Annotated in this window: 59 protein-coding genes (2 of these 59 cut by a window edge); 32 read left to right on the top strand and 27 right to left on the bottom strand. The window is 70.9% G+C overall.

Features of this window, described 5'->3' with window-relative positions:
* The 3 genes from resB to ABD951_RS21785 all read left to right on the top strand — a co-directional run.
* Positions 1-1168, top strand: the 3' portion of a protein-coding gene (resB, locus tag ABD951_RS21795) for a cytochrome c biogenesis protein ResB (RefSeq protein WP_345350082.1). The gene continues 545 nt to the left of window position 1, outside the view; 1168 of the gene's 1713 nt are visible here — the last part of the coding sequence; its start codon lies beyond the left edge, outside the window; the stop codon is at positions 1166-1168.
* Between the two features lie 18 nt (positions 1169-1186).
* Positions 1187-2164: a c-type cytochrome biogenesis protein CcsB gene (ccsB, locus tag ABD951_RS21790; RefSeq protein WP_345350079.1), complete on the top strand. Its 978-nt coding sequence runs from the start codon at positions 1187-1189 to the stop codon at positions 2162-2164.
* A gap of 155 nt (positions 2165-2319) precedes the next feature.
* The gene (locus tag ABD951_RS21785; RefSeq protein ID WP_345350076.1) at positions 2320-3966 is read left to right on the top strand and encodes an NTF2-like N-terminal transpeptidase domain-containing protein; all 1647 of its coding nucleotides are present in this window, start codon (positions 2320-2322) and stop codon (positions 3964-3966) included.
* 60 nt (positions 3967-4026) lie between these two features.
* Here ABD951_RS21785 and ABD951_RS21780 read toward each other — a convergent pair whose 3' ends face one another.
* From ABD951_RS21780 to ABD951_RS21770, 3 genes are all read right to left on the bottom strand, one after another.
* On the bottom strand, positions 4027-4227 hold the full coding sequence (locus tag ABD951_RS21780; RefSeq protein ID WP_345350073.1) for a hypothetical protein: 201 nt from the start codon (positions 4225-4227) through the stop codon (positions 4027-4029).
* 134 nt (positions 4228-4361) lie between these two features.
* Positions 4362-5558 (bottom strand): lipid-transfer protein, encoded by a 1197-nt coding sequence (locus tag ABD951_RS21775; protein ID WP_345350070.1) that lies wholly within the window; start codon positions 5556-5558, stop codon positions 4362-4364.
* Positions 5555-6001 carry a Zn-ribbon domain-containing OB-fold protein gene (locus ABD951_RS21770; protein WP_425569908.1) on the bottom strand — a complete coding sequence of 149 codons (447 nt, stop codon included), beginning with the start codon at positions 5999-6001 and terminating at the stop codon, positions 5555-5557. The genes ABD951_RS21775 and ABD951_RS21770 overlap by 4 nt, the downstream gene beginning before the upstream one ends.
* Before the next feature lie 144 nt (positions 6002-6145).
* Between ABD951_RS21770 and ligD the strand changes: the two genes are divergently transcribed.
* Entirely contained in the window at positions 6146-7120 is a 975-nt protein-coding gene (gene ligD / locus ABD951_RS21765; RefSeq protein ID WP_345350064.1) for a non-homologous end-joining DNA ligase, read from the top strand.
* A 10-nt stretch (positions 7121-7130) separates the two neighbouring features.
* Here the strand turns inward: ligD and ABD951_RS21760 are convergent, their stop codons facing one another.
* Positions 7131-7343 (bottom strand): BldC family transcriptional regulator, encoded by a 213-nt coding sequence (locus ABD951_RS21760; protein WP_345350061.1) that lies wholly within the window; start codon positions 7341-7343, stop codon positions 7131-7133.
* Positions 7344-7560: 217 nt separating this feature from the next.
* Here ABD951_RS21760 and ABD951_RS21755 point away from each other — a divergent pair, with 217 nt between their 5' ends.
* Together ABD951_RS21755 and cds1 are read left to right on the top strand one after the other, a co-directional pair.
* Positions 7561-7875, top strand: a complete 315-nt coding sequence (locus ABD951_RS21755) for a DUF4229 domain-containing protein (RefSeq protein ID WP_345350058.1) — start codon at positions 7561-7563, stop codon at positions 7873-7875.
* Between the two features lie 8 nt (positions 7876-7883).
* The gene (gene cds1 / locus ABD951_RS21750) at positions 7884-8975 is read left to right on the top strand and encodes an L-cysteine desulfhydrase Cds1 (protein WP_345350055.1); all 1092 of its coding nucleotides are present in this window, start codon (positions 7884-7886) and stop codon (positions 8973-8975) included.
* A gap of 3 nt (positions 8976-8978) precedes the next feature.
* On the opposite strand, the gene ABD951_RS21745 is transcribed toward cds1, so the two are convergent.
* The 4 genes from ABD951_RS21745 to ABD951_RS21730 all read right to left on the bottom strand — a co-directional run bounded on the left by ABD951_RS21745 (position 8979) and on the right by ABD951_RS21730 (position 13257).
* Positions 8979-9287: a protealysin inhibitor emfourin gene (locus tag ABD951_RS21745; protein WP_345350052.1), complete on the bottom strand. Its 309-nt coding sequence runs from the start codon at positions 9285-9287 to the stop codon at positions 8979-8981.
* Positions 9284-10462 (bottom strand): M4 family metallopeptidase, encoded by a 1179-nt coding sequence (locus ABD951_RS21740; RefSeq protein ID WP_345350049.1) that lies wholly within the window; start codon positions 10460-10462, stop codon positions 9284-9286. Before ABD951_RS21740 ends, ABD951_RS21745 begins: the two co-directional genes overlap by 4 nt.
* Positions 10463-10734: 272 nt before the next feature.
* The gene (locus ABD951_RS21735; protein WP_345350046.1) at positions 10735-12624 is read right to left on the bottom strand and encodes an ABC transporter ATP-binding protein; all 1890 of its coding nucleotides are present in this window, start codon (positions 12622-12624) and stop codon (positions 10735-10737) included.
* A gap of 171 nt (positions 12625-12795) precedes the next feature.
* Positions 12796-13257, bottom strand: coding sequence for a cupin domain-containing protein (locus tag ABD951_RS21730; protein WP_345350043.1), 462 nt, complete (start codon positions 13255-13257; stop codon positions 12796-12798).
* 183 nt (positions 13258-13440) lie between these two features.
* Here ABD951_RS21730 and ABD951_RS21725 point away from each other — a divergent pair, with 183 nt between their 5' ends.
* Positions 13441-13920, top strand: coding sequence for a DUF8021 domain-containing protein (locus ABD951_RS21725; protein ID WP_345350041.1), 480 nt, complete (start codon positions 13441-13443; stop codon positions 13918-13920).
* Here ABD951_RS21725 and ABD951_RS21720 read toward each other — a convergent pair.
* Positions 13917-14294, bottom strand: a complete 378-nt coding sequence (locus tag ABD951_RS21720; RefSeq protein ID WP_345350038.1) for a winged helix-turn-helix transcriptional regulator — start codon at positions 14292-14294, stop codon at positions 13917-13919. The two genes, ABD951_RS21725 and ABD951_RS21720, sit on opposite strands and share 4 nt — an antisense overlap.
* Positions 14295-14333: 39 nt before the next feature.
* Here ABD951_RS21720 and ABD951_RS21715 point away from each other — a divergent pair, with 39 nt between their 5' ends.
* Complete coding sequence (locus ABD951_RS21715) at positions 14334-14729, top strand: YybH family protein (protein ID WP_345350036.1); 396 nt, start codon at positions 14334-14336, stop codon at positions 14727-14729.
* Positions 14730-14798: 69 nt separating this feature from the next.
* Here ABD951_RS21715 and ABD951_RS21710 read toward each other — a convergent pair whose 3' ends face one another.
* Positions 14799-15101, bottom strand: a complete 303-nt coding sequence (locus ABD951_RS21710) for a hypothetical protein (protein ID WP_345350034.1) — start codon at positions 15099-15101, stop codon at positions 14799-14801.
* A 104-nt stretch (positions 15102-15205) separates the two neighbouring features.
* On the opposite strand from ABD951_RS21710, the gene ABD951_RS21705 reads away from it, so the two are divergent.
* The gene (locus tag ABD951_RS21705; protein ID WP_345350031.1) at positions 15206-15424 is read left to right on the top strand and encodes a helix-turn-helix domain-containing protein; all 219 of its coding nucleotides are present in this window, start codon (positions 15206-15208) and stop codon (positions 15422-15424) included.
* 2 nt (positions 15425-15426) lie between these two features.
* Positions 15427-16014, top strand: a complete 588-nt coding sequence (locus ABD951_RS21700) for a Clp protease N-terminal domain-containing protein (protein ID WP_345350028.1) — start codon at positions 15427-15429, stop codon at positions 16012-16014.
* A gap of 13 nt (positions 16015-16027) precedes the next feature.
* Here ABD951_RS21700 and ABD951_RS21695 read toward each other — a convergent pair whose 3' ends face one another.
* Positions 16028-16540: a GNAT family N-acetyltransferase gene (locus ABD951_RS21695; RefSeq protein ID WP_345350025.1), complete on the bottom strand. Its 513-nt coding sequence runs from the start codon at positions 16538-16540 to the stop codon at positions 16028-16030.
* A 34-nt stretch (positions 16541-16574) separates the two neighbouring features.
* Between ABD951_RS21695 and ABD951_RS21690 the strand changes: the two genes are divergently transcribed.
* A complete protein-coding gene (locus tag ABD951_RS21690) occupies positions 16575-16952 on the top strand; it encodes a phage holin family protein (RefSeq protein ID WP_345350022.1) in 378 nt (125 codons plus the stop codon).
* A gap of 119 nt (positions 16953-17071) precedes the next feature.
* On the opposite strand, the gene ABD951_RS21685 is transcribed toward ABD951_RS21690, so the two are convergent.
* Positions 17072-17941, bottom strand: coding sequence for a 1,4-dihydroxy-2-naphthoate polyprenyltransferase (locus ABD951_RS21685; protein ID WP_345350019.1), 870 nt, complete (start codon positions 17939-17941; stop codon positions 17072-17074).
* Positions 17942-18039: 98 nt separating this feature from the next.
* Here ABD951_RS21685 and ABD951_RS21680 point away from each other — a divergent pair, with 98 nt between their 5' ends.
* Positions 18040-21342: an AfsR/SARP family transcriptional regulator gene (locus ABD951_RS21680; protein WP_345350016.1), complete on the top strand. Its 3303-nt coding sequence runs from the start codon at positions 18040-18042 to the stop codon at positions 21340-21342.
* Between the two features lie 47 nt (positions 21343-21389).
* On the opposite strand, the gene ABD951_RS21675 is transcribed toward ABD951_RS21680, so the two are convergent.
* The 9 genes from ABD951_RS21675 to ABD951_RS21635 form a co-directional block, all read right to left on the bottom strand.
* Positions 21390-22214 carry an ABC transporter permease gene (locus ABD951_RS21675; protein WP_345350013.1) on the bottom strand — a complete coding sequence of 275 codons (825 nt, stop codon included), beginning with the start codon at positions 22212-22214 and terminating at the stop codon, positions 21390-21392.
* Positions 22211-23200, bottom strand: coding sequence for an ATP-binding cassette domain-containing protein (locus ABD951_RS21670; protein WP_345350010.1), 990 nt, complete (start codon positions 23198-23200; stop codon positions 22211-22213). Before ABD951_RS21670 ends, ABD951_RS21675 begins: the two co-directional genes overlap by 4 nt.
* Before the next feature lie 212 nt (positions 23201-23412).
* Entirely contained in the window at positions 23413-24579 is a 1167-nt protein-coding gene (menE, locus tag ABD951_RS21665; RefSeq protein WP_345350007.1) for an o-succinylbenzoate--CoA ligase, read from the bottom strand.
* Positions 24580-24609: 30 nt separating this feature from the next.
* A complete protein-coding gene (locus ABD951_RS21660; RefSeq protein ID WP_345350004.1) occupies positions 24610-26085 on the bottom strand; it encodes an FAD-dependent oxidoreductase in 1476 nt (491 codons plus the stop codon).
* A 43-nt stretch (positions 26086-26128) separates the two neighbouring features.
* Positions 26129-27259 carry a cytochrome P450 gene (locus ABD951_RS21655; protein WP_345350001.1) on the bottom strand — a complete coding sequence of 377 codons (1131 nt, stop codon included), beginning with the start codon at positions 27257-27259 and terminating at the stop codon, positions 26129-26131.
* Between the two features lie 345 nt (positions 27260-27604).
* A complete protein-coding gene (locus ABD951_RS21650) occupies positions 27605-27934 on the bottom strand; it encodes a DUF3349 domain-containing protein (RefSeq protein WP_345349998.1) in 330 nt (109 codons plus the stop codon).
* Positions 27935-27950: 16 nt separating this feature from the next.
* Positions 27951-28292 carry a DUF3349 domain-containing protein gene (locus ABD951_RS21645; protein WP_345349995.1) on the bottom strand — a complete coding sequence of 114 codons (342 nt, stop codon included), beginning with the start codon at positions 28290-28292 and terminating at the stop codon, positions 27951-27953.
* Between the two features lie 60 nt (positions 28293-28352).
* Positions 28353-28637 (bottom strand): hypothetical protein, encoded by a 285-nt coding sequence (locus ABD951_RS21640; protein WP_345349992.1) that lies wholly within the window; start codon positions 28635-28637, stop codon positions 28353-28355.
* A 14-nt stretch (positions 28638-28651) separates the two neighbouring features.
* On the bottom strand, positions 28652-29935 hold the full coding sequence (locus ABD951_RS21635) for an inorganic phosphate transporter (protein WP_345349989.1): 1284 nt from the start codon (positions 29933-29935) through the stop codon (positions 28652-28654).
* A gap of 317 nt (positions 29936-30252) precedes the next feature.
* On the opposite strand from ABD951_RS21635, the gene ABD951_RS21630 reads away from it, so the two are divergent.
* From ABD951_RS21630 to ABD951_RS21610, 5 genes are all read left to right on the top strand, one after another.
* Complete coding sequence (locus ABD951_RS21630) at positions 30253-31671, top strand: ABC transporter substrate-binding protein (protein WP_345349986.1); 1419 nt, start codon at positions 30253-30255, stop codon at positions 31669-31671.
* A 94-nt stretch (positions 31672-31765) separates the two neighbouring features.
* A complete protein-coding gene (locus tag ABD951_RS21625; protein ID WP_345349983.1) occupies positions 31766-34111 on the top strand; it encodes an ABC transporter permease in 2346 nt (781 codons plus the stop codon).
* A complete protein-coding gene (locus ABD951_RS21620; protein ID WP_345349980.1) occupies positions 34098-34847 on the top strand; it encodes an ABC transporter ATP-binding protein in 750 nt (249 codons plus the stop codon). Before ABD951_RS21625 ends, ABD951_RS21620 begins: the two co-directional genes overlap by 14 nt.
* The gene (locus ABD951_RS21615) at positions 34844-35587 is read left to right on the top strand and encodes an ABC transporter ATP-binding protein (protein ID WP_345349977.1); all 744 of its coding nucleotides are present in this window, start codon (positions 34844-34846) and stop codon (positions 35585-35587) included. The genes ABD951_RS21620 and ABD951_RS21615 overlap by 4 nt, the downstream gene beginning before the upstream one ends.
* Before the next feature lie 2 nt (positions 35588-35589).
* Entirely contained in the window at positions 35590-35946 is a 357-nt protein-coding gene (locus tag ABD951_RS21610) for a hypothetical protein (RefSeq protein ID WP_345349974.1), read from the top strand.
* Positions 35947-35994: 48 nt separating this feature from the next.
* On the opposite strand, the gene ABD951_RS21605 is transcribed toward ABD951_RS21610, so the two are convergent.
* On the bottom strand, positions 35995-37605 hold the full coding sequence (locus ABD951_RS21605) for an MFS transporter (RefSeq protein ID WP_345349971.1): 1611 nt from the start codon (positions 37603-37605) through the stop codon (positions 35995-35997).
* A gap of 199 nt (positions 37606-37804) precedes the next feature.
* Here ABD951_RS21605 and ABD951_RS21600 point away from each other — a divergent pair, with 199 nt between their 5' ends.
* Positions 37805-39247 (top strand): hypothetical protein, encoded by a 1443-nt coding sequence (locus ABD951_RS21600; RefSeq protein ID WP_345349968.1) that lies wholly within the window; start codon positions 37805-37807, stop codon positions 39245-39247.
* A gap of 58 nt (positions 39248-39305) precedes the next feature.
* Here the strand turns inward: ABD951_RS21600 and ABD951_RS21595 are convergent, their stop codons facing one another.
* Positions 39306-39686, bottom strand: a complete 381-nt coding sequence (locus tag ABD951_RS21595) for a VOC family protein (RefSeq protein WP_345349965.1) — start codon at positions 39684-39686, stop codon at positions 39306-39308.
* A 3-nt stretch (positions 39687-39689) separates the two neighbouring features.
* On the bottom strand, positions 39690-40154 hold the full coding sequence (locus tag ABD951_RS21590; protein WP_345349962.1) for a hypothetical protein: 465 nt from the start codon (positions 40152-40154) through the stop codon (positions 39690-39692).
* Positions 40155-40321: 167 nt separating this feature from the next.
* Between ABD951_RS21590 and ABD951_RS21585 the strand changes: the two genes are divergently transcribed.
* Positions 40322-41134 carry an IclR family transcriptional regulator gene (locus tag ABD951_RS21585; protein ID WP_345349959.1) on the top strand — a complete coding sequence of 271 codons (813 nt, stop codon included), beginning with the start codon at positions 40322-40324 and terminating at the stop codon, positions 41132-41134.
* 6 nt (positions 41135-41140) lie between these two features.
* On the opposite strand, the gene ABD951_RS21580 is transcribed toward ABD951_RS21585, so the two are convergent.
* Entirely contained in the window at positions 41141-41767 is a 627-nt protein-coding gene (locus tag ABD951_RS21580; protein ID WP_345349956.1) for a TetR/AcrR family transcriptional regulator, read from the bottom strand.
* Between the two features lie 103 nt (positions 41768-41870).
* Here ABD951_RS21580 and ABD951_RS21575 point away from each other — a divergent pair, with 103 nt between their 5' ends.
* The 7 genes from ABD951_RS21575 to ABD951_RS21545 are packed head-to-tail and all read left to right on the top strand — an operon-like array spanning position 41871 to position 48956.
* Positions 41871-42662: a 3'(2'),5'-bisphosphate nucleotidase CysQ gene (locus tag ABD951_RS21575; protein ID WP_425569907.1), complete on the top strand. Its 792-nt coding sequence runs from the start codon at positions 41871-41873 to the stop codon at positions 42660-42662.
* Positions 42659-43564: a sulfate adenylyltransferase subunit CysD gene (cysD, locus tag ABD951_RS21570; RefSeq protein ID WP_345349953.1), complete on the top strand. Its 906-nt coding sequence runs from the start codon at positions 42659-42661 to the stop codon at positions 43562-43564. The genes ABD951_RS21575 and cysD overlap by 4 nt, the downstream gene beginning before the upstream one ends.
* Positions 43564-45465 (top strand): sulfate adenylyltransferase subunit CysN, encoded by a 1902-nt coding sequence (gene cysN, locus ABD951_RS21565; protein WP_345349950.1) that lies wholly within the window; start codon positions 43564-43566, stop codon positions 45463-45465. The genes cysD and cysN overlap by 1 nt, the downstream gene beginning before the upstream one ends.
* A gap of 53 nt (positions 45466-45518) precedes the next feature.
* Positions 45519-45878: a nuclear transport factor 2 family protein gene (locus ABD951_RS21560; protein WP_345349947.1), complete on the top strand. Its 360-nt coding sequence runs from the start codon at positions 45519-45521 to the stop codon at positions 45876-45878.
* A complete protein-coding gene (locus ABD951_RS21555; RefSeq protein WP_345349944.1) occupies positions 45875-46687 on the top strand; it encodes an SDR family oxidoreductase in 813 nt (270 codons plus the stop codon). The genes ABD951_RS21560 and ABD951_RS21555 overlap by 4 nt, the downstream gene beginning before the upstream one ends.
* Before the next feature lie 23 nt (positions 46688-46710).
* Positions 46711-47853, top strand: coding sequence for a sulfotransferase family protein (locus tag ABD951_RS21550; RefSeq protein WP_345349941.1), 1143 nt, complete (start codon positions 46711-46713; stop codon positions 47851-47853).
* 38 nt (positions 47854-47891) lie between these two features.
* A complete protein-coding gene (locus tag ABD951_RS21545) occupies positions 47892-48956 on the top strand; it encodes a DUF1214 domain-containing protein (protein ID WP_345349938.1) in 1065 nt (354 codons plus the stop codon).
* Between the two features lie 75 nt (positions 48957-49031).
* On the opposite strand, the gene ABD951_RS21540 is transcribed toward ABD951_RS21545, so the two are convergent.
* Positions 49032-49925, bottom strand: coding sequence for a 1,4-dihydroxy-2-naphthoyl-CoA synthase (locus tag ABD951_RS21540; RefSeq protein ID WP_345349935.1), 894 nt, complete (start codon positions 49923-49925; stop codon positions 49032-49034).
* A gap of 74 nt (positions 49926-49999) precedes the next feature.
* Here ABD951_RS21540 and ABD951_RS21535 point away from each other — a divergent pair, with 74 nt between their 5' ends.
* The 4 genes from ABD951_RS21535 to ABD951_RS21520 all read left to right on the top strand — a co-directional run bounded on the left by ABD951_RS21535 (position 50000) and on the right by ABD951_RS21520 (position 53034).
* Positions 50000-50638: a PaaI family thioesterase gene (locus tag ABD951_RS21535; RefSeq protein ID WP_345349932.1), complete on the top strand. Its 639-nt coding sequence runs from the start codon at positions 50000-50002 to the stop codon at positions 50636-50638.
* Positions 50639-50666: 28 nt separating this feature from the next.
* Complete coding sequence (locus ABD951_RS21530; RefSeq protein ID WP_345350695.1) at positions 50667-51434, top strand: 2-phosphosulfolactate phosphatase; 768 nt, start codon at positions 50667-50669, stop codon at positions 51432-51434.
* Positions 51431-52444: an o-succinylbenzoate synthase gene (locus ABD951_RS21525; RefSeq protein ID WP_345349929.1), complete on the top strand. Its 1014-nt coding sequence runs from the start codon at positions 51431-51433 to the stop codon at positions 52442-52444. Before ABD951_RS21530 ends, ABD951_RS21525 begins: the two co-directional genes overlap by 4 nt.
* Before the next feature lie 143 nt (positions 52445-52587).
* Complete coding sequence (locus ABD951_RS21520; RefSeq protein ID WP_345349926.1) at positions 52588-53034, top strand: DUF6918 family protein; 447 nt, start codon at positions 52588-52590, stop codon at positions 53032-53034.
* 60 nt (positions 53035-53094) lie between these two features.
* Here ABD951_RS21520 and ABD951_RS21515 read toward each other — a convergent pair whose 3' ends face one another.
* On the bottom strand, positions 53095-53931 hold the full coding sequence (locus ABD951_RS21515) for a siderophore-interacting protein (protein WP_345349923.1): 837 nt from the start codon (positions 53929-53931) through the stop codon (positions 53095-53097).
* A gap of 101 nt (positions 53932-54032) precedes the next feature.
* Between ABD951_RS21515 and menD the strand changes: the two genes are divergently transcribed.
* Both menD and ABD951_RS21505 read left to right on the top strand, forming a co-directional pair.
* Entirely contained in the window at positions 54033-55691 is a 1659-nt protein-coding gene (gene menD, locus ABD951_RS21510) for a 2-succinyl-5-enolpyruvyl-6-hydroxy-3-cyclohexene-1-carboxylic-acid synthase (RefSeq protein ID WP_345349919.1), read from the top strand.
* Positions 55688-55699, top strand: the beginning of a protein-coding gene (locus ABD951_RS21505) for a DUF3592 domain-containing protein (protein ID WP_345349916.1). Its footprint extends 399 nt past the window's final position; only the first 12 of its 411 coding nucleotides appear in the window; its start codon is at positions 55688-55690; its stop codon lies off the right edge, out of view. The genes menD and ABD951_RS21505 overlap by 4 nt, the downstream gene beginning before the upstream one ends.

The raw sequence follows: 55699 nt of genomic DNA, 5'->3' as shown, positions 1-55699 counted from the left end.
GGTCACGGTGTCCGCCGAGAAGGGGTACCTGCGCGAAGCGGGCAACCTGGTGTTCCACCTGTCGTTGGTCGGTCTGCTCGCCGCGATCGCGATCGGCAAGCTGTTCAGCTACGAGGGCAACGTCATCGTGATCGCCGACGGCGGTCCCGGCATCTGCACCACCTCGCCCGCCGTGTTCGACTCGTTCCGCGCGGGCCTCGAGGAGGACGGCCTCGGCCTGACCCCGCTGTGCGTCAAGGTCAACGACTTCACCGCCGACTACCTCGACAACGGGCAGGCCGAGATGTTCACCTCGAACGTCGACTACCAGGCCGGCGACGACCTCACCTCCAACACGTGGCGACAGGCCACGCTGCAGGTCAACCACCCACTGCGCGTCGCAGGCGACCGCGTGTACCTGCAGGGCCACGGCTACGCCCCGACGTTCACCGTGATCTTCCCGAACGGCGAGAGCCGGACCGAGACGCTGCAGTGGCGGCCCGACGACGCGACCACGTTCCTGTCCAGCGGCGCGATGCGGTTCGACCCGCCCGGCGGCCTCTACCCGGACGAGACGGAGCGGCGCAAGAACCAGATCGGCATCGAGGGCCTGTTCGCGCCGAGCGCGCTGTTCCACGGGAACCTGCTCTCGTCGGACTACCCGGCGCTGACCGACCCGGCGGTCGCGATCGACATCTACAAGGGCGACACCGGTCTCGACACCGGCAACCCGCAGTCGATCTTCTCGCTCAGCAAGGAGCTGGTGAACCAGGGCCGGATGGTCAAGCAGGACCGGGTGAACCTGCGGCCGGGCGAGTCGACGACGCTCGCCGACGGCACCGTGGTGCGGTTCGACGGGGCGAAGGACTTCGTCAACCTGCAGGTTTCGCACGATCCCGCGCAGCAGTGGGTGCTGGTGTTCGCGCTGACGATGATGGGCGGCCTGCTGGTGTCGCTGGTGGTCAAGCGTCGCCGCATCTGGGTGCGGGCCTACGTCGCACCCCCGACCGAGGATGCCGACACGGTGTCGGATACATTGGCGCCGGAACAACGACGTACCGTAGTGGAGCTGGGCGGCCTCGCCCGAACCGACCAGGCCGGCTGGGGTGACGAGTTCGACCGGCTCGCCGCCCGGGTGCTCGACGACCTGGGCCGGTCCACCGACACACCGACAGACAGCCGCGCCTGACGCGCAGGAGAGAGAACCATGCCGATCAACGAGACCCTGGCGCAGTACAGCGACCTGGCGTTCCAGTCCGCGTTCGCGGTGTTCGTCCTGGCGTTCGTGCTCCTGATCGCGCAGTACGCGACCACGCGGGCGCGCGCCGTCCAGGAGCGCGAGGCGCGAGAGCTGGTCGCGGCCGGAACCGCGCCCGCCCCGCCGCAGGTTCCCGGCCGGGTGACCGACCCGCAGGACAAGCCGTGGTCCGAGCGCCTCGGCAACATGGCGATGTCCGTCCTGGTGGTCGGCGTCGTGCTGCAGCTCGCATCGATCGTGCTGCGTGGCTTTGCGACCGAGCGGTTCCCGCTCGGCAACATGTACGAGTTCGTGAGCATGGCGACCGCGACGGCGACCGCGGTCGGGCTGGTGCTGCTGCGCAAGCCGGCGTACCGGTCGCTGTGGGCGTTTCTGCTGATCCCCGTGCTGATCCTGATGTTCCTGGCGGGCACCGTGCTGTACGCCGACGCCGCGCCGGTGGTTCCGGCCCTGCGCTCGTACTGGCTGCCGATCCACGTGACGATCGTCAGCGTCGGCAGCGGCATCTTCATGGTCGGCGGTGTCGCGAGCCTGATGTTCCTGCTGCGGGTGCGTCAGCCCAAGGGCGAGGAGTCGCCCGGCGTGTGGGGCAAGATCGCCGCCCGCCTGCCCGACGCCCAGACGCTCGACCGGCTCGCCTACAAGTCGACGATCATCGCGTTCCCGTTGTTCGGTGCCGGCATCATCCTCGGCGCCATCTGGGCCGAGGCGGCGTGGGGCCGGTTCTGGGGCTGGGATCCGAAGGAGACGGTGTCGTTCATCGCCTGGGTGATCTACGCGGCGTACCTGCACGCCCGCGCGACCTCCGGATGGCGTGACACGCGGGCCGCGTGGATCAACGTCGCGGGCTTCGTCGCCATGCTGTTCAACCTGTTCATCATCAACATGGTGGTGTCGGGTCTGCACTCGTACGCGGGTCTCACCTGACCCACGCCCGACCGGGTGGGCGGCCTTGTCCAGAGAATCGTGATCACGATTTGATGCCGAATGTCGCAACGTGTCACGGAACCGTGGCGGAGTTGTGACCACTTAGCCCCCGTGAGCGCATGCACGAGACCCGTCGGGTATCGGATGATCGACACATGCGGACGGGTAGGGGGCGACTTCGGGTCTGGAACGCACTCGCGCTCGGCGTCGCAGTGGTGCTCGGTGTGGGAGTCGTCTCCGGGGTACTGACGAGACCGAAGACCGATGCCCAGTCGGTGCTCGACCGGTACGTGAGTGCCATCAACCACGGCGATGTCGACGCCGCGGCCGACCTGACGTCCTATCCGAATGCGGCGAAGAGCTCGATGTCGCAGGCGTTCGACGCGCTGTCGCCGGAGCGGGTGCACTTCGACGTCAACCAGATCATCGACCTCGACGCGGACTCGGGGATGTTCAACGCCGTCGCCACCTGGGACCTCGGCAAGGACCGGACCTGGACCTACAACGTCGACGGCTGGGTCCGGAACCTGTCCGTCGGGTGGCGGGTGTCCTGGAATCCGGCGACGTTCATGCCCGGCCTGGGCAACGGGCGCACCGTCCGCCTCGACCGCACCGACGCCGCCCCGCCGACGGTGACCGACATCGCAGGCACCCCGATGATGACCGAGCAGACGATCAACGCGATCCGCCTCGATCCGGCGCGGACCCCGGACCAGGTCGCGAGCACCGCGGCCCTCGCGAAGGCGATCGAGCCGGTCGCCCCGCTGATCACCGCGCAGTCGCTGCAGCAGGATCTCGCGGCCGCCAAGGGGCAGGCGATCACCGCCGTGAACCTGCGCGACGCCGACTTCGCCGTGCTCGAGGACCGGCTCCGCCCGATCCCCGGGGTCGTGGTCGAGTCGCGGCCCAAGCTGATCACGATCGACCGCCGCGTCTACGGTCCGGTGGTCGACGCGATGCGCACGGTCTGGCAGGCGAACCGTGATGCGACGGCCGGGTGGGCGATCAACGCCGTCGAACCGAACGGCGCGACGGTCCGGCTGACCGGCTACCAGGGCCCGCCCGGCCCCGACATCCGGTCGACGATCGATCCGCGGCTGCAGCTGGCGGCCGAGGACGCCGCGGTCAGCGTCGGCACGCCGGCGGCGATCGTCGCCGTGCAGCCGTCCACCGGCGCGATCGTCGCGGTCGCGCAGAACAACCAGGCCACCGACCTCGGCCCGATCGCGTTCACCGGCCTGTACCCGTCGGGGTCGACCCTCGACCTGGTCCGTGCCGCGGCGACCGCCCAGAACACCGACCTCGAGCGCGCGGCCAAGCAGCTCGGGCTCGGACTGAACTACACGATCCCCGGCCTCGACCAGCAGACCGCGTCGTTCGGCGGCGGCGGCCCGAACCTGATGCGGGCGGCGTCGGACCGCCGGACCGAGGACCAGGTGACCGTCAGCCCGTTCGGGATGGCACTGGTCGCGGCGTCGATCGCGCGCGGTGCGCCGACCGTCCCGGTCATCGCGGCCGGTCAGTCCGCCACCACCGACGGCACGATGTCGCAGCTGCCCGGTCCGGTCACCGACCAGCTGCGCGGAATCATGCGCGACACCGTGCACCGGGGCCCGGCGAACCTCCTCGCCGGCTACGGCGACCTGATCGGCGCCACCGGCGCCCACGACGGCGACCGCTGGTTCTACGGCTCGCGCGGTGACCTGGCGTTCGCGGTGTACATCCAGGACGCGGACGGCGGCGACCAGGCGGTCAAGATGACCGACAGGATGTTCACGGCGCTGGCGAAGCCCCCGCAGTGATCAGCACGGTGACCCGGTCACCGTGCCCGTCCCGAGGGTCGCTCGTGCACCGGGCAGAGGTCACTCGGTCGGATCTCCCGGGGTGCCGTCCGACGTGTCCCCGGTCCGGCGATGGTTCTGGCGGTCGACCTTCCACAGGAATTCCGGGTCGTCGTCCGGTCCCTGCACGCGACCGGCCGGCCTCTGCAGGTCGGGTCCGAATGCCTTCCACAGCAGCACGGCGAGCGTCACCAGTACGATGAGCGCCAACAGGTAGATCACGACGCACCTCCTTTCCTCAAGGCTAGTCGCGGCCTCGGCGTTCGTCGCCCACCTGTCCACCCGCCGACGACGAGGGCGCCGTCGTGCTCGGCGGACCGAGACGACGGCGCCCTGAGGCCGTACGGGTGGGGGGATCAGACGGCGACGATCACCGACGAGCCGTGACCGAACAGACCCTGGTTGGCGGTGATGCCGATGCGGGCACCCTCGACCTGGCGGCCCTCGGCCTGGCCGCGCAGCTGCCAGGTGAGCTCGCAGACCTGGGCCAGCGCCTGCGCGGGGACGGCCTCACCGAAGCAGGCCAGACCGCCGGACGGGTTGACCGGGATGCGGCCGCCGATCGTGGTGTCCCCGGCGCGGAGCAGGTGCTCGGCCTCGCCGCGCTTGCACAGCGCGAGGTCCTCCATCCAGTCCAGCTCGACCGAGGTCGCCAGGTCGTAGACCTCGGCGACGTCGACGTCCTCCGGCGCGATGCCCGCCTCTTCGTAGGCGGCGTGGCCGATGGACTCCTTGAACGTGCGCTCCGGTGCCGGGACGGCCGAGGCCGACTCGGTGGAGAAGTTCGGCATGTCCATGATGGTCTGCGGGAACGTCGGGGTGACCGTCGAGATCGCCTTGATCCGGACCGGGTCGACGATGCCCTTCTTGCGGGCGTACTCCATCGACGTCAGCACGATCGCGGCGCCGCCGTCGGAGGTGGCGCAGATGTCGAGCAGGTGCAGCGGGTCCGCGACCATCGGCGACGCCAGCACGTCCGCGGCGGCGACCTCCTTGCGGTACCGCGCGTACGGGTTGTTCAGGCCGTGCTTGGCGTTCTTGACCTTGACCGCGGCGAAGTCCTCGACCGTCGCGCCGTACAGGTCGATGCGCCGGCGGGCGTTCAGTGCGAAGTAGCCGGGGTTGGTCATGCCCATCAGGCGGAACCGCAGCCAGTCCGGGTCGTCCCAGCGCTCACCGGCATTGGGGGCGAGGAAGCCCTTCGGAGTGGTGTCGGCGCCGACGACCAGTGCGACCTCGGACAGGCCGGCGAGGATCCGCGCGCGGGCGGTGTCGAGGGCCTGGGCGCCGGTCGCGCACGCCGCGTAGGAGGTGGCGACGCGGGCGCCGTTCCAGCCGAGGGCCTGCGCGAAGGTGGCGCCGGCGACGTATCCGCCGTAGCCGTTGCGGACGGTCTCGCCGCCGACGATGTAGTCGACGTCCTGCCAGTCCACGCCGGAGTCGGCCAGGGCGGCGCGGGCCGCGGCGACGCCGTACTTGACGAACGGCTGGCCCCACTTGCCCCAGGCGTGCATGCCGACGCCGAGGATCGCCACATCGTGGTTGCTGCTCATGCCTGTGCCCCGTTCTGTGCGGTGACCGGCTTCCAGCGCCAGATCGTGCGCTCACCGGTGTCGTCGGTGTAGAGGGTCTCGACGACCAGCTCCACCTCGTTGCCCACCTTCAGGTCCGCGACGCCGTAACCGTCGGCGACCTGACCCAACACGACCAGGCCCTCCGCCAGCTCGACCGCGGCCAGCGCGAACGGCACGTACGGATCGGAGGTCGGGATGTACGGGGCCGGCGGCTTGTACTGCGCGTCGGTGTACGACCAGACGGTGCCGCGGCGGGAGAGCTCGACGTCCTCGAACTCCTCGCCGGAGCACGCCGGGTTCTTGCAGAAGGTGGTTTCCCGGGGGAAGGAGATCGTGCCGCAGGACCGGCACGAGCTTCCGATCAGGGCCGGCTCGGGGCCGGTGGTGAACCAGCCCTCGACGGCGGGGGTCGCGTCGCTCATCAAGTCCTCATCTGCAGGGGCAAGACCCGGCTCGGGTGATCGTCACGAGACGGGTGGAACACGTTGCAGTATTACACGATGCCGGCCCGTCGAGGGGCTGTTGATCCCACCCACCGGGCCCTGACTTCGGGGTAACTTGGCGGCATGGCCGCAGCCGCCGCGGGCGCCGCCGTCCCGATCGAGGTCGGGGGCAGGACGGTCCGTGTCTCGCATCCCGACCGCGTCTACTTCCCGGCGACCGGGGCCACCAAACTCGACCTGGTCCGGTACTACCTCGCGGTCGGTGACGGCATCGTCCGCGCACTGCGCGAGCGGCCGTGCATGCTGCACCGTTTCCCGGACGGCCTGGCGGGGGAGAAGGTGCATCAGAAGCGGGTGCCGCGCGGCGCGCCGCCCTGGCTGCAGACGGTGCGCGTGCACTTCCCGCGGTACGACCGCAACGCCGACGAGCTGTGCGTCACCGAACTCGCCGACGTGATCTGGGCGGTGCAGATGTCGACGGTCGAGTTCCACCCGTGGAACAGCCGGCGCGCCGACGTCGAGAAGCCCGACGAGTGGCGCATCGACCTGGACCCGATGCCGGACTGCGGCTGGGACCGGGTGCGCCGCGTCGCGGGAGTCGTGCACGAGATCCTCGACGAGCTCGGGGCGGTCGGGTGGCCGAAGACGTCGGGTGGCCGCGGCCTGCACGTCTACGTGCGGATCCCGCCCGCCCACGGCTTCGCCGAGGTGCGCCGGGCTGCGCTCGCGTTCGCCCGGGAGGTCGAGCGGCGGGCACCCGACGACGCGACCACGACCTGGTGGCGCCGGGACCGGGACCCGGCGGCGCTGTTCGTGGACTACAACCAGAACGCGCGCGATCACACGATGGCGGCGGCCTATTCGGTGCGCGGGGTGCCGACCGCACGGGTGTCCGCGCCGATCCGGTGGGACGAGGTCGACCAGGTGGTCCCGGACGACTTCACGCTCGAGACGATGCCGGCCCGCTACAGGCGGCTGGGCGATCTCCATGCCGGCATCGACGACGCGGTGTTCGACCTCGCGCCGCTGCTCGCGTGGGCCGACCGGGACGACCGGGACGGCATCGCGGCCCCGCCCGAACCCGAACGGGCCGAGTGAACCGGTGGTGTCAGCGCGCGGTGGCCTCGGTGGTCAGCGACTGCAGCAGTGCCATCACCTCGGACTCGCGGAACCGGCGATGTCCGCCCGGGGTGCGCAGGGATCCGAGGCGTCCGGCGTGTGCCCATCGCGTCACAGTCTTGGGATCGACGTGGAAGAGGGCGGCCACCTGGCCAGGGGTGAGCAGAGATTCCTGGGTGGCGTGGAACGCGGGGACGCTCATCGAGATCCTCCCTGAGGCTGGTCGGGCACCGCCGCTGCGGCGGCGGTGCTTGCGGACAGTGCGCACATGGTGGCACCCGACCCCTCGGGTACTCGAACCGTCTAACTTCGGTAAAGGGGAGGTAATTCGCAAAACGGATAAGTCTGGCAGAGCGTCCAGTTACCGCCTGCCGACAGCGACGACGGCGGCCCCGGCCCCGGGTCGGTAACCTGGGAGAGTGACTGACTCGACCCCCGCCCCCACACCGTCGAACGCGAAAGGCAAGCTCGCCCGCGACCTCGCGCTCTACACCGTCGCGCGACTGGGGCTGGTGGTGGTCATCGCCGCGCTCATCCTCGGTGGCAGCAAACTCGTCGGCGTCGACGTTCCGCTGCTGGTGGCACTGATCTTCGCGGTGATCATCGCGCTCCCGCTGTCGCTGGTGCTGTTCAAGTCGCTGCGCGTCCGGGTGAACGAACAGATCTCGGCGGTCGACGCGCAGCGCCGCCGTGATCGCGAGGACCTCCGGTCGAAGCTCCGCGGCGAGAAGTGACCGCCGAGGTGACCCCCACCGTCGTCGATCACAGCCGCCCGCGGGACTGGCTCGAGGGCGCGGTCCGGCTGATCGACGCGGACGCGCAGCGCAGCGCCGACACTCACCTGCTGCGGTATCCGCTGCCGCCCGAGTGGAATCTGCACCTGTACCTCAAGGACGAGTCGACCCACGTCACCGGCAGCCTCAAGCACCGGCTGGCGCGGTCGCTGTTCCTGTACGCGCTGTGCAACGGCTGGGTCACCGAGGACACCCCCGTCATCGAGGCGTCGTCCGGGTCCACCGCGGTCAGTGAGGCGTACTTCGCCAAGCTGCTCGGGCTCGACTTCGTCGCCGTGATGCCGCGCAGCACCAGCCCCGCGAAGATCGCGCTGATCGAGGCGCAGGGCGGGCGCTGTCACTTCGTGGACCGGCCCGCGGAGATATACACCGAGGCGCAGCGGCTGGCCGCCGAGGTCGGCGGGCACTACATGGACCAGTTCACGCACGCCGAACGGGCCACCGACTGGCGCGGCAACAACAACATCGCCGAGAGCATCTTCCAGCAGATGCGGCTCGAACAGCACCCGATCCCCGAGTGGGTGGTCGTCGGCGCAGGCACTGGCGGCACCAGCGCCACGATCGGCCGCTACATCCGCTACCGCAGGCACTCGACCCGCCTGCTGGTGGTGGATCCGGAGAACTCGGCGTTCATCGGCGGCTACGAGACCGGGTCCTGCGACCACCAGACCGGGATGCCCTCCCGGATCGAGGGAATCGGTCGTCCCCGCGTCGAACCGTCGTTCGTCGGCCAGGTGGTGGACCGGATGGTCACCGTCCCCGACGCCGCGTCGATCGCCGCGGCACGGCACGCCAGCACGGTGCTCGGCCGCCGTGTCGGCGGATCGACCGGCACCAACCTGTGGGGTGCGTTCTCGGTGCTCGCCGAGATGCTCGCCGCGGGCCGCTCCGGCAGCGTCGTCACCCTGATCTGCGACGGCGGCGAACGCTACGCCGGCACCTACTTCGACGACGACTGGGTCCGCGGGCAGGGCCTTTACCTGGCCCCGCCCGCTGCCGTCCTGGAGACGTTCACCGCCACCGGCCGCTGGACCGGGTGACGCTCACCCGCTCACCCCTCCGAGCAGGTCGAGCAGTCGCCAGAACGCCGGCGCGTCGTCGCCGTCCGCGTGGCTCATCTCCCGGGTGCGGCCGGCGTCGCCGACCTCCACGCGGTACGTCACCGCGTCCGGCACCCGTCGCGTGGGGCGGGCGGCCGGTCGGCGCCCGTCCTCCGTCAACGCGTCCCGGGCCGCGTCGGCGAGGACGGTGGCGGTGTCCGCGGGCAGGTCGTCCGTGTCCACCACCGTCGGAGGCAGGCCCGCCGTGACGGTCGCGGCGAACCCGCCGATCCGCGTGATCGTGATCCTCACGCGGGGCTCATCCGCACGGCATCGAGCCGCTCGGTGATCCGATCGAGTTTGGCCGACAACGCCGCGATCTGGTCGGCCAGCCCGGGCACGTCAGCGGCGGCCGGGGCAGCCGGCGCCGTCACCGTCCGGATGCCGACCTGATCCCAGGCGCGGCGGACCGCGTCACGTTCGGGGCTCGTCGTGCCGCACAGTTCGCCGGCCTTGGCGTCGGTGAGGTCGGCGAAGGCCTGGAATCCGGTGCTCGCGTTCGCGGCGAGCAGGGCCGCGTACCAGATGTGCCCGGCCGCCTCCCAGGCCTTGCCGCCGATCCCGATCGCGGCGAGGCAGAACGCCTTGTTCGGGATGCCCGAGTTGATGTGCACGCCGCCCCAGTCGCCGTCGGCGCTGACCGGCAGGTGCACGAACCTGCTCATGTGGTCGGGTTGCGGGTCGGGTCGTCCGAACACCGACGCGTTCCACGCGGTGCCCGGCGCCTTCATCGACCGCAGCGCGTCGGCCTGGATGCTCGGGGTGAACACCTCGGCGCCGATCAGCCAGTCGGCGTCGGCGGCGTCCTGGCCGGCCCGCCACTGCTTCACCAGTGACCCGAAGACGTCGGAGATCGACTCGTTCAGCGCGCCCGGCTGACGTTCGTACTGCAGCCCCGCGGTGTGCTCGGTGACGCCGTGGGTGAGTTCGTGGGCGATCACGTCGATCGACAGCGTGAAGTCGGCGAAGATCTTCCCGTCGCCGTCACCGAACACCATGTGGGCGCCGTCCCAGAACGCGTTGTTGAACTGTCTCCCGTAGTGCACGTAGCCGTTCAACGCCATGCCCTCGCCGTCGACGGAACTCCGTTGCAGCACGGAGCGATAGAAGTCGCGGGTGGCGCCGAGGCCGTCGAACGCCCGCAACACCGCTGGGTCGGAGCTCGTGCCGCCGTCCTCGTCGAGGACCTGGACCGCGGAGTTGACGTTCGTGGACGTGCGGCAGTCGAACACGGTGCGGCGTCCGCCGTCGGTCGACGCGGCCGCGGTGAGTCCCAGCTCCGCGGCGAGTGAGCGGCGCCCGCGCAGGTGTTCGGTCGTGACCATCGTGGCCAGGGCCGCCCGCCGGACGTCGCTGTCCGAGTTCTCGACCAACTGCTCGAGCAAATAGGGCGGAACGATGCAGCCGAAGTGGGGTGAGGTGTACATCGGTGGTCCTCTGTGAGGTGTCGTGGGGTGTCGGACGAATCCGTCGGTGCGACCGACAGCGCCGGGCCGGACCTGCCGGCGGCGGTGAACCGGAGGCCGCGGACACATCGGCGGACCTCCGAGGTCGTGATCCGACACCACCGAGTCTCGGCATCCGCCGAGGGTGTGTCACGAGTACTGCACTACTCGAATCCCCGCACTCCGTCGTGCACGTCCGGACCCACCGTGTCCGGACGTGCACGATGCTGTGTCGATCAGCGGGGCGGGTCGATTCAGCGAGCCGGGGCGTGTTCGTCGACGTCGGTGTCGGCGAACTGGGTCCGGTACAGGTCCTCGTAGCGGCCGCCGGCCGCGAGCAGTTCGGTGTGGGTGCCGCGTTCGACGACCCGGCCGTCCTCGACCACCAGAATCTGGTCCGCGGCGCGGATCGTGGACAGCCGGTGCGCGATCACGACCGAGGTGCGTCCGGTCAGCGCCTCGCCGAGGGCCGCCTGGACCGCGGCCTCCGAGGTGGAGTCCAGGTGCGCGGTGGCCTCGTCGAGGATCACCACCCGGGGGTGTGCGAGCAGCAGTCGCGCGATGGTCAGGCGTTGCCGCTCACCACCGGACAGCCGGTAGCCGCGTTCGCCGACGACGGTGTCGAGCCCGTCGGGCAGCGCCCGGATCAGTTCCGTGAGACGGGCCCGGCCGAGCACCTCCCACAGTTGGTCGTCGGACGCCCCGGGCCGGGCCAGCAGCAGGTTCGCACGGATCGAGTCGTGGAACAGGTGACCGTCCTGGGTGACCATGCCGACCGTCGCGCGGATCGAGTCCGCGGACAGGTCGCGCACGTCGACCCCGCCGAGCCGGACCGCGCCGGAGTCGGTGTCGTACAGACGCGGCACGAGCTGGGCGATCGTCGACTTGCCCGCTCCGGACGAGCCGACCAGCGCGACCATCTGTCCCGGCTCGGCGTGGAACGACACCTCGTGCAGCACCTCGACCCCGCCGCGGGTGTCGAGCGACGCGACCTCCTCGAGCGAGGCGAGCGACACCTTGTCCGCGGACGGGTACGCGAACCGGACGCTGTCGAACTCGACGGACACCGGACCGTCCGGCAGGGCGCGGGGGTGGTCGGGTTCGTCGATCAGCGGCTTCAGGTCGAGCACCTCGAAGACCCGCTCGAAGCTGACCAGGGCACTCATCACCTCGACACGGGCGGAGGCGAGCGAGGTCAGCGGAGCGTAGAGGCGGGTCAACAGCAGGGCCAGCGCGACCACCGAACCGGCCTCGAGCCTGCCGTGCAGCGCGTACCAGCCGCCGAGGCCGTAGACCAGGGCGAGCGCCAGCGCCGACACCAGGGTCAGCGAGGTCACGAACGCGGACTGCGTCATCGCGGTGCGCACCCCGATGTCGCGGACCCGGTGCGCGCGGACCTCGAACTCCGCGGACTCCTCGCGGGGGCGGCCGAACAGTTTGACCAGGGTGGCACCCGGCGCGGAGAAGCGTTCGGTCATCTGGGTGCTCATCGACGCGTTCAGGTTGGCGGCCTCGAGCTGCAGGCCCGCCATCCGGGTGCCGATCCGGCGGGCGGGCAGGACGAACACCGGCAACAGCAGCAATGCCAGAATCGTGATCTGCCAGGAGATCCCGAGCATGACGACGAGCGTCAACATCAGGGTCACCACGTTCGCGACGACTCCGGAGAGGGTGTCGCTGAACGCGCGCTGGGCGCCGATGACGTCGTTGTTGAGCCGGCTGACCAGCGCACCGGTCCGGGTGCGGGTGAAGAAGGCGATCGGCATCCGCTGCACGTGGTCGAACACCGACGTGCGCAGGTCGAGGATCAGGCCCTCGCCGATGCTCGACGACAGGTAGCGGTTGTACAGCCCGAGCGCGGCCTCGATCACGGCGATCACCGCGATCGTGACGGCGAGCCCGACCACCACGCCGGCGTCGGTGCCCTTCACGATCGCGTCGACCACGCGGCCGGCGAGCACCGGCGTCGCGACCGCGAGTGCCGCGCTGGCGACACTGACGACGAGGAACAGCGCGATCCTGGTGCGGTGTGGCCGGGCGAATCCGAGGATGCGGCGCAGGGTCGCCATCGAGAACGGCCTGCGGTCGTCGCGGGCGTTCATCATCCGGTACATCGAGTGCCAGGCAACCGATTCCATGCTCATGACCGGACTCCGTTCCCGGTGCTCGCGGCGCCGATGTTCACTGTGGTTCCCCCTCGCGTCAGTGCTGACAGGTGCAACGCTACGGCCCGGGTCCGACATACCCGGATCGAGCGGCAACGACGAGGGTAAAACCTCGAGTGAACTTCAGGTCAAGCGATCATTCGGGTCGGCTCAGGGGCAGTGGGCGGGGGCGTCGGTCAGCAGCGGCGCGCCCTTGGGCAGCATGGTCACCAGCATCACGACGACCGGCGTGGTGCCCGTGTTGAGTCCGACGTGATCGGCGTCCGGCGTCTCGGCGACCGTCGAACCCGCCGGTGAGGTCACCCGGGTGCAGTCCGCCATCACTCGCGTCAGGGTCCCGCTGACCACCATTCCGTCGACGTGGCCGGCGTGGCTGTGCCACCCCGTCGTGCCCCCGGGAGCGATCTCGAGGCGGCGCACCGCGACCTCCACCGTGCCGGTGGTGGGCGGGTGGCCCGGTGGGGTGGGCAGCAGGGCGCCGGGCACGTCGAACTGGGTGAGCGTCTGCACACTCACCCCCGACGACGGGGTCGCCAGTGCCGGGGCGGCGGTTCCGAGTGCACACACGGCGGTGACGGCCGCGAGCTGGGAAAGCGTGGTCACGGTTCGCATGTCCAGTCCGTTCGGTTCGTGAGGAACCGGGCGGCGGCGGGGCGGGATGTCCCGCGGCCCGGCTCTCGCCTCCCTCGATGGTCGCGCATCCGGCCCGTTTCCGCGGCTGAACGGGCGCGAGGTCCGCGCCGGGTCCGACCCGATCGCATCGCTTCTGGAACAGGTTCTAGCTACGATCCGTCCATGCGCACTCGTCGAGCCCTCGCTCTGTCCGCCGCGGGCGCCGCTGTCGCGGCTGCCGTGATCGTCCTGGCGGCCGGTCCCGCCGCCGCCGCGCCCGGCGTCACCGACGCCCCGGGAGCGGGCGCCGACACTCCCCGCCAGGCCGTCGCCCGCGCCTACATCGAGGCGCTGGTCTCCCACGACGCGAGCAAGGTCGCGTTCGCCCCGGATGCGACCCGCGTCGAGGCCGGCCTCAAGACCGGCTTCAACGGGCCGCAGATGACCCGCGACCTCGAGTACGGTCCGCAGTACCGCGTCATCCAGTCGATCCGCGACCTGCGGATGTCCGAGGCGGGGGACGTGGTCACCACCACCTACCTGCTGGACTCCGGCCTCGCGGGCACCCGGTTGATGACCGTCGAGATCACCGAGACCTTCGTGGTGCCGGACGGCACGATCCACGCGATCGTCGCGCACATCACGCCGAAGTCGGTGCTCTAGGGGGTCGTCCCCAGCGCCTGCTGCAGCCGCTGCCCGGTGCGGTAGAGCTCGATCAACAGCGGTCGCAGCTGTTCGCCGGCCGGTGTCAGCGCGTACTCGGTTCGGGCGGGGAACCCGCGTCGGACCCTCCGCTCGACGAGTCCGGTGTCGACGAGGTGCCGCAGCCGGTCGGTGAGCACCTTGTCGCTCAGCGTCGGCAGGCCGGCGCGCACCTCCCCGTACGAGAGCGGGCCGGGCATCAGGTCGCGCAGGACCAGGGTCGTCCACCGCCCGGCCACGGCCCCGAGCGCGACCTCGACGGGGCAGGTCGGTTCCGGTCGCCGGCTGCGGCCGAGCCGGTCGGGAACCAGGTCGCGGTCCCACGCGCGGCTCACCGTTTGGTGAGCCACGCGGGCGGGCGGTTCTGTGACCGCATGAGCATCGACAGCCATGAGTTCAGTCTGACCGACGACCCGGCGCGGCACCCGGCGGTGTTCGCCGCCGCGTTCAACAGCGGCGACCCGGCCGCCGTCGAGGCGGTGTACGAGGACCTCGGGGTGCTGGTGCCGGAGCCGGGCCGCCCGGTCGTCGGGGCCGGCCGTGCCGCCGCGAACGCGCGGTTCCAGGGGCTCGGCCTGCCCATCGACGTACGGCCGCGGCACGTGTACGTCGCCGACGACATCGCACTGCTGATCGTCGACTGGTCGATCCGCGGTCGGGGTCCGGACGGGTCGGACGTCGACATCTCCGGGACCGCGACCGACGTCGCCCGTCGGGGTGCGGACGGGAAGTGGCGGTACGTCATCGACAACCCGTTCGGAACGGCCTGACCGGCGCCGCGCGGTCAGCGGCCCGGCGAGTGATCGTCTCGCCGGGCCGCCTCGGCTCCGGGTGGCCGGCTAGCCCTTGGCGATCAGCTGGGACGCGAGCGCGGTCCCGGCGGCGGCGACTCCGACGGCCGGCCAGGCGCCGATCTTCTTCGCGAGCGGGTGGGAGCCGCCGAACGCGCCCACATAGGTGCCGACGAGCGCCGCGGTGCGGGCGGGCCCGGAGGTGCGGGCCCAGTGCGTCCCGCAGACCGCGCCGGCGGCCGCGAGCACGGCACCGCCGAGCGGGCGGATGCCGGTCTGCCGGGCGACGGCGTACCCACCGACGAGGCCGCCCGCGGCGAGGGCGGAAACGGCGGTCTTGGACAGTGCCATGGATTCTCCTTCTGAAGGTGTGTCCGACTCGAACCCACGGTAGCCGCGCACCGCCGGTGTCAACCTTCATTGACACCGGCCGCGTGTCAACCTAAATTGACATCATGACCGAGGCGACGAATCTGGCGGCAGCGGCGGGCAGCCCCGACCCGAAGGTGGGGCTGCGGGCGGTGCTCGCGCTGCGCCGGCTGCTCGAGCGGCTCGAGGCGGTGCAGGTCCAGAACGCCCGCGACCAGGGGTGGTCGTGGCAGGCGATCGCCGACTCGCTCGAGGTCAGCAGGCAGGCCGTGCACCAGAAGCACAACAGGAGAGGGCGGAAGTGACCATGTTCGAACGATTCACCACGGCAGTGCGCTCGGCGGTCGTCCTGGCGCAGGGCGAGGCGAAGGACCTGTCCGCACCGCAGATCGGGCCGGAGCACCTGCTGATCGGTCTGCTCGTCGTGGAGGAGGGGTCGCCGCTCGGCGCGATGTGCGCCGACGTCGGGCTGACCGCCGCCGGGGTCCGCGGCGACCTCGTCCGCGGCGGTGTCGCGGACCGGCCGCTCGACGCCGAGGACGCCGAGGCGTTGCGGTCCATCGGTATCGACCTCGACGCGGTGCGCGAGAGCGTCGAGGCCAGCTTCGGCGCGGACGCGCTCGACCGCCCGCCGGCCGGCGTCGAGGACACCGATCGGCGGGGCTGGTTCTCCCGGCGGATCGGGCACACCCCGTTCACCCCCGAGGGCAAGAAGGCGATCGAGCTGGGACTGCGGGAGGCCCTCGCCCGCAAGGACTCCGAGATCCGCTCCGAACACCTGATGCTGGGCCTGCTGCGGGGCGCGGGCCGCGACGTCGTCGCGGTGATCGAACCGCACGTCGCCCCGGCGGAGCTGCGCCGTCGAGTCGTCGCGCTGCTCGACCGCGCGGCCTGACTCCGGAGGGCGCTCAGCGCACGGCGGCCGGCGGGCGGCGCAGGGCGAGGCGGGGCCAGGCGTCCAGGCCGCGGGCCGCCTCGCCGGCGCGGATCGCGCGCAGCTGCGGCCCGACCTCGGCGTCCGGGATCGGCTCGAATCCCAGCCGGCGGTAGTACGGCCCGTTCCACGGGACCTCGGCGTAGGTGGTCAACGTCAGCCACCGATCGCCGCGCACGGCGGCCCACCGCGCGACCTCCTCGATCAGCTCCGCGCCCAGACGGCGACCCGCCCAGCGCGGATCGACCGACACCTGCTCGAGGTGTGCGGTGCCGTCGACGACGTCGGCGACCGCGTATCCGGCCACGGCGCCCTCGACGGTCGCCACCCAGAGCCGTCCGTCGCGCAGGGCCGGTTCGAGTTCGGCGACGGTCGGCGGCGCGTCGTCGGCGACGAGGGTCATGCCGAGCTCACGGAACGGTGCGCCGGCCGCGACCTCGATCGCAGGCAGCAGTGTGAGGTCGGCTGCGGTCGCGCAGCGAATCATGCGTCCTCCTGGACGGGTGTGTCAGCATGGGCGCATGAGTTTCCTGGTGCGCCTGGCGATCAATGCGATCGCGATCTGGCTGGCGTCGGAGTGGGTTGCCGGCATCGCGATCGCGACCGGCGACAACGGCAACCCCGTCCTCGTCGTGTTGTTCGTCGCGTTGGTGTTCACAGTGGTCAACGCCTTCGTCAAGCCGATCGTGCAACTGCTGTCGCTGCCGTTGCTGATCCTCACTCTCGGACTCTTCACCCTGGTGATCAACGCGTTGATGCTGTTGCTGACGGCGTGGATCACCGAGACCACGGGCATCGGCATCACGGTCGACGGGTTCTGGACCGCGGTCTGGGGCGCGCTGATCATCTCGATCGTCAACTTCGTGCTCAGTGCGGTGATCCCCAGCGCCAAGCGCTGACACCGGGCGGAACGGGCCGGCCCGGGCCCGCTCCCGACCTTCCCGAATGGGCCGTTCCCTCACCTCGGGCGACCGAATGGGCCATTCGGGAACATGCAGGGGGAACGAGCGGGTGCGGGTCAGCCGAGCCCGAGCGCGAGACCGGTGGCCGCGCCCCAGACGAGCATCGCCGCGCCGGTCCCGGCCAGGGCCGGGATCAGCGCCAGGCCCTGGCCGCCGGACCGGACCGGGGCGTTGGCCTTGACCGCGAGCGGCAGCGCCAGCAGGCCCACCAGCGCCCACGGGGTGCGGATGACGAGCACGAGCGTCACGATGAACGGCACGACCAGCAGCGCCAGGTGCAGGGTGCGGGTGCGGGCGTCGCCGAGGACCACCGCCAGGGTGCGTTTACCGGACTCGGTGTCGGTGGGGATGTCGCGCAGGTTGTTCGCGACGAGCACCGCGGACGAGAACGAGCCGACCGCGACCGCGGTCACCGCGCCGGCCCAGTCGATCCGTCCGGCCTGCACGAACTGGGTGCCGAGCACGGCGACGAGCCCGAAGAACACGAACACCGCGATCTCGCCGAAGCCGCTGTAGCCGTACGGGTTCGACCCGCCGGTGTAGTACCACGCACCGAGGATGCAGACGGCTCCGACGAGGATCAGCCACCACGCCGATGCCAGCGCCAGCGCGATCCCCGCGACCGCCGCGACCCCGAAGCACGCGAACGCGGCACGCTTGACCGCCGCCGGGGACGCGAGCTTCGAGCCGACCAGCCGCAGCGGGCCGACCCGCTCGTCGTCGGTGCCCCGGATGCCGTCCGAGTAGTCGTTGGCGAAGTTCACGCCGACGATCAACGCCATCGACACCACCAACGCCAGCAACGCCTTCCACCACACCGCACCGCCGATCGACGCGGCCGCGCCGGTGCCGGCGAGCACCGGCGCGATCGCGTTCGGCAGGGTGCGCGGGCGGGCGCCTTCGATCCACTCGGAAACTGAAGCCATGCCCCGATCCTTTCACCACCGGGTGACCGGCCCGTGCACCCGCCGGGCGCGGCGCCGGGGCGGCAGGAACACGGGGGCGTGCCCTAGCATGGGCGCCGGTGCAACCCGACACGAACGAACCCGCGGCGCTCTCGTCCACCGGCGTCGAGGTGGCCCTGCTGGGGGAGGTGGCGACACGGCGCGGCGGCCGGCTGGTGCCGCTCGCGGGAACGCGCGCCCGCAGCCTGCTCGTCGCGTTGGCGCGCCGGCCCGGCCGGTTCCGCAGCGCGCAGGCGCTGATCGAGGACGTCTGGGGTGACGCCCCGCCGCGGTCGCCGGTGAACGCGCTGCACACCCAGATCTCCCGGCTGCGGGGCGCGTTGCCTGCCGGTGTCCTCGAGAGCGGCGCGGCCGGCTACCGACTGGACCTGACCCGGGCGCAGGTCGATCTGACCCTGGCGCGGGCCTTCGAACAGCGCGCCCGGCAGCAACACGCCGACGGCGACCACCTCGGCGCCGTCGACACCGTCCGGCGCGCCCGGGTGCTGTGGCGGGGCGAGCCCGGGACCGACCTGCCGCCCGGTGAGGCGGCCCGCGACCTCGCCGACGAGGCCGCGCTCCGCGCGACAGCGCTGGACTCCGTCGAGCTCGCCGCGCTCGTCGCGGCCGGCGACCTGCGCCAGGCCTTGCCGCTGGCGCGGGCCGCGGCGGACCGCGACCCCCTCGGCGAGCAGGCGCACGGCGAGCTGATGCTCGTGCTGTACGGCCTCGGTCTCGGGAACGAGGCACTCGAGGTCTACGCCGGTCTGCGGCGGCGGCTCGCCGACCGGCTCGGCGCCGATCCCGCCACGCGGCTGGTGGACCTGAACACCGCGATCCTGACGGGGACCGAACCGGTGCCGGGGCACCGCGGTGCACCGGCACCGATCGAACCAGGCCCCGTTGCGCCGCAACCGGTTCCGTCCTCGGTGGGGCTGCGCGCGGCACCGAACACCCTGCTCGGGCGGGATGCCGACCTCGCCGCGATCGAGGAGCTGCTGGCCGCCGGACGGGTCGTCACCGTCCTCGGCCCCGGCGGCACCGGCAAGACACGCGTCGCCCACGAACTCGGACTGCGGGCCCGCGTACCGGTCGCGCTGGTGGAACTGGCGTCGCTGCGCAGCGGGGCCGACGTCGCCGCCGCGATCAGCGCCACCCTCGGGGTCGGCGAGGTCGAGCTGGCCCCGGGAACGAGCCTGACCCGGGCCCGGATCCACGACGCGCGGGAACGACTGCGGGACGCGCTGTCCGCGCGGCCGTCGCTGCTGATCCTCGACAACTGCGAGCACCTGATCGACGACGTCGCCGAGGTGGTCGCGGACCTGGTCGCCGCGAGCGACCGGGTGACGGTTCTCGCGACCAGTCGGGCTCCGATGGCGATCACCGCGGAGGCCGTGTACCCGTTGCCACCGCTGGAGATCGACGAGAGCGGTTCGCCGGCAACGGAACTGTTCCGGGTCCGTGCCCAGGCGGTGCGCCCGTCGGTGCGGCTCGAACCGGATGCGGTGGCGCGGCTGTGCCGGACCCTCGACGGCCTGCCGCTGGCGATCGAACTTGCCGCGGCGCGGGTGCGCACGATGAGCGTCGAGGACATCGGCGCCCGGCTCACCGACCGGTTCGCGCTGCTGCGCTCGGGCGACCGGACGTCGCCGCGCCGACACCGCACCCTGCACGCCGTCATCGAGTGGAGCTGGAACCTCCTCGAACCCGATCAGCGTGTCGCGCTGCGCAGGCTGTGCCGGTTCCCGGCGGGTTTCACGATCGACGCGGCCACCGCGGTCGCGCAGTGGGGTGACGTCGGCGATGCCGCGGCCGCGGTCGACGGGCTGGTCACCCAATCCATGCTGACGGTCGTCGAGAACGAGCACGGACTGCGTTACCACATGCTCGAAACGGTGCGCGAATTCGGCGAGGAGCAACTGGCACTGGCCGGGGCGGCGGAGGCCGACGAGGTCGCCGAGCGCACCTTCGGCTGGGCGGAACGGTTCGGCCTCGATGCCGTCGACGGTTTTCGCGGCGGTGACCAGGTGGCGGCGGCGCACGCCGTCGACGCCGAGCACGACAACCTGCTGGCGGTGCTGCGACAGGCGCTGGCGGCCGGGGCGGACCGGGTGGCGCTGACCGTGTTCCCGGTGCTCGGGGTGCTCTGGTCGCTGCGCGGTGCGCACTCCGAGGTCGGGCTGTGGGCACCGCGCATCCTCGGTCTCGATCCCCGCGGCGCCCAGCTGCGGGAGGTGCCCGGCGACTGCCTGGCCGCCGGATATCTGCTGATCGCCGGTCACGCGGCGTTCGGGGGCGTCAGTCGCGCACTCGCGGTGGCGCGTGTCCGGCTGCGGGAGATCGTCCGCACTCGAACCGATCTCGATCCGGGGATCGCGTTCGGCGCGGCCCTGCTCGTGCGCCCGGCCACGGGCCGGGGGATCGCGCGGATGCTCGCCGACGCGGTCCGCGACCCGGACCCGTCGGTGCGGGGGGTGGCCCTGATGGCCCGGGCGAACCTGCGGGAGAACAGCGGCGACCTGTACGGCTCGCGCACCGACGGTGTGGCGGCTCTGGCGCTCGCCCGCGCCGCCGGTCAGGCGTGGTCGGTGTCGATGGCGTGTCAGCACCTCGGCAGCCTCGCCGGGCAGGCCGCTCGATACGAGGACGCGGTCGACCTCTACCGCGAGGGCGCCGACCTGATGCGGGACCTGCACGCGATCGAGGAATCCGCCGCGGTCCGCAGCTACATTGCCGGGGCGCTCGTCGGGTTGGGCCGGATCGACGAGGCCCGAGCCGAACTCGACCTGGCCGGGCCGCTCGTCGACCGTCCCGTGGGCGCGTCGGGTCGACCGGGCGTCGACCAGGGGACCGCGTCGATCGCCGCCGGCCGGGCCGAGGTGGACCTGGCCTCCGGAGACGTCGACGCCGGACTGCGCGGGTACCGGAGCGCACTCGCGTCGGTGGGGTGGCCGGATTCGGGGGTCGGGGACAGCCCGGATCCGTTCGGCCTGATGGTGATGTCGGCGGCGGTCGACGCGCACGTGCTCGCGGGGCGGGCCGCCGCGGTCGCGGACGTCGTGGACTGGTTCACCGCGCGCGTGGTGGTCCAGCTCGGCCCCGAGGGCTATGCGGACCTGCCGCAGACGGGTGCCGTCGCGTGTGCGGTCGGCAGCTACGACATCGAGACCGGCCGCCCGGAGGCCGGGCTGCGGTTGCTGGCATTGGCCACGAGAATCTCACCGCGGCAGGACTTTCCGGTCATGCAGCTGACCCGGCACCTGGACCGGGCCCGAACCGCGCTCGGTGGATCCCGCGTCGACGCCGCGCTGGCCGCGGTCTCCGGTCTGCCCCGTCGGCACGCCCGTGAGCTGATCCTCGATGTGCTCCGCGCCCGTGAGTGAGTCTCACCCGACCGGGGTGACACTCACTCACGGGTGGCGCGGCCGCACTACGCCTTGCGCATGTACGCGCGGACGGTGATCGGGGCGACGATCACGACGATGACCGCGGCGCCGAGCAGGGACCACACCACGGAGATCCCGAAGTGCCCGTCGTTGGTCAGATCGCGCACCGCGGTCACCAGGTGCGAGACCGGGTTGACGTTCACGAACGCCTGCATCCAGCCCGGCATCGTGTGCGCCGGGACGAACGCGTTGGACATGAAGGTCAGCGGGAACAGGATCAGCATCGAGATGCCCTGCACGGCCGAGGCCTTGTTCATCAGCACACCCATCAGCGCGAAGATCCAGCTGATCGCGAACGCGCACACGATCACGAGCAACCCGGCGACGACGAGGCCGAGCGGGTCGGGGCGGTAGCCCATCGCGTAGCCCATCGCGAAGGTGATCGTGGTCGCGATCGTGTACCGGACGACGTCCGACAGCAACGCACCGGCGAGCGGTGAGATCCGCGCGATCGGAAGGGATTTGAACCGGTCGAACACGCCCTTGTCCATGTCCTCGCGGAGCTGCGTGCCGGTGACGACGGACGCGGTGATCACGGTCTGGACGAGGATGCCGGGGATGATGATCGGCAGGTACGAGGCGACGTCACCGGAGATCGCGCCGCCGAAGATGTAGGTGAACATCACCGTGAAGATCAGCGGCTGGATCACCACGTCGAAGAGTTGCTCGGGATTGTGCTTCAGCTTGAGCAGGCCGCGGCGGGCCATCGTCAGCGACTGGGTAACGGTGTCCGTCAGGCTCACGGAGCGGGTGGCGGGCGCGGCCGGGGTGGTGACGCGCCGGGTGTCGGGGGTGAGGGTGGTGGTCATGCGACGCTCCGTTCGGTGTCGGCGGCGGCCGTGTCGTCGGCGGCGCCGTGTCCGGTGATGGTGAGGAAGACCTCGTCGAGACTCGGCTTGCTGACGGTGATCTCGTCGACCGCAATCCCGTTGTCGCGCAGGCGGATGAGCAGCTCGGGGGTGACGGAGGGGTCGGTCAACGGGGCGGTGAGGCGGCCGGCCTCCGGGCTGACCACGACATCGACGCCCAGGGCTTCGGTGAGAAGCGCCCGGGTCGGTTCGAGGTCGGCCCGGTCGACGACGCTCAGCTGGAGCGACGACGTCCCCACCGACGCCTTGAGTTCGTCGGCGGTGCCGTCGGCGATCACGCGCCCGCGGTCGATCACCGCGATCCGGTCCGCCAGCTGGTCGGCCTCGTCGAGGTACTGCGTGGTCAGCAGCACGGTCGATCCCTCGGCGACCAGACGCCGGATGGTGTCCCACATCTGCGCGCGGGTGCGCGGGTCCAGGCCGGTGGTCGGCTCGTCGAGGAACAGCAGCGGCGGACGGGAGATCAGGCTGGCAGCCAGGTCCAGACGTCGCCGCATGCCGCCGGAGAAGTACTTGAGTGCCTTGCTCGCCGCCTCGGTCAGGGCGAACTCCTCCAGCAGTTCGGCGGTCTTGCGTCGTGCGTCGGTACGGCTCAGCCCCAGGAGGCGGGAGAAGATCATCAGGTTCTCGGTGGCCGTGAGGTCCTCGTCGACGGACGCGTACTGGCCGGTGACGCCGACGAGCGAGCGCACCGCGGTCGGTTCGGCGACGACGTCGTGCCCGAAGATCCGGGCCTGGCCGGCGTCGGGTTGCAGCAGGGTCGCGAGCATCCGGATGGTGGTGGTCTTGCCGGCGCCGTTGGGGCCGAGCACGCCGTAGACGGAACCGGTGGGGACCGTGAGGCTGACCCCGTCGACGGCGGTGAACTCACCGAAACGCTTGACGAGTCCCTCCGCCTCGATGGCGGGGGAGGTCGCGTGGCTCATGCGGTGTCCTTTCGGATCGGGTTGCTGATGCCACCCTGCAGGCCGCCCCTTGCACGGCCCTTGCACCGCCCTTGCACGCCCTTTCGTGCCCCTCCCCGGATGCTCCCAACGGGGTTCGGTGGCCATGTCGGGGCACGGACCCGACGACCGAACCGCCGTTCAGTGCGTGGTGGGGGCGCCTCCCGATCGAGGAAACCGGCGGCGTCGACCGATCACTCCGCCGGAACGGGGGAGTGCGCGAACCGGGCGGCGAGGGCCCGACGGTCGATCTTGCCGGGGCCGCGCAGCGGAAGCGCGTCGAGCAGGTGCAACTCCCGGGGCGCCGCGGTCGGGTCGAGGGATCGACTCGCGTGCTCGCGCAACGAGTCCAGGGTGGGGGCGGTGCCTGCGATCGGCACCACCGCCGCCGTCACCCGCTGACCCAGCCGGTCGTCGGGCAGCGCGAACACCGCGACCTCGGCGACCTCGGGATGCGTGACGAGAGCGGCCTCGACGACCTGCGGGACCACGGTGAGCCCGCCGGTGGAGATGGCCTCGTCGAGGCGCCCGAGGATGCGCAGCACGCCGTCCTCGACGAGTCCGGCGTCGTCGGTGCGGAACCAGCCGGGTTCGGCGAACGCGGGATGGTCGGGCAGCCCGCGGTAGCCGGACGCCAGCACCGGCCCGCCGAGCAGCACTCTCGACTCCTCCAGACGCACCCGCACGCCGTCCAGGGCGGCGCCGTCGTACACGCAACCGCCACAGGTCTCGCTCATCCCGTAGGTGCGGACCACGGTGATGCCTGCGGCCCGGGCCCGCGCGAGCACCGGACCCGGGGTCGCGGCGCCGCCGAGCAGGACCGCGTCGAGGTCGGCGAGTGCCGCCGTCGCGTCCGGGTGGTCGAGGGCCTTGATCAGCTGCGTCGGCACCAGCGAGGTGTAGCGGCGGGGCCCGCGCAGCGCGGCGACCGCGGCCGGCAACGCGGCGGGGTCGAAGCCGGCCGACACGTCGACGACGACCGGCTCGGTGCCGGCCAGCAGCCCGCGCAGCAGCACCTGCAGACCGGCGATGTGGTGGGCGGGCAGCGCCAGCAGCCACGACCCCGGCCCGCCCAGCCGGTCGTGGGTCGCGTCGCCGCTGGCCCGCAGCGCCGCCGCGGACAGCATGGCGCCCTTCGGGATTCCGGTGCTGCCCGACGTCGCGACGACGAGCGCGACGCCCTCGTCGATCGGTTCACCCGGCTTCAGCGCATCGGTGAGCCGGGCGATCTCGCGGGCGTCGCCGGCCGGCAGCGGCAGCAGCGCGTCGCCGCGGCCGGCCAGTGCGTCGTCGAGCGTGGGGAGCACCGAGGCGACCGCCGCACCGGTCGGGACGGTCAGGGGCTGCAGCACGGAACTCACGGGGTCCATGCTGCCAGAGCGCTCGGGACCTCACCCCTCCGCGATCCGCTCGCCCCGCCTCACGCCGGGCGTGGCGGATGGTCGTACCGTGTCCTCCGGCACGGGCCGTGGCCACACGTTCCCGCGCAGCACCCGGGCCGCCGTCGCCGGTCGCAGCAACGAAGTCGGGCGATCGAGCAGATTGATCACGCGCAGGAACTGCGCCCCGACCCTCGGATCGGTGACGGCGGCGCGGTGCACCCGGACGGTGTACGCGTTCGCGAGCCGGGTCCGTGTGCTGCGGGGTCCCGCGACACACGGCATCTGCAGGTCGCTGTCCGCCGCCATCGTCCACGTGTCGTCCAACCCGCGGCGGATCCGGTTCAGGAAGCGGGGCGCGAGGGCCTCGACCCCGTCGCGTAGGCAGTCCCGCAACGCGAGCGCCTCCACGCCGGCGACGGACATGCCCTGGCCGTAGATCGGGTTGAAGCAGCAGATCGTGTCCGCGAACGGCAGATAACCCTCGGGGAGCGGGACTTCGGCGTAGCGCCGGCGGACCGTCGTCGGGATCCGGTACCGCAGGGGTTCGTCCAGTGGCTCGGCCTCGGCGACGAACCGGCCGAACTCGGGGGCGGGCAGCGACGCCGCGAACGCCGTGAACGCGTCGGCGTCGACAGGCGGCTCGTCGTGGGCGTAACCGGACACCGTCACGATCCACGTGCCGTTCTCCTGCGCGATGATCACGCCGGCGCGTGGGTGGTCGGGGGTCGCGCCCACGCCGAGGCCGAGCCGGCCGTCGAAGTCGGCCGGGTCCCGCCGGAAGTGTCGAGTGGCGTAGGCGAGATCGATCGTCATCCGGTCCTCCGCGGGCCGCGCGCAGCCGAACGCCTCGAGCCACGGCAGCGTCTGGGAACTGCGGCCCGAGGCGTCGACCACGAGGTCGGCCTCGACCACCTCGCCGAGGGCCCGACCCGCGCGGCGGCGGGTGGCGACGCCCGTGACCCGTCGGTGCGCTCGGTCGCCGGCGAAGTCGACCGCCGAGGTGTGCTCGGCGATCTCGACGTTGGGCAGTGCACACACGCGCGTGCGCAACTGCCACTCGATCAGGGGCCGGCTCGCCCCGATCGCCCGCACCCCGGACGGGCTCAGGGCGAACCGGTGCCCGCTGAGCACCCACTGGAACCCCGAGCCCACGTCGCAGCTGGGCGCCCCTCGGTCGATCAGCTGCGACGTGAACCCGGGAAACAGGGTGTCGAACGCGTGACCGCCGCGGGCCAGCAGCGCGTGGGCGTGCCGGCCCTGCGGCACGCACTTGCGCGGCACCGGCTCGGGTGGGAGGGCGTCGCGTTCGAGGACCGTCACCCGGGCGAAGGACTCGGCGAGCACCCGGGCGGCCAGCAGGCCACCGACCCCGGCGCCGATCACGACGGCATGGTCGCCTCGCACGGTCATCACAATCTCCTCCTCGGTGGTGAACATCCCCCAGCGTTCGCGGTCGACGGCGTGGCGGCACGCGTAGTCGACCACCCGATTCCGTCGGCCACCGGTCGGCCGGACCCGCGTACCCCGGTCACCCGTCCGTCGCGCGACGGCGGGTCACCACGACATCCAGCGACCGCGGCCGCCTGCTGAATCGGTTCTCGTGCCAGTGCAGTTCGGTGTCGGTGAGCTCGAGCTCACCGAGGCGCGGCATCAGGACCCCGAGCACGACCTGCGCCTCGCGCCGGGCCAGGGTGGCGCCGGGGCAGTAGTGCGGGCCGTGCCCGAACGCCAGGTGCCGGTTGTCGGCGCGGGACAGGTCCAGCCGGTCCGGCGCCGCGAAGCGGAGCGCATCCCGGTTGGCGGTCGCGAGGTCGACCACGACGGCACTGCCTGCGGGTACGACGACGTCTCCGATCGGAACGTCGTCCGTCGCGAAGCGGGTCCACGTGCCCCGGGTCGGCGTGACGTAGCGCAGCAGTTCCTCGATTGCCGCGGGCTGCAGATCGGGTTGCCGCACCAGCAGATCGCGCAGTCGCGGCGTCATCAGCAGGATCAACGCGCTCGACCCGAGGAAGGACACGGTCGTCTCGTACCCGGCGATCAGCATCAGGGCAGCGGTGCCGACGGCCTCCGCGTCCGACAACCCGCCCGACTCCCGGGCCGCGACCAGTTCGCGGTACAGGCTGTCGGCGGGTAGCTCGGACCCGGTCGCCAGCAGGGCCACGAGATACTCGTCGAGCGAGGCGCCGCCGTCGGCGCTGACGACCGGGTCCGGCATCGTGGACGCCTCCGCCCACCGCAGTGTCCGGTCGCGGTCGCGGTCCGGGATCCCGAGAAGGTCGCAGATCGTCGAGAACGCCAGGGGCAGCGCGAACTCGGCGATCAGGTCACCCGAGCCCCGGGCGATCAGGTCGCCGAGCAGGTCGTCGGCGCGGCCGGCCAGTCGCGCCAGCGGGCCGGCGCAGCGGCCCGGGGTGAGCGCGGGCGCGATCGCCCGGCGCAGGCGCTGGTGCCGCGCGGCGTCGCACATCTGCATGCTGACCCGCCCGAGTCCGTCGGATCCGAGCGCGTTCGTGATGTCCGGGTGCAGGTGTTCGCCGGTCGCCGGGTCGCTGGACATCCGTCGGTCCGCGAGCACGGCCGACGAGTCGGCGAATCCCGACACGACGTACGTGCTGTCCGTCGCGCGGTGAACGGACGGGGCGATGCGGGTGTTCATCGGTCGGGTTCCCCCGATGGTTCGGGACGAAGCGGCAGCTCCGTCCCCGGGTAACCATCGATCGACCTAGCGGGGGCCGTAGTAGTAGTAATAGGCGAGCGTCGGCGTTGACTGATTCGTCGCCAGCGCCTGCGGCGCGAAGTGTTCCCCGATCAGGGTCATCTCGAAGGTGTTCATGTCGGTCGCTCCTCGTGTGTCGGCCTGCGGCAGGTCCGCGGGCGGTGACTACAAGGATCGGTGGGTCGCAGCGGCGCCGACAGCAACCCTGGGTGGGGTGATCACCCACCCGTCGGGGTGCGATTCACCCACGAAGGGTCCCTTGCCTGCGGCGGCACCGCCCCGCGGCTACGCCGGGTCCGGCGGGTTGTCGCGGCCCCACACGGCGGTGTCGGCCGGCGGCCACCCGCAGGCCACCAGGTGCGCCTGGACCCGCGCGACGTCGGATTCCAACGGCATCTCGTCGGTGACCTTCGTGATCAGCACCCCGATGTCGACCCGGTCGATCGGCGACGGCCACTGGTCGACGAGCGCGTCGGTGACCGTGCGGACCTCGTCGTCGGACAGCCGGCGGCGCAGCAGTGCGATCAACGGGACGTAGTCCTGCTCGGGCACACCGTTCGGGTACCCGGCTCGCAGCCAGCCGAGAATCGAGGTGAGAAACGGTGGAAGGCTCACGGGGTACCCCCTCTCGTCAGGGTTCGGTGTCGAGGCCGGGTTCGGTGTCGAGCTCGGCGAGGGGCCAGCCCGAGGCGGCGAGGACCGACGCCACCCGCGCGACATCCTCGCCGGACGGTGCGGTCGCGGTGACCTCCTCGATCAGACCACCGATCTCGTCCCGGGTGATCGTCGGGTCCGCGGCCCGGCCCGCGGTCTCGGCGAGGTCCACCGCGATCTCCCTGATCTGCTCGGTGGTCAGCGTGCGGTGCAGCAGGGCCACGAGCGGGATGCGGTCCTTCGGCGGCACGCCGTCCGGGTACCCGGCGCGCAGCCACTCCAGCACCGACAGCGGGAAGGGCGATTTCGTGGTGGTCACAAACGTTGCCTCTCGAGCCAGGTCAGGGCGACACGACCGTCTCCGGACGGCGTGCCGACGCTAGAACAGTTCGATTCCGAAAGTGTGGTCGAGGAAATCCGACATCAGGAACAGGATCCCGGTCACGATCGCGAGCACGACCACCGCGAAGCAGGCGGCCGCACCGGCGACGGCGAACGGGTTGCGGCTGGTCGTCGCCGTCCCCAACTCGTCGACGGTCGTGCTGCTGCCGACGTCGAGCAGGCGCAGCCCGCACGCGAACAGGGCCGGAAGCCCGGCGCCGAGCAGGAGGCCGACCAGGATCACCTGCCACAGCGATTCGGCGGTCTTCGTCAACAGATCCATCAGCTGTCCGTCTCTCAGGCCGACACGTTGTCGGCGGGTTCGACGCGGGTCACCGGCGTTGCCGTGGCAGGCCTCGGCGCGGGCGGCGCCGGGATCTCCGCGGGATCGATCGCCGCGGTCCGGGACGCCAGGTCGACGACGTTGTCGGTGGTGGCCGTGGCGGGCTCGAGGCGACCGGTCCACTCGGCATTGACGTTGCTGGGGTCGATCGGTTGACGGCGCGAGCGCAGGTACATCAGGGTCGACAGGGCCAGCAGGATCGCGAACACCACCAGGACCCCGGGCAGTCCGCCGATCAGGTGCGCGATGCCCCAGCAGAGGGCGCCGGCGATCGCGGCGGACGGGAGCGTGATCAGCCACGCGACCCCCATCCGGCCGGCCACGCTCCAGCGCACCTCGGCGCCCCGGCGCCCGATCCCGCTGCCCATGATCGAGCCGGTCGCGACGTGCGTGGTCGACAGCGGCAGACCGAGGTGGCTGGACGTCAGGATGATCGCCGCCGACGACGCCTCCGCCGCCATGCCCTGGGGTGCGGCGATCTCGACGAGACCCTTGCCGAGAGTGCGGATCACGCGCCAGCCGCCGAGGTAGGTGCCGAGCGCGATCGCGATCGCGCAGCTCAGCTTCACCCAGAACGGCATCGGGGTGTCCGCGGTGATGGTGCCGTGCGCGACGAGAGCCAGGAAGATCACACCCATCGTCTTCTGGGCGTCGTTGGTGCCGTGGGCGAGGGAGACCAGCGACGCCGAGCCGATCTGGCCGAGCCGGAATCCACGCACCCGGGTGTCCTCACGAACGCCGGAGGTGAGGCGGTAGATCAACCAGGTGCCGCAGGTGGCGACGAGTCCGGCGACCACCGGGGCCAGCACGGCCGGGATCACCACCTTGCTCAGCACGCCGGACCACTCGACGCCGCTCATCCCGAGCGACGCGATCGCCGCGCCGATCAGGCCGCCGAACAGTGCGTGGGAGGAGCTGGACGGGATGCCGAACAGCCACGTCGCCAGATTCCAGAGGATGCCGCCGACCAGACCGGCGAACACGATCAGCAGCAGGTCCTCGCCGCCGACGGAACTCAGGTTGACCACGCCCTTGGCGACGGTCGCGGCGACCTCGACCGAGAGGAACGCACCGACCAGGTTCAGGGTTGCGGACAGCGCCACCGCGACCTTCGGTCGAAGTGCCCCGGTCGCAATGGATGTCGCCATCGCGTTCCCGGTGTCGTGGAAGCCGTTGGTGAAGTCGAAACCGAGGGCTGTCACGACGACGACGAGAAGAACGATGAGTTCCGCGTTCACAAGCCTTCATCCTCCGTTACGACGGCGTAAAAGTCGAGTTGGCCTCGAGCCCTCCCACGTCGGGTATCTGCCCGGCGAAATGTGCTGGGCCTGTGCGTTCTCCGGGGCCTGTGGGTTGGGCCACGCAGGTCCGGCCGCGAGAGTGCCGGTGATCACACCGACGCGCCGGTGTGGGCGACCTCACGCCCCGGTCTCACTGACCGGGAACCACGGATTGCCGCTCTCGCCCGCTGGCTAGCGTCCCCGCATCGAGTGACCCAGAACACTCTCGCTTGGCCCCCCTCAGCTCGATCGCTCGAGAAACGGAGACACCGATCGTGAAACCACGCAAGTCCGCGACATTGTTCGCGGCCCTCGCCCTGTCGGCCGCGCTGGTCTCGGCGTGCGCCACCGAACGCGGGGGCGACGCCGGTGTCCCGGCCGCCGCAGGCAGCGGTGCCTCCACGACCACGTCGAAGTCGGACAGCAACTTCGGCACGCTGGCCTCGCCCTGCGGCAAGGGTGACGCGAAGGGCGCCACCGAGCAGGGTGTCAGCGACACCGAGATCAAGATCGGGTTCGGCGACGACCGCGGCTACGCGCAGAGCCCCGGCCTGAACAAGGAGATGTCCGACGCCGTCTCCGCGATGATCGACTGGTGCAACGAGCAGGGCGGCATCAACGGCCGCAAGATCGTCGGCACCGACTACGACGCCGCGATGACGCAGGCCAACACGGTCATGCAGGAGGCGTGCCGGTCCCAGTTCATGATGGTCGGCCACGGGTTCGCGATGGATGCGACCGCCGAGCAGACCCGGGTGGCCTGCAACATGGCCGCCGTCCCCGGCTTCACGGTCTCCCCGGACGCGGCCAGCGGCCCGATGTCCTATCAGGGTGTCCCGTTCCCCGTCGACTACGCCAACGGCGCGGCCTGGTTCCAGATGGCGCAGCTGCACCCCGACATGCTGAACGACTTCGACCTGGTCGGGTCGACGATGCCGGCCATCATCACCTCGCTGGCGAAGACCCGTCAGATGGCCGAGGCCGCCGGGTTCAAGCTCAAGGACTGCGGCGTCACCCTGAACTACCAGGGTGAGCCCAGCTACGTCCCGTTCGCGGAGAAGTACAAGCAGTGCGGCGTCAAGGGGCTGTGGACCTCGCGGTCCCCGGTGCCGGCCGAGTTCAACTTCTTCAAGGCCGTCGACCAGGTCGGCCTGGACGCGATCGTCTTCGGCGAGGCCACCTGGTACGGCAACGCCGCGCAGACGTTCAACAAGGAGTCCGGCGTTCTGAACGGGCTCAACGCCGACATGACCTTCCAGATGCTCGAGAACGCCGACAAGGTTCCTGCGGTCCGGAAGTACCTGGACCTGGTGTCCGCGAAGGGCGGCAAAACCGCACTGCTCGGCATGCAGTCCACCTCGTCCTTCCTGCTGTGGGCGACCGCTGCCAAGGAATGCGGATCCACCCTGACCCGTCAGTGCATGGTCACCGAGCTCTCGAAGATCCACCAGTGGGACGGCGGCGGACTGCACGCCGTCACCGACCCGGGCAAGAACATGCCGGCCAAGTGCGGCCTGATGACCGAGCTCCAGGGTGGCGACTACAGCCAGGTGTACCCCCGGGACACCGCGCAGTTCCAGTGCGACGACAAGTACCTGATCCACACCGACCCGGCGACCTGGGGCACCACCCTCGACGCGAACCGCGTGTCGACCAAGTACCTCAACCCGAACGTGATCACGCCGCAGGTCTGATCCCCGCGGACCTCCTGCCGGGGGCGGGCGTCGCCGGTGCCACGACCGCCGGCCGCGCCCGCCCTCTCCCAGTCCCCCGACCAAGGGTTCTCTCATGGACACATTCGTGACGTTCACGATGCTGGGCCTCGTGCTCGGTTCCGTGTACGCGATCGCCGCCTCCGGGTTGGTGCTCACCTACAACACCTCGGGAATCTTCAACTTCGCGCACGGTGCACAGGCGATGCTCGGCGCGTTCCTCTACTGGCAGCTCACGATCGGCTGGGGCGTCCCGGCTCCGCTGGCGCTGCTCATCGTCATCGCCGTCGTCGGGCCCCTGATGGGTCTCGGCCTGTACTTCCTGATCATGCGGGGTCTCCGCGACACCGCCGAGGTGACCAAGATCGTGGTCACCGTCTCGATCATGCTGGGCATGCTGTTCCTGTCCCAGTGGTTCTGGCATCCCGAGGAACCCCGCACGCTCCACATGTTCTTCGGTGACGGCGCGAAGGTCCGGTTCTTCGGCGCGACCCTGCACGTGCACGAGATCATCTGCCTCGTCGTCGCCGTTGTGATCGCCGTCGGACTGCGCCTGCTGTTCACCCGCACCCGGATGGGCGCGACGATGCGCGGCGTCGTCGACGACCCCGACCTGCTGCGTCTGAGCGGACACAACCCCGAGCGCATCGCCGGGTTCTCGTGGGCGCTGAGCTCGATGCTCGCGGTCGTGGCCGGCATCCTCGTGACGCCGATCAGTGGCGGCACCCTGGAGGCGAACCTGCTGACGCTGCTCGTGATCGACGCGTTCGCGGCCGCGATGTTCGGCCGGCTGCGGAGCATCCCGCGGACGTTCGCCGGCGCGATCGGGCTCGGCCTGGCCGGCACGTACCTGCTCGGCTATGCGCCGACGACGTGGACGTGGACATCGAACCTGCGGGTCTCGCTGCCGATGATCGCGCTGTTCGTGGTGCTGATCGTGTTGCCGCAGGACCGCTTGCGCGGCGCCGCCGTCCGCACCCGCGAGCGTTACCACGTGCCGTCCGTGCGCAAGGCCGCCGGCTGGGCCGTCGCCCTGGTCGTGATCGTGTACCTGATCCGGCTGCTGATGGTCGAGTCCGCGGTGACGACCCTGACGATCGGCGTCTGCTTCGCGATCGTCGCGCTGTCGCTGACCGTCCTGACCGGGTACGCCGGCGAGATGAATCTGGCTCCGCTGTCGTTCGGTGCGATCGCCACGATCGTCGTGTTCCACTTCGGCATCACCGGATCCGGTCTGGCGCAACGGCTCACGATCGTCGGCGTGCTCCTCGGCGTGATCGTCGCCGGTCTCGTCGGCGGACTCGTGGCCCTGCCCGCGCTGCGGCTGCGCGGGCTCTACCTCGCGCTCGCGACGATGGCGTTCGGTGTGTTCCTGTCCAACATGGTCCTGCGCGACACCACCGAACACGAACTGTTCGGGGTGAGGTTCTCGATCTTCACCGGCGGCACCCTGGTCATCCCGCCGCTGAAGGTCGGACCCCTCGACCTGGCGAACCCGACCACGTTCCTGATGACCGCCACCGTGGTGTTCGCGGTGATCGGTGTCGGATTGGTCGCGCTGCGCAACAGCGGTTACGGCCGCCGGCTGACCGCGATGAAGGACAGCCCCGCCGCGTCCGCGATGCTGGGCCAGAACCTGGTCACGCTGAAGCTGAGCGTGTTCGTGCTGTCGGCCGGCATCGCCGGTCTCGGCGGCATCCTGATGTCCTCGGCGATGGGCTCGGTCTCCGGGGAGACGTTCACGATCGTCATCAGCCTCACCCTGCTGATGCTGACCGTGGTCGCGGGCATCGGCTACGTCAGCGGCGCGTTCTTCGGCGGCGTGATGGCCGGGGTCGGATTCTCGGTCATCATGGTCTCGTTCAACAACCTGGCGAAGGCGCAGCCCGACCTCGAGGGGCTGTACCTGCTGCTCGGCAACATCGCCGCGGTCAGCCCGGCGCTGATCGGAGTCGGGGTCGGCAGGAACCCGTCCGGCAGCGTGCACCAGGTGGTCGAGGGCTACCGCAAACTGGCGGGCGCCAAGCCGGTGCTGGTCGGCGGGGCCGCGGTGGTCGCGGCCGCGTACGCGCTGGCCCTGGCCGGGGTCCTCGACAACTGGTGGTTCGCGTCGATCTCGATCGTGACCGTGTTCGCGCTGCCGGTGATCGGTGAAATGGTCATGCCGACAGCGGTTCTCGGTGCCGAGGAGGCCGCCCGCCGGCGTCCGCTCGACCCGGAACGCATCGGGGTCGACGAGCCGTACACCGACGCGGTCCTCGCCCGCGTCGACCGCGAACTCGGCCTGCCGCCCGCGGTGCCGCGTCCGGTGCTGCGCACGCCGGCCGACCCCGCGCCCCGCGGCAGGCACGCCCAGTCCGACGCGGCGGCGCCGGCCGGACCCGAGTCCGAGAAGGAGTTGACCGTCAATGCAGTCCCCTGAATCGTCACCGCTGCTCGAAACCCGCGGCATCACCGTGCGATTCGGTGGGCACGTGGCCGTCGACGACGTCAGCCTGGCGGTGCACCGCGGCGCCGTCACCGGACTGATCGGACCGAACGGTGCCGGCAAGACCACCCTGTTCAACACCGTCACCGGTCTGCAGAAGCCGACCTCCGGGCGGGTGCTGATCGACGGGGTCGACGTGACCGGGAGCGCCCCGTACAAGCGGGCCCGGCTCGGCCTGGCCCGCACCTTCCAGCGGCTCGAACTGTTCCTGTCGCTGTCGGTGCGGGACAACCTGCGTGTCGCCGGCGACATCCACGGCACCGGACGTCGCGCCCGCCGCGACCTCGAGGCCGAGACGGACCGGCTCCTGGAGCTGACCGGGCTGACGGACGTTGCGCACCAGGACGTCTCCGACATCCCGACCGGCCGCGCCCGCGTCGTCGAGGTCGCGCGGGCGCTGATGACCGACCCCCGCGTGTTGCTCCTCGACGAGCCGGCCTCCGGCCAGACCGAGCAGGAGACCGACGACTTCGCCGAGCTGCTGGTGCGGCTGGCGGGGGAGGGGCTCGGCATCTGCCTGGTCGAGCACGACCTGCCCCTGGTCATGCGGGTGTGCTCGCACATCCACGTGCTCGACTACGGGTCGCTGATCGCATCCGGGACCCCGGCACGGATCAGGAACGATCCCGCCGTGATCGCCGCCTACATCGGAACGGAGGACGTGGCATGACCGCACCCGTCGTGGGGACCGCGAGTTCCGGTGCCGAGCAACCGGAACCGCTGCTCGAACTGGCCGGAGTGCGGGCCGGGTACGGGGCCATCGAGGTACTGCACGGGGTCGACCTGCAGCTGCACCCCGGCGCCGTCGTCGCCCTCCTCGGCCCGAACGGCGGTGGCAAGACGTCGACGCTGAAGATCTGCTCCGGCATCCTGCCGGTGACCGCCGGCGAGTTCCGCCTCGCCGGCCGGTGCGTGAACGGTGTCGACGCCGCCGCCCTGGCCCGGCTCGGGATCTGCACCATCCCCGAGGGGCGGGGCGTTTTCGCGAACCTGACCGTGCGGGAGAACCTGTGGGTGGCCACCGGAACCGGTACCGCCCTGAAGGACCTCGAACAGGTTGCGTACGACCGCTTCCCGATCCTCGGTACGCGGCGCAACCAGCTCGCCGGTTCGATGTCCGGGGGCGAGCAGCAGATGCTGGCGCTGTCCCGGGCGCTGGGCACCGCACCGACCGTGCTGCTGCTCGACGAACTGTCGATGGGACTGGCGCCGCGTGTCGTCACCGAGATGTACGACATCGTGGGCCAGCTCGCGGCCGAGGGCCTGTCGATCCTCGTCGCGGAGCAGTTCGCCCGGGCCGTGCTGCCGATCGCCACGTCGGCCGCGCTGATCCTGCAGGGCCGTGTGGTGAAGACCGGCGACCCCGCCGACATCGACCGTGAACTCTCAACCAGCTACCTAGGAGGATGACGATGACCGCACTCGCGGAGGACCGTCGTGACCAGTTCGCGAAGGATGTGTCCGAACTGAAGTTGAAGACCGACAACACCGGTCGGGCGGACGGCCGGGCCCGGATCGTGGGGCTGGTGCTGATGGTGGTCGGGGCGGCGGCCGCATTCGTCGTCTACCTCGCGTCGCTGACGCTGACCGACCTGCGCAACATCGCCTCGTACCAGATCCTGGCCACCGCGCTGCTGGCGGTCACCGTGATCGGCGCCGCCGTGTACCTCGCCGGTGCCCTCGCGCGGGTGCTGCGGTTGTGGCTGCTGCGTCAGCTCTACGAGGGGCAGGCGCAGGCCGATCGCATCGCCGAGGCACTCCGCACGTAGGAACACCGCACGTAGGCGCTCCGCGCCCGTGAGTGATCTCCCCCCGGATCACCCACGGGTGACGGGGTCGCGCGGTATGCGTCCGCTGACGAGCAGGGCACCCGCGGTCAGCAGGGCGGCCAGCGAGAACGCCACCTGCAGCGCCTCGAGGCGGGCGTCGGTGTTCACGTCGACGATCGCGTCCGCGGTCGCGGGCGGCACGCCGGCGTCGTCGAGGGCGGTGCGCAGCTGGGTGTCGGACACGAACGGCACCCCGGCGGCGAGTTCGGTGCTCGCCTGCTGCGCGACCGACTCCGGTACCGCCGGATGCTCCTTGATTCCGGTCAGGACCAGCGAACTGAGGGTGGCGATCAGCACCGACCCGATCAACGCGGTGCCGAGCGACGCCCCCAGATTGGTGGCGGTGTTCTGCAGGCCGCCGACCTCGGGGCTCTTCTCGTCGGGCACCGCGGACACCGTCACCGCCCCGAGCTGGGACGAGAGCGCACCCAGACCGAGCCCCATCAGCAGCATCGGCACCGCCACGACCGCGGCGTTCGCACCGGGATCCATCCCGGCGGCGAGGATCACGATGCCGACGAGCATCGAGGCCAGGCCGAGCCGCACCACCCGCCGCGGACTCGCGTACGGCCACACCTTCGGGATCCCGGCGGCCGCGACCAGCAGTGCCGCCGACAACGGCAGCAGGCGGACGCCGGTCGCCAGCGCGCTCAGTTCCAGCACCACCGACAGGAACAGCGGGACGGCGAAGAAGACCCCAGCCTGAATCATGAACTGTGCCAGGAACATCGTCAGCCCGCCGGACAGCTGACGGTTGCGCAGCAGCGTCACGTCCAGCAGCGGCTGCCCGCCGGTCGCGGCCAGGTGGGACTGCCAGCGCAGGAACAGGTGGATCACGACCAGTCCGGCGAGGATCAGCCAGAACACCGGCGACAGGCCGAAGAACTCCGGCCCGCCCGGCCGTACCCGGACCCAGCCCCACTCGCTCGAACGCAGCACGCCGAACACCACCAGTCCGAGCCCGACCATCGACAGCAGCGACCCGAGCAGATCCAGTTTCACGCGTTGCGGGGGAACGTCCGCGATGCGGCGCAGCACCAGCAGGATGAGCACCACGATCACCACCTCGCCGGCGAACACGTACCGCCACGAGGCGAACGTCGTGACCGCGCCGCCGACCAGCGGACCCGCGGCCACGGCCATCGCGCCGGACGCGGCGATCAGCCCGTACGCGGCGGTGCGGCGCTCGGGTGGGAAGTTCGCGGCGACCAACGCGACGATCGCCGGCATGATCAGCGCGGCACCGATGCCCTCGAGCAGGGACCAGCCGAGCAGCAGCACCGCCAGGTTGGGTGCGATGGCCGTCGTGGCCGACCCGATGCCGTAGACGACCAGCCCGATCCCGAACGCCCGGCGGCGGCCCAGGATCGTGCCGATCTTGCCGCCCGTGATCATCAGGGTCGCCATCACCAGCGTGTACAGCGTGATCGCGGTCTGGATGCCGGTGATCGTGGTGCCGATGTCGGCGGCGACCGAGGCCATCGACACGTTCATCACCGAACTGTCGAGGGTCATCAGGAACTGGCCGGCGCCCAGGACGGTGAGCACCAGCGCCGATCCGGTCGCGGCGGTGCTCGATTTCGCGGTATCGACAGTCATGGGCTCGCCTCGTCGCTCGTCACGATCGTGCCTGGTTGCGGAACGTGTGCCCGCCCCGACGATTCTGCGCCGCCCACCCCCGGGGTGCACAGCGGAACACCGCCTTCCGCGTCGAGTTCACCCCGCACGGGTGATGACCCACGATCCGGAACCTGGTGTGCTCCTCGAGCAGGGTGTTCTCGACGGAGGGAGATCGACGATGGCCGGGCCGGGAAACGGTGAACCGCTGACCTCCGACGAGCGGGCGGAGCTGCAACGGCTGCGCGCGGAGGTTGCCGAGCTGAAGGCCGCGCAGCCACCCGCCGCCGCCGCACCGGCCGCCGCACCCCGCAGCGGGCACCCGGCACTGCGGTGGACGGCGACGGGACTGCTGCTGGTGCTGGTCGCGGTGCTCGGCATCGGATCCGTCGCCGCCCGGTACGCGCGCAGTCAGGTGCTCGACACCGACCGCTACGTGCAGACCGTGGCACCGCTCGCGTCGGACCCGGCCCTGCAGGCGGCGCTGACGGACCAGATCACCGAGCAGATCATGACCCGGGTCGACGTCGAGAAGATGACCGCGGACGCGCTCAGCGCACTGACCGAGGTCGCGCCGCGGGTGCCACCGGCCGTCGTCGGCCTCGCGCCCGTGATCGCCGGGCAGGCGCAGTCGTTCGTGCACAACGCCACGTCGAAGCTCGTCACCTCCGACCAGTTCCAGACGATGTGGGTCGAGGCGAATCGGAAGGCGCACGAGGAGCTGGTGTCGGTCGCGACGGGCGAGAACACCGGCAGCGTCCAGGTCAACGAGAAGGGGCAGGTGAGCATCTCGCTCGCCGCGATCATCGAGACCGTCAAGGCCGAGCTCGTCGACCGCGGTTTCGCGTTCGTCGACAAGCTGCCGGACGTGAACGCGACGTTCGTGATCTTCCAGTCCGCCGACCTGGTCAAGGCTCAGCGGGCGGTGAACTGGCTCGACAAGGCGTCCGCGGTGCTGCCGTGGCTGACGCTGCTGGTGGCGCTGCTGGCGATCTGGGCGGCTCCCCGCGGTGGACGGCGCCGGGCGGTGTCGCTGACCGGCGCCGCACTCGCGATCGGGATGGGAGTGCTGGCCATCGGGATCAGCATCGGCCGTGCCGTCTATCTGGGTGCCGTGCCGCCGGACGTGCTGCCGTCGGATGCGGCGTCGGCGCTGTTCGACACCCTCGTCCAGCCGCTGCGCACGACGCTGCGGGCGGTGTTCGTGCTCGGCCTGCTGGTCGGGATCGTCGGGTACGTGTCGGGGTCGTCCGCGTCGGCGACCGCGATCCGGCGGGGTTACACCCGGGGCATGGACCGGCTCCGGACGGCGCCGACCGACCGCGAGCCCCGCACGGTCGAACGGATCGCCGCGACCTACCGGCTGCCCCTGCGCGTCGTGATCATCGGCGTCGCGATCGCCACCCTGGTGTTCTGGCGATACCCGTCGGGAACCGTCGTGATCGTGACGATCCTGATCGCCGTACTCGCGCTGCTCGCCGTCGAGCTGCTCGCCCGGCCGGCCCTGGCCCGGCCCGCCGCCGAGGCCCCCGAGTCCGGCCCGGTCGGCGTGCCCACCGAGTCCGTGCCCGCCGCCCCCGAGCCCGCCGCACCGCCGCAAGAACGGGACCGTCCGGGCCGGTAGACCGAGCGAACGGACCGTTCCGTCGGCCTGCCGTTGGCGGCCACGGCAGGGTGGTCGGTCAGCGGGTGTCGCGGCGCAGCGGGTGGTCGGCGGGAACCTGCACCAGCACGATCGGCACGCCGTCCGGGTCCGCGATCCACATCTCGTGCAGACCCCACGGCTCCTGCCGCGGCTCGCGGACGATCGTGACCCCGGCGGACTCCAGTTCGGCGTGCGCGTCGGCGAGATCGCGGACCTGCAGCCAGATCGCGCCCTCGAAGGTCGACTCGACGTCGGATCCGCCGTGCCCGGCGACCTCGATCAGGCTCTGTCCGGCGAAGAACACCGTGCCACCGGGATACTCCCGGGCGATCGCGAGCCCGAGGGCGTCACGGTAGAACGCCAGGGTGGTCGGATAGTCCTTCGGCCGCACGATGATCCGGCTGCTCAGGATCTCCATCGCTCAGTCCTCCTCGGCGGGTCGCGCCTCGTGGCCGGGGCGGCCGTGGGTCCGCCGGGCCTCCTTCATCTCCGCCTCGTAGACGTGTCGCCGCCCGCCCAGGACGGTGTCGCGGCCGGCCCGTTCCCAGGCGCGGAACGCCGACCAGTAGCCGTCGTCGAACTCCTCGACCACCTGGAAGGTCCAGCGGCCGGGCAGGACGTTGCGGCCGAGCAGGTCGGTGTCGATGTCGGCGGCCAGCTCGGGCAGTCCGGCCGCACGCAGTGCCTCCACGGCCTCGCCGAGCTGCCGGTCGGCGTGACCGATCAGCTGGTGGAAGTCGTACAGGTGGCCGCGGGCCCGCTCGACGGTTTCCAGGGCCTCGGACAGCTTGCCCACCGCGGCAACGGCGGCGTCGCTGACACCGTCCGGTCGGGTGTGCGCCGCTGCGGGGCGCTCGCGGGGGTCGTCCGATACGGGGCGGCTCATGGAGTCAGTGTGCCCGAGTCACGCGCGCGGGGTGGTCCCTGCCGACCGGGTCGATCGTCGAGTAGGGTCCGTCGGGTAGCGCTTGAAGTGTGGTACACATCACTGATAAGAATTGATTTCAGTTCTCCGCTCCGGGGGACGCCCGAGCCCGATGGGAGGCGCGCGTCGTGACGGTGGTCGACATCGGTCGGTGGCAGGCCGAGGCGTCCGACGGGCACGCCGGTGCCGGGCGTCAGGGGCAGCGCGAGTCGATGCTCGCGCGGATGACCCGCATCATCGACGCCTTCGACGCGCCGTGCGAGGGCCTGAGCCTCGAGGACGTCACCGCGCGGACCGGGCTGCCCCGCTCCACCGTTCACCGGATCATGCTCGAACTCGTCGACCTCGGCTGGATCGCCCGCGACGGCCGCAGTTACCGCCTCGGCAGCCGCGCGCTGGGCGCGGTCGGGCCGCAGGCAACCCACGCCCGGATCAGGATGGCCGCGGCCGACACCGTCCAGGAGCTGTACCTACGTACCGGCCTCGTCATTCACCTCGGGGTCCTCGAGGGTGGCCGGGAGCACTTCCTCGACAAGATCGGCGGCCCGTTCGCCCTCGCGATCCGCAGCCGTGTCGGGTCCACGCTCGCCGCCCACCGCGGGACCGGCGGGCGCGCGATGCTCGCGCTGCTCACCCCGGAGCGTGTCGACGACCTGGTGAGTGCCGAGGTCGCGCGCGGCGAGTCCCTCGACGGGTGGACCGCCGCGCGTCTGCACGGCGAACTGAACCGGATCAGGGGGGCGTCCGGCATCGCGATCCAGGAGTCCGAGACCACGTCCGGGATCGGGGACGGCGGGATCGGATCGATCGCGTCGGCGCTGCGGAGCCCGGACGGCACCGTCGTGTCGCTGTGCGCGGCGGGTCAGGCCCGGAAGGTCCGCCTCGACCGGGTGGCGCCGCTGGTGCGCGCGGCGACGGCCCGGCTCGCGCGCGCGCTCTGACCCGGGTCAGTCCGTGGGGTCGCCGGCCGTGATGCCGCGGGTGATCGCGGCCGCGGTGAAGGACACGAGCTCGGCCGCGTCGAGGTGGTCGGCCCAGTTGTTGACGATGGTGTCCGCCACACCCATCAGTCCCGACAGCACGAACGGGATCATCGCCGGGTCGTCGCGGAGGACGCGGCCCTCGGCCTCGGCGGCCTCGCGCAGGGCGCGGTGGAGTTCGGCGTTGTAGCGATCTGCGGTGACCCGCAGCTCGCGCACCGACTCGCGTTCGTTACGCTCCGCGCCCTCGACGTCGCGCCAGACGGCGGTCAGCCGGCCGACGCGAGCCCACTGGCGCACGGTTTCGGGGATCACGGCCTCGATCAGCGCGGCGACCCCCTTGTCGCGGGGGAGCGCGGCGGCGACCGTGGCGGATTCGATCTGGCTCTCGTTCAGCAGTGCGGCGAAGATCTCCTGCTTGTCCGCGAAGTACTGGTAGATCAGCCCGGTGCTGGTGCCCGAGCGTTTGGCCACCGAGCGGATCGTCAGCGCGGCGTACCCGCCCTCGTCCAGTAGTGCGGCGGCGGCGTCGAGGGTGCGGCGCCGCCGTGCCTCGGCGTCGCCGTAGATGGACTTGCCGTTCGATTCGCTCACCGCGTCACCGTATCCGTCCGCCCCCGGGGCTCGCCGTCCCGAAGAATGAACAATGTTCGATATGGGATTGAACATTGTTCATTCTGTGTCTACAGTCACAGTCATGAACGACGACATCGCGGTGTCCATGCCGCCCCGCCCGGCCTCGCGCGCACGCTCCGACGGTCGCTCCGCGGCCGAAATCGCCACCGCCGCAGGCGAACTCCTGCTGGCGCGCCGCGCGGAGCTGCAGCGCGCCGGTGCCGACCCGGCCGACGTGCGGCGCGAGGGGGACCGGGTCGGCCACGACTTCCTCGTCGCCGCGCTCGCACGGCGACACCCGAGCGACGCGGTGCTCTCCGAGGAGGGTGCCGACGATCTCCGGCGGCTCACCGCCGACCGGGTCTGGATCGTCGACCCGCTCGACGGGACCCGCGAGTTCGGCGAGCCCGGCCGCACCGACTGGGCCGTCCACGTCGCGCTCGTCGAGCACGGGGAACTCGTGGCCGGAGCGGTCGCGATGCCCGCGCTCGGCGTCACGTACTCGACCTCGGGCGCGCCCACGCCGCCGGCACCGTCGGGCGGTGCCCCCAAGGTGGTCGTGAGTCGAACCCGCCGTCCGGAACCCGTGATGGCGATGGCCGCGGCGCTCGGTGCCGAACTCGTGGAGATGGGTTCGGCCGGCGCGAAGGCGATGGCGGTGGTCCGCGGCGACGTCGACGTCTACGCCCACGCCGGCGGCCAGTACGAGTGGGACTCCGCCGCGCCGGTCGCGGTCGCTCGTGCCGCGGGACTGCACGTCTCCCGGATCGACGGCTCCGACCCGATCTACAACCAGGCCAATCCCTGGCTCCCCGACCTGCTGATCTGCCGGCCCGAGCTGGCCCGTGACGTCCTGGAGGAACTCGGACGATGACCCGTACCCTGACCCATCTCGAACGGCTGGAGGCCGAGAGCATCCACATCATGCGGGAGGCCGTCGCCGAGAGCGAGAACCCCGTGATGCTGTACTCGGTCGGCAAGGACAGTGCGGTGATGCTGCATCTGGCGCGCAAGGCCTTCCACCCGTCGAGGCTGCCGTTCCCGCTCCTGCACGTCGACACCACGTGGAAGTTCCGCGACATGTACGAACTCCGCGACAAGAGTGCGGAGGCAGGGGATTTCGACCTGCTCGTCCACCGGAACCCCGAGTGCGTCGAGAAGGGGATCAACCCGTTCACGCACGGCTCGTCGACGCACACCGACATGTGGAAGACCGAGGGGCTCAAGCAGGCGCTCGACCTCCACAAGTTCGACGCCGCGTTCGGTGGCGCCCGCCGCGACGAGGAGAAGTCGCGCGCCAAGGAACGGGTCTTCTCGGTTCGTTCCGCCGAGCACCGCTGGGATCCCAAGCGTCAGCGCCCCGAGCTGTGGCGGATGTACAACGTGCGGAAGTCGCCGGGCGAGACGCTGCGGGTGTTCCCGCTGTCGAACTGGACGGAACTCGACGTGTGGGAGTACATCCGGCAGGAGAACATCCCGATCGTGCCGCTGTACTTCGCGGCGAAGCGGCCCGTCGTCGAGCGCGACGGCACGCTCATCATGGTCGACGACGACCGAATGCCGCTGCGGCCCGGGGAAGTTCCCGAACTCAAGAGCGTCCGGTTCCGGACACTCGGGTGCTACCCGCTCACCGGCGCCGTCGAGTCCACGGCCACGACGTTGACCGGAATCATCCAGGAGATGCTGCTCACCACGACGTCCGAGCGTAAGGGCCGCGTCATCGACCACGACGGCACCGCCTCGATGGAGAAGAAGAAGCAGGAGGGGTACTTCTGATGGCCCACTCGTCCAATCTGATCGCCGACGACATCGAGCAGTACCTCGAGCGGCACGCCAACAAGAGCATGCTGCGCTTCATCACGTGCGGCAGCGTCGACGACGGCAAGAGCACGCTGATCGGCCGGCTGCTGTACGAGTCGAAGCTCGTCTTCGAGGACCAGTTGAGTGCTCTCGAGAGCGACTCCAGGAAGGTGGGCACGCAGGGCGACGGCCTCGACTTCGCGCTGCTCGTGGACGGTCTCGCCGCCGAGCGCGAGCAGGGCATCACGATCGACGTCGCGTACCGCTACTTCAGCACGGAGCGGCGCAAGTTCGTCGTGGCCGACACCCCGGGGCACGAGCAGTACACGCGGAACATGGTCACCGGTGCCTCGACGGCGGAGCTGGCGGTGATCCTGGTCGACGCCCGCAAGGGGGTGCTCACCCAGACCCGCAGGCACTCCTACCTCGTCTCCCTGCTCGGCATCCGGCACGTGGTGCTCGCGGTCAACAAGCTCGATCTCGTCGACTACTCGCAGGAGGTGTTCGAGCGCATCGCCGGTGAGTACGCGGCGTTCGCCGCCGAGATCGGCCTCGAACACGTCGTCGCGATCCCGATGTCCGCGTACGTCGGTGACAACCTCATCGAGCCGAGCCCCAACACGCCCTGGTACCAGGGGCCGACGCTGATCGAGCATCTCGAGACGATCGAGATCGAGGACGAGGTTCGCGGCGCCCCGTTCCGGATGCCGGTGCAGTGGGTGAACCGGCCGGACCTGGACTTCCGCGGGTTCGCGGGCCAGATCGTCGGTGGCGTGGTCCGCCCCGGAGATCGCATCAGGGTGCTGCCCAGCGGCAAGGAATCCACGGTCGACCGCATCGTCACGATGGACGGTGACCTCGACGAAGCGGTGGCCGGCCGGTCGGTCACCATCACCCTGACCGACGAGATCGACATCAGCCGAGGAGACGTCCTCGTGGCGACCGACGCGCTTCCGGGTGTTGCGGATCAGTTCGAGGCGCAGGTGGTGTGGATGGGTGAGGCCGACATGCTGCCCGAGCGTCCCTACCTGTGTCAGATCGGCACGATGACGGTCCAGGCGCGCATCACACGGCCCAAGTACAAGGTCAACGTCAACACACTCGAACAGACCGCAACGAACACTTTGGCGCTCAACGAGATCGGTGTCTGCAACATCAGCTTCGACCGTCCGGTCCCGTTCGACCCGTACCGGGACAACCGGGACATGGGCGGCTTCATCCTGATCGACCGGCTGACGAACACCACCGTCGGTGCGGGTCTCGTCCGCCACTCGCTGCGGCGGTCGGACAACATCCACTGGCAGGCCGTGGACGTGAACGAGCAGGCCCGTGCGACGCTGAACGGGCACAAACCGCAGATCCTCTGGTTCACCGGCCTTTCCGGCTCCGGCAAGTCGACCATCGCCAACGAACTCGAGCGTCGCCTGTACACGCTCGGCTGCCACACGTACCTGCTCGACGGCGACAACGTCCGGCACGGCCTCAACCGCGATCTGGGCTTCACCGAGGCCGAACGGGTCGAGAACATCCGGCGGGTCACCGAGGTGGCGCGGCTGATGGCCGACGCCGGACTGATCGTGTTGGCGTCCTTCATCTCTCCGTTCCGCGCCGAACGCGAGGCCGCCCGCGAGCTGATCGGCGAGGACCGATTCTGCGAGGTGTTCGTCGACACCCCGATCGACGTCGCCGAGCAGCGGGACCCGAAGGGGCTCTACAAGAAGGCGCGGCGCGGCGAGCTCGCCAACTTCACCGGCATCGACTCGCCCTACGAGCCGCCGACGTCGCCACACGTCCGCATCGACACCACGACCATCGCACCCGAGGACGCGACCGATCGGATCGTCGAGTTCCTGCGCGACCGTGGCGTCATCTCCTGACAACGAAACAGGCTGCACCACAGAGAGTTCTACCGAAACAGAGGGAGTGATTCTTGCCGAACCGAACTGAGATCTGTGCAGTGGTGAAGTCGTACGTCGAGCACCTGGGCAATCACGACGTGGACGAGCTGGTCGCGCTGTTCGCCGACGCGGCGGTCCAGCACGAACCCCTCGGCGTCGCGACCTACCGGGGTCGCGACGAGATCCGGGCGTTCGACGAGAAGAACGCGAAGGTCCCGTTCACGGTGAGCCGCCACTCGCCGATCCTTGTCTCCGGTCGGTATGCGGCGATGCAGTTGCGCGTGCAGCGAGAGGGCATGCCCGACTTCCTCGCCAGCGATCTCTTCGAGTTCGACGACGACGGCAAGATCGTCTCGCTGAGCGTCGTTCTGGACCCCGAGGCGCAGGTATGACGCTGGGGTTGCAGGCGCCGCAGGTGATGCCGGCGATGCTCGACGGGAAGGTCGTGGTCGTTTCCGGTGTCGGGACGGGGCTCGGGCGCTCGGTGGCCGTCCGGAGTGCGCTGGCCGGTGCTCGGGTCGTCCTGGCCGCCCGGACCGAGTCGCGGCTGACGGAGATCGCTGCCGAGATCCGGGAGCTGGGCGGCACCGCCGTCGCGGTACCCACCGACCTCACCGACGACGCGTCGGTGACGAACCTCGCCGAGTCCGCGCTCGCGGAGTTCGGACGGATCGACACGGTGGTGCACAACGCCTTCGTCCAGCCGCCCCACGAGCGGCTGCTCGACACCGAATTCGAGTCGGTCCGGCAAGGCCTGGACATCAATCTGCTGGCATCGCTGCGCCTGACCCGGAAGCTGGCTCCCGCGCTCGCGCAGTCCGAGGGGTCGGTCGTGATGATCAACTCGATGGTGCTGCGGAACCAGCTGCCGAACTTCGGCGCCTACCGGGTGCAGAAGGCCGGGTTGCTCGCCCTCGCGCGCAGTCTCTCGGTGGAACTGGGCCCGGTGGGTGTCCGGGTGAACTCGGTTGCTCCCGGCTACATCTGGGCGGACCGGGTCAAGGCCATGGTCGAAAAGCAGGCTGCGCAGCGCGGCGTCGACCCGGTCGAGATCTACGCGGAGATCGCGTCCGCCACCGATCTGCGTCGGCTGCCCGAGCCCGACGACATCGCGAATGCGGTGGTGTTCCTGGCCTCCGACCTGGCCCGTGCCGTCACCGGGCAGTGCCTGGACGTCAACTGCGGGCACACCCACCACTGATCCACTCAGACAAGGAATTACCGATGACAGAGCAGCACGACGGCGTGGGTTCGATCGAGGACCTGCAGCAGTCCGCCCGCGAGCAGACCGGGCTGGACGACTTCGGCAGTGACGAGTACCTCGAGGGACTGACGGTCCTGCTCGACTCGTTCGAGCGGGAGGCCGACCTGACACCGCACGGGAAGGCGATCGCTCGCAAGATGATCACCGGGGCGCTGGCCGGCCGTCTGGTCAGCGAGTCCGGGTTCGCCCGGCACCCCGAGCACGTGGACGTCCCGATCGAGCGCCCGATCTTCGTCAGCGGCATCACTCGCACCGGCAGCACCGCTCTCCAGCGGTTGCTGAGCGCCGACCCGGCACACCAGGGCATCGAGATGTGGCTCGCGGAGACTCCGCAGCCCCGACCTGCGCGCGAGACGTGGTCGGAGAACGAGGATTTCCTTCGCGCGGACGCGTTCTACCGCGCCCGCCAGGAGAACGAGCCGGACCTGATGAAGGTGCACTTCATGGGCGCGGAAGAGGCCGAGGAGTGCTGGCGACTGCTGCAGCAGACGATGCTCTCGATCTCGTTCGAATGCGTGTCGTACGTGCCGACCTACTCGAAGTGGCTGGCGGAGCAGGACTGGACCGCGACCTACGCGCGGTACAAGAAGAACCTGCAGTTGATCGGGCTGAACGACCCGGGACGGCGGTGGGTGCTCAAGAGCCCCAGCCACGTCTTCGCGATCGACGAGATCATGAACATCTTCCCGGATGCACTGTTCATCCGGACCTTCCGGGACCCGCGCACCTCGATGGCGTCGACGTTCAGCCTCGCCGAGCAGGGCAAGCACGACATGTCGAATGCCTTCGACCGTCCGACCATCGGACGCACCCAACTCGACCTGTGGGCCCGCGGCAACGAGACCTTCAATCGTGCTCGCGCTCGGTGCAACCCGGACCAGTTCGTCGACGTGGACTACCAGGATTTCGTGGCCGATCCGCTCGGCACCGTGGAGTCGATCTACTCCCGGTTCGCGCTCCCGTTCACCGACGAGGCGCGCAGCGCGGTGCAGGCGGCACACCAGGAGAGTCTGGGGAGCCATCGCGCGCCGTCCCACCGCTACTCGCTCGACGACTTCGGGGTGACCGCCGAAGAAGTCGACGCCCGGTTCGCCACTGCCTGATCCTGATCGAGAACACCGAAAAGACAGGGAAACTCATCATGAACCCCACCTGGGAGAAGTTCTGCGCCGACCTCCTCGAGGCCGGCACCATCCTGCACGACGAGATCGTCCCGCAGGACCCGCTGACGCAGGCCGAGGGCGTCCGCTACCTGACCCGTCTGCTGCGCTACGCGACGATCAACTGCGTCGAGTACACCGATCCGCGCTGGCCTCAGTTCACGTCGGCGCCGAACCCGAACATGATGACGAAGATCGGCGCCGACAACCCGGACAACGTCTACATGCGCGCCAACATCTCCGGCAAGTACACGTATCGGATCGCGGGTACCCGGGGTACGGTGCCGCTCGTGACGTTCGGTTCGCGGATCAATCGGTACCACATCGACGGCACCATGCTGCAGACCGGTGACCTCCACATTCACGACCTCGAGGTGGACGAGCACGGTCGTTTCGAATTCATCGCGAGCGCGGAGAAGCCGGCGGACGGCACCGCGTGGTTGCAGATGGATCCGGAGAGCAACCTCATCTCCGTCCGGCAGACGTACCAGGACCGCCGCAACGAGGTGATCGCCGATCTCTCCATCGAGTGCCTGAACCCGGACGGCGAGTTCGTCCCGCTGACGCCGGAGGAGATCGGCCAGCGCCTGGACAAGGCCGTCGGCATGTTCCGCGGCACCGCCGGCACCTTCCTCGAGTGGTCACGCAAGTTCATGCCGCACCCGAACGAGATCGTCGACTGGGGCCAGGACTACTTCCAGAACGCCGGCGGTGACCCGACGATCTTCTACTTCCACGGCTACTGGAAGCTCGCCGAGGACGAGGCGTGGGTGATCGAGACCGAGATCCCGAACTGCGAGTACTACAACTTCGTGCTGCAGAACTTCTGGGTGGAATCCCTCGACTATCACCGGTCGAACATCTACATCAACAACCACACGGCCAAGATCAACGACGACGGGACGCTCACGATCGTCGTCGCGGCCAAGGACCCCGGCTACGGGAACTGGATCAGCACCGACGGCCACACCGAGGGCACGTGGGCGATGCGCTGGATCAAGGCCGACTCGCACCCGATCCCGACGTCGAGAGTCGTGAAGCTCTGATCCCGGGGTCGCCGCCGGTGACCCGGACCGAGGGGTGGTGCCTCCTGGTGGATTCCACCGCCCCTCGGGCCCGGCTCAGAAATACCAGGGATAGGGCGACCAATCCGGAGCGCGCTTCTCGAGGAACGAGTCCCGGCCCTCGACCGCCTCGTCGGTCATGTACGCCATCCGCGTCGCCTCACCGGCGAACAGCTGCTGGCCGACCAGACCGTCGTCGGTCAGGTTGAAGGCGTACTTGAGCATGCGCTGCGCCTGCGGAGACTTGCCGTTGATCTTCGCCGCCCACTCCAGCGCGACGTCCTCGAGCTCGGCGTGGTCGACGACCCGGTTCACCGCTCCCATGTGGTGCATGTCCTCGGCGGTGTAGGTGTCGCCGAGGAAGAAGATCTCGCGGGCGAACTTCTGGCCCACCATCTTCGCCAGGTACGCGCTGCCGTAGCCGCCGTCGAAGCTGCCCACGTCGGCGTCGGTCTGCTTGAACCGGGCGTGCTCGCGGGACGCGAGTGTCAGGTCGCAGGTGACGTGGAGGCTGTGCCCGCCGCCGGCCGCCCAGCCGTTGACCAACGCGATCACGACCTTCGGCATGAACCGGATCAGCCGCTGCACCTCGAGGATGTGCAACCGGCCCGCGCGGGCCTTGTCCACGGTGTCCGCGGTCTCGCCCGAGGCGTACTGGTAACCGCTGCGTCCGCGGATCCGCTGGTCGCCGCCCGAGCAGAACGCCCAGCCGCCGTCCTTCGGGCTCGGGCCGTTGCCGGTCAGCAGCACGCAGCCCACGTCGGACGTCATCCGCGCGTGGTCGAGCGCCCGGTACAGCTCGTCGACGGTGTGCGGACGGAACGCGTTGCGCACCTCCGGCCGGTCGAACGCGACGCGGACGGTGCCCTGCGAGACGTGCCGGTGATAGGTGATGTCGGTGAGGTTCTCGAACCCGGGGACAGGACGCCACAGCTGCGGATTGAAGGTCACGGGAAGCAAGGATAGGCCGCTCCCGGTCCGCGGCCTGCGGGGCCGCGGGCCCGCGGGGGATTACCGTGCAGGTCATGACCGAGCACACCGAGCGCGACGGAGACTACGAGCACCACGGCGGGTTCCCGGTGTACGCGGCCGACCCCGACAACGGCGGTCCCCACTTCGGCCGACTCGTCGAGGCGCTGCGGACCGTCCAGGACCTGGCCGTGTCGACCGCGCCGCCGCCGGAGGTGATCGCGCAGGCCGCCGAGCAGGCCGAGGCGCTCGCCGCGCTGCTCGCCCCGTACACGGCGCCCGAGGGGCACTATCCGGCCGGACGATCCGTCGGACTGCCCGGCCGTGGCAGCCTGCTGATGCTGCCCTGGACGGTCGAGAAGTTCGACCGTACCGGCGTGCGCTCGACCGGCGTGTTCCGCCGCTATCACATGGGCGGCAACGGGGCCGCGCACGGCGGGGTCCTCCCGCTGCTGTTCGACGACCTGTTCGGCATGATCACGCACGCGGCAGGCAGGCCGATCAGCCGCACCGGCTACCTGCACGTCAACTACCGCAAGATCACCCCGCTGGAGACGCCGCTCGTCGTGGAGGGCCGGGTCGACCGGGTCGACGGCCGCAAGACCTTCGTCAGCGCGCGGCTGACCGAACCGGACGGCACCCTGCTCGCCGACGCCGAAGCGCTGATGATCGTCCTGCTGCCCGGTCAGCCCTGAGTCCGTGTCGGAAACGACCGCACCGCAGGTGCATCCCGAACACCGGCAGACCGACCACCGGATCCGCTTCGACTGGGGCCGGGAGGGGGCAGCGGCCGTCGTCCCCGGCTGCGCCGTCGCCGTCGTGGTCGACGTGCTCACGTTCTCCACGACCCTCACCGTCGCGATCGAGGCCGGCGCGGTCGTCTACCCGTACCGGTGGGACCCGGCGGCGGCCGCCGGCTACGCGGCCGAGCGGGACGCGACGGTCGCGGTCGGCCGGTCCCAGGCGGCCCCCGGGCGGCCGAGCCTGTCGCCGGCCTCGATCCGCCGCGCGAACGGTGTGCGGCGGCTCGTGCTGCCGTCGCCGAACGGGTCCGCGTTGGCGTTCGCGCTCGCCGACGCCGGGGTCGCGGTGGTCGGGGCGTGCCTGCGCAACGCGACCGCGGTCGCGCGGTGGGTCACCGCCCACACCGCCGGACCGGTCGCGGTGATCGCCGCGGGGGAGCGGTGGCCGGACGGCGCGCTGCGGCCCGCCGTCGAGGACCTGTGGGGGGCCGGCGCGGTGCTGCGGGTCCTCGCCGCCGCCGACCCCGACGGGTGCTCGCCCGAATCGCTCGCAGCGGTCGCGGCGTTCGACGCGGCGTCGCCGTCGATCGATGCCCGGCTGCGGGACAGCGCGAGCGGACGCGAGCTCGCCGCCAAGGGGTTCGCCGGCGACGTCGGGATCGCGGCCGAACTCGACACGACCACCGTCGTTCCGCTGCTGCGCGACGCGGCGTTCGTGGACGCCTCGACCGAAGGCCCGGACCGATGACCGAACCGCGCCACGCCGGGCTGCCCTGCCCGCGTCCGGCACTCGACGACCTGCGGGCCGCCGCGACCGTGGTGAGCCTGCCGATGCGGGTGCGCTTCCGTGGAATCACCGTTCGCGAGGTGCTGCTGCTGCGCGGGCCCGCCGGGTGGGGCGAGTTCGCGCCGTTCCCCGAGTACGGCGACACCGAGTCCGCCGCGTGGCTGCGGTCCGCGGTCGAGAGCGCGTGGATCGGTCCGCCGCCGGCACAGCGTGCCGCCGTCGACGTGAACGCGACCGTGCCCGCCGTCGACGCCGCGCGGGTACCCGAGATCCTGGCCCGGTTCCCCGGCGCGCGGACCGCGAAGGTCAAGGTCGCCGAGAAGGGGCAGACCCTCGCCGACGACGTCGCCCGGGTCGCGGCGGTCCGCGAGCACGTCGACCACGTCCGCGTCGACGCGAACGGCGGTTGGAGCGTCGACGAGGCGGTCACGGCGCTGACGGCGCTGACGACCGGGGGCGAGCTCCAGTACGCCGAGCAGCCGTGCGCCACCGTGCCCGAACTGGTCGACCTGCGACGGCGCCTGGCCGACCGGGGCGCCCCGGTGCCGATCGCCGCCGACGAGAGCATCCGCCGCGCCGACGACCCGCTGCGCGTGGTCCGGGCCGGCGCGGCCGACGTCGCGGTCGTCAAGGTCGCACCCCTGGGCGGGATGCGGGCCCTGCTGAGCCTGGCCGACGAGCTCGCCGGACACGGCGTCTCGGTCGTCGTCTCCAGTGCGCTGGACTCGGCGGTCGGGATCGGCGCCGGGCTGGCCGCCGCGGCCGCGCTGCCGCGTCTGCCCCTCGCCTGCGGGCTCGGCACCGGCGGCCTGTTCGACGCCGACGTCGCGGCGCCTCGTCCGATGTCCGGCGGCCGGCTCGAGGTCGCTGCGGTGTCGCCGGACCCCGACCGGTTGGTCGCACTGGCGGCATCGCCGCAGCGCACGGCGTGGTGGCTGGACCGGATGGCTCGCTGTCACGCCTTGCTGTGAGTACGCTCGACGGTTGCTGGCAATCCGGTCCGAGGGTGCGGAGGGCGTTGCTGCTGTGATCGAGGTGACTGGAGTTGATGGTGGGGTCGGGGCGTCGTATAGGGTCGCGCACGACATTCACGTCAACATCGGAGGCTTTGAAAGTGGTTGCAGCACTGAACGAAACCCTGCTCGACCCGGCGCGGCTGCCGGCCGTCGTCGCCGACGTGCAGGAGCTCATCGACGCGGAGGTTTCGGACAAGTCCGGCGCCTCGGGTCTGGCCCTGAAGACCGGCTACGGTGCGGTCAAGAAGGTCGGCCCGTCGATCGTTCCGGACGCGGTCGAGGGTCTGCTGCCGAACTTCATCACCCGCCTCGAGCCGTTCTGGCAGGACTTCGGCACCGCCGGCGGCACCGGCTTCGGTGACTTCCTCACCGCCCGCAGCGACGAGGTCGCCGACGCCCTGCTCGGGGTGACCGACGAGAAGATCGAGGGCACCAGCAAGACCGCCGTCAAGAAGGTCTACTCCACGCTGCGTCCGTCCGCGAAGAAGAACGTCGTCGAGGCGCTGCCCCGACTCGGCGCGCTCGTCGAGAAGCACGCCGGCTAGGTAGCGGCACAGTCGCCTGTGCCGAGGGGCGGAGCCGCCCCTCGGCACAGGCGCGCGGCGCTAGTAGGCGGGGTTGCCGTACCGCCAGAAGCCGGTGAACACGACGTCGGACTTCGCGACGCCGCGCTCGCTCACCAGATGACGCCGCACCCCGGTCGCGAGGGCCGCCTCGCCGGCGGCGAACGTGTAGTCGGGAAGCTCGGGCAGCTCGGCGGACCGCACCGCCTCGAGCGCCAGCTCGCCGGGTCGCCCGTGCGGGTCCGACCGCGGCAGCCAGTGCAGGGTCATCCCGGCAGGCACCGTGACATCCTGCACGTCGTCGGCGTGGGGGATCTCCAGGAACGCCTCACCGCGCACGTCCGCCGGCGCCGACTCCAGGATGCCGGCGATCGCAGGCAGGGCGCTCTCGTCGCCGACCAGCAGGTACCGGCGGGCGTCCGGGTCCGGGTTGTGGATCAGGCCCTCGTCGAGCAGCGCGACCTCGCCGCCGGGGGTCGCGGACGTCGCCCACGCCGACGCCGGGCCCGCGTCCTCGCCGGACCCGTGGCGGACGAAGTCGATGTCGATCTCCGGGGTGTCGCCGTGCAGGGCCCGGTCGGCCGGTCGGAACGCGCGGACCGAGTAGTTGCGCACGATCGGCTTCGTGGCCTTGCCCATCGCCAGGTACTGGGCGTACCAGAGCTTGCCGGTCGCGGTCGGCAGCCGCAGCGTCGGCTGTTCCGGTGTCGGCAGGAACAGCCGGAACCACTGGTCGTGGCCGAGTGGGACGAACTCGTGCAGGCCCTCGCCGCCGATCGTGACCCGGACGAAGTGCGGGCTGATCTCCTTGCTCCCGAGCACCCGGGCCCGGAGGAAGTCGCGGTGGTCGGGTTTGACGAACTTCGAGCGCCTGGCCATGGATGAATCCTCACGAAAGTTGAGTTAGCTCAGGCAAGCCTAACCGAGCGGCGGTGGTGGGCGGGGACGGTTCGGTCCGCACCGTCTGACACCCTGGACACGTGAATCCGTCCACCGCCCAGGCCACTGCCGTCGTCGACGAACTGATCCGTGGCGGGGTCCGCGACGTCGTCCTGTGCCCGGGCTCGCGCAACGCGCCGCTGGCCTTCGCGCTGCAGGCCGCCGACACCGCAGGACGGCTGCGCCTGCACATGCGGATCGACGAGCGCACCGCCGGATTCCTCGCCGTGGGCCTCGCCGTCGCCTCCGGGCGCCCGGTGCCGATCGTGATGACCTCCGGCACCGCCGTCGCGAACCTCGGCCCCGCGGTCCTCGAGGCCAACTACGCCCGGGTGCCGCTCGTGGTGCTGTCCGCGAACCGGCCGTACGAGATGCTCGGCACCGGCGCCAACCAGACCGTCGAACAGCTCGGACTGTTCGGCACCCAGGTCCGGGCCACGATCAGCCTGGGTCTCGCCGAGGACGGCGGCGCCGACGGGTCGCTCCTCGGGCTCCGCTCCGATGACCAGAACAGCCGGTGGCGCTCCGCCGTGTGCCGCGTCCTGGCGGCCGCCCGCGGCACCCGCTCGGGCAACGCGGGACCCGTGCACTTCGACATCCCGTTGCGCGAACCCCTCGTCCCGGACGTCCATCAGCAGGGCCCTGGTCCCGAAGGCCGGCCCGGCGGTGCCCCCTGGACCACGACCGTGCACGCCACGCTCGACGTGCCGCTCGAGATCGACCTCACCCCGGACACCGTCGTCATCTCCGGGCACGGGTCCGCCCATCGGCCCGAGCTCGCCGGACTGCCGACCGTCGCCGAACCGACCGCGCCGATGCACGGGCTGCCGCTGCACCCGCTCGCCCTGCCGCAACTGAACCCGCGGCAGGCGATCATCACCGGCCGGCCCACGCTGCACCGGCCCGTGTCGAAACTGCTCGCCGACCCGCGGGTGTCGGTGTACGCCCTGACCACCGGTCCGCGCTGGCCCGACGTCTCCGGCAACGTGATCGCCACCGGTACCCGCGCGATCGTCCACGGCGCGCCGCACCAGTCGTGGATCGACCGCTGCCGGCACCTGACCGAACACGCCGACAAGGCCGTGCGGCAGCAGCTCGCCGCCCACCCGCGGGCCACCGGGCTGCACGTGGCCGCGGTCGTCGCCGACGCGATGTCCGACGGTGACCAGCTGCTGCTCGGCGCGTCCAACCCGGTCCGCGACGCCGCCCTCGTCGGCTACCCGCGCCCCGGTGTCCGGGTGCTGTCCAACCGCGGCGTCGCCGGCATCGACGGCACCGTCTCGACCGCGATCGGCGCCGCACTGGCGACCGACGCCGCCGGCGGGGGCCGGACCGTCGCGCTGATGGGCGACCTGACGTTCCTGCACGACGCGTCCGGACTGCTGATCGGGGCCGGGGAACCGCGTCCGCGCGACCTGACGATCGTCGTCGCGAACGACGACGGCGGCGGCATCTTCGAACTCCTCGAACAGGGTGACCCGCAGTACGCAGGCGTCTTCCAGCGGATCTTCGGGACTCCGCACGGCATGGACCTGTCCGCGCTGTGCGCCGCCTACCGGATCGAGCACCACGCGGTGACACCGGACCGGCTCGCCACCGAACTGGCGCATCCGTTCGGCCGCGGCATCCGGGTGCTCGAGGTGGCCACCGACCGCTCCGGGCTGCGGGAGCTGCACGCCGCGGTCCGGGCCCAGCTGTGACGCAGACG

Origin of the sequence: Rhodococcus olei, assembly GCF_039540555.1 — a bacterium.
Taxonomy (GTDB): domain Bacteria; phylum Actinomycetota; class Actinomycetes; order Mycobacteriales; family Mycobacteriaceae; genus Rhodococcus_G; species Rhodococcus_G olei.
This window is presented reverse-complemented; position numbering and strand designations above follow the sequence as displayed.

Coding starts and splice junctions, on each gene's coding strand:
- ABD951_RS21730 (WP_345350043.1), bottom strand. CDS start 13,257: ATGCGAACCGTGACCACGCTTTCCCAGCTCGCGGCCGTCACCGCCGTG.
- ABD951_RS21700 (WP_345350028.1), top strand. CDS start 15,427: ATGTTCGAACGATTCACCACGGCAGTGCGCTCGGCGGTCGTCCTGGCG.
- ABD951_RS21675 (WP_345350013.1), bottom strand. CDS start 22,214: ATGACCACCACCCTCACCCCCGACACCCGGCGCGTCACCACCCCGGCC.
- ABD951_RS21515 (WP_345349923.1), bottom strand. CDS start 53,931: ATGGCCAGGCGCTCGAAGTTCGTCAAACCCGACCACCGCGACTTCCTC.
- ABD951_RS21615 (WP_345349977.1), top strand. CDS start 34,844: ATGACCGCACCCGTCGTGGGGACCGCGAGTTCCGGTGCCGAGCAACCG.
- ABD951_RS21715 (WP_345350036.1), top strand. CDS start 14,334: ATGAGCATCGACAGCCATGAGTTCAGTCTGACCGACGACCCGGCGCGG.
- ABD951_RS21655 (WP_345350001.1), bottom strand. CDS start 27,259: ATGAACACCCGCATCGCCCCGTCCGTTCACCGCGCGACGGACAGCACG.
- ABD951_RS21775 (WP_345350070.1), bottom strand. CDS start 5,558: ATGAGCAGCAACCACGATGTGGCGATCCTCGGCGTCGGCATGCACGCC.
- ABD951_RS21685 (WP_345350019.1), bottom strand. CDS start 17,941: ATGGCTTCAGTTTCCGAGTGGATCGAAGGCGCCCGCCCGCGCACCCTG.
- cysN (WP_345349950.1), top strand. CDS start 43,564: ATGGCCCACTCGTCCAATCTGATCGCCGACGACATCGAGCAGTACCTC.
- ABD951_RS21545 (WP_345349938.1), top strand. CDS start 47,892: ATGAACCCCACCTGGGAGAAGTTCTGCGCCGACCTCCTCGAGGCCGGC.
- ABD951_RS21740 (WP_345350049.1), bottom strand. CDS start 10,462: ATGTACACCTCACCCCACTTCGGCTGCATCGTTCCGCCCTATTTGCTC.
- ABD951_RS21710 (WP_345350034.1), bottom strand. CDS start 15,101: ATGGCACTGTCCAAGACCGCCGTTTCCGCCCTCGCCGCGGGCGGCCTC.
- ccsB (WP_345350079.1), top strand. CDS start 1,187: ATGCCGATCAACGAGACCCTGGCGCAGTACAGCGACCTGGCGTTCCAG.
- ABD951_RS21590 (WP_345349962.1), bottom strand. CDS start 40,154: ATGAGCCGCCCCGTATCGGACGACCCCCGCGAGCGCCCCGCAGCGGCG.
- ABD951_RS21595 (WP_345349965.1), bottom strand. CDS start 39,686: ATGGAGATCCTGAGCAGCCGGATCATCGTGCGGCCGAAGGACTATCCG.
- cysD (WP_345349953.1), top strand. CDS start 42,659: ATGACCCGTACCCTGACCCATCTCGAACGGCTGGAGGCCGAGAGCATC.
- ligD (WP_345350064.1), top strand. CDS start 6,146: ATGGCCGCAGCCGCCGCGGGCGCCGCCGTCCCGATCGAGGTCGGGGGC.
- ABD951_RS21555 (WP_345349944.1), top strand. CDS start 45,875: ATGACGCTGGGGTTGCAGGCGCCGCAGGTGATGCCGGCGATGCTCGAC.
- ABD951_RS21735 (WP_345350046.1), bottom strand. CDS start 12,624: ATGAGCATGGAATCGGTTGCCTGGCACTCGATGTACCGGATGATGAAC.
- ABD951_RS21725 (WP_345350041.1), top strand. CDS start 13,441: ATGCGCACTCGTCGAGCCCTCGCTCTGTCCGCCGCGGGCGCCGCTGTC.
- ABD951_RS21705 (WP_345350031.1), top strand. CDS start 15,206: ATGACCGAGGCGACGAATCTGGCGGCAGCGGCGGGCAGCCCCGACCCG.
- ABD951_RS21625 (WP_345349983.1), top strand. CDS start 31,766: ATGGACACATTCGTGACGTTCACGATGCTGGGCCTCGTGCTCGGTTCC.
- ABD951_RS21605 (WP_345349971.1), bottom strand. CDS start 37,605: ATGACTGTCGATACCGCGAAATCGAGCACCGCCGCGACCGGATCGGCG.
- ABD951_RS21620 (WP_345349980.1), top strand. CDS start 34,098: ATGCAGTCCCCTGAATCGTCACCGCTGCTCGAAACCCGCGGCATCACC.
- ABD951_RS21695 (WP_345350025.1), bottom strand. CDS start 16,540: ATGATTCGCTGCGCGACCGCAGCCGACCTCACACTGCTGCCTGCGATC.
- ABD951_RS21525 (WP_345349929.1), top strand. CDS start 51,431: ATGACCGAACCGCGCCACGCCGGGCTGCCCTGCCCGCGTCCGGCACTC.
- ABD951_RS21690 (WP_345350022.1), top strand. CDS start 16,575: ATGAGTTTCCTGGTGCGCCTGGCGATCAATGCGATCGCGATCTGGCTG.
- ABD951_RS21670 (WP_345350010.1), bottom strand. CDS start 23,200: ATGAGCCACGCGACCTCCCCCGCCATCGAGGCGGAGGGACTCGTCAAG.
- ABD951_RS21550 (WP_345349941.1), top strand. CDS start 46,711: ATGACAGAGCAGCACGACGGCGTGGGTTCGATCGAGGACCTGCAGCAG.
- ABD951_RS21610 (WP_345349974.1), top strand. CDS start 35,590: ATGACCGCACTCGCGGAGGACCGTCGTGACCAGTTCGCGAAGGATGTG.
- ABD951_RS21575 (WP_425569907.1), top strand. CDS start 41,871: ATGAACGACGACATCGCGGTGTCCATGCCGCCCCGCCCGGCCTCGCGC.
- ABD951_RS21785 (WP_345350076.1), top strand. CDS start 2,320: ATGCGGACGGGTAGGGGGCGACTTCGGGTCTGGAACGCACTCGCGCTC.
- ABD951_RS21640 (WP_345349992.1), bottom strand. CDS start 28,637: ATGGATCTGTTGACGAAGACCGCCGAATCGCTGTGGCAGGTGATCCTG.
- ABD951_RS21535 (WP_345349932.1), top strand. CDS start 50,000: ATGACCGAGCACACCGAGCGCGACGGAGACTACGAGCACCACGGCGGG.
- ABD951_RS21600 (WP_345349968.1), top strand. CDS start 37,805: ATGGCCGGGCCGGGAAACGGTGAACCGCTGACCTCCGACGAGCGGGCG.
- ABD951_RS21770 (WP_425569908.1), bottom strand. CDS start 6,001: ATGAGCGACGCGACCCCCGCCGTCGAGGGCTGGTTCACCACCGGCCCC.
- ABD951_RS21760 (WP_345350061.1), bottom strand. CDS start 7,343: ATGAGCGTCCCCGCGTTCCACGCCACCCAGGAATCTCTGCTCACCCCT.